Origin of the sequence: Halopseudomonas sp., assembly GCF_038130085.1 — a bacterium.
Lineage (GTDB): Bacteria > Pseudomonadota > Gammaproteobacteria > Pseudomonadales > Pseudomonadaceae > Halopseudomonas.
This window is the reverse complement of sequence record NZ_JAYPMU010000024.1, coordinates 1-51,581: the sequence shown is the minus strand read 5'-3', so window position 1 is coordinate 51,581 and position 51,581 is coordinate 1. Positions and strand designations below refer to the sequence as shown.

General features: G+C 60.4%; 37 protein-coding genes and 1 pseudogene. 22 read left to right on the top strand and 16 right to left on the bottom strand.

Annotated features, from left to right (window positions below):
- Positions 1–118, bottom strand: a pseudogene (locus tag AAFM31_RS15165) (electron transfer flavoprotein subunit beta/FixA family protein); the annotation flags it as partial.
- A 294-nt stretch (positions 119–412) separates the two neighbouring features.
- Between AAFM31_RS15165 and AAFM31_RS15160 the strand changes: the two are divergent.
- Positions 413–2,077 carry an electron transfer flavoprotein-ubiquinone oxidoreductase gene (locus AAFM31_RS15160; protein ID WP_341708761.1) on the top strand — a complete coding sequence of 555 codons (1,665 nt, stop codon included), beginning with the start codon at positions 413–415 and terminating at the stop codon, positions 2,075–2,077.
- An 81-nt stretch (positions 2,078–2,158) separates the two neighbouring features.
- Here the strand turns inward: AAFM31_RS15160 and AAFM31_RS15155 are convergent, their stop codons facing one another.
- The 3 genes from AAFM31_RS15155 to AAFM31_RS15145 are packed head-to-tail and all read right to left on the bottom strand — an operon-like array spanning position 2,159 to position 9,049.
- Positions 2,159–3,058: a transglutaminase family protein gene (locus AAFM31_RS15155; protein ID WP_341708760.1), complete on the bottom strand. Its 900-nt coding sequence runs from the start codon at positions 3,056–3,058 to the stop codon at positions 2,159–2,161.
- 27 nt (positions 3,059–3,085) lie between these two features.
- On the bottom strand, positions 3,086–5,674 hold the full coding sequence (locus tag AAFM31_RS15150; protein WP_341708759.1) for a circularly permuted type 2 ATP-grasp protein: 2,589 nt from the start codon (positions 5,672–5,674) through the stop codon (positions 3,086–3,088).
- 54 nt (positions 5,675–5,728) lie between these two features.
- Positions 5,729–9,049: a transglutaminase family protein gene (locus tag AAFM31_RS15145; RefSeq protein ID WP_341708758.1), complete on the bottom strand. Its 3,321-nt coding sequence runs from the start codon at positions 9,047–9,049 to the stop codon at positions 5,729–5,731.
- A 208-nt stretch (positions 9,050–9,257) separates the two neighbouring features.
- Here AAFM31_RS15145 and AAFM31_RS15140 point away from each other — a divergent pair, with 208 nt between their 5' ends.
- Both AAFM31_RS15140 and AAFM31_RS15135 read left to right on the top strand, forming a co-directional pair.
- Positions 9,258–10,715: a circularly permuted type 2 ATP-grasp protein gene (locus tag AAFM31_RS15140; RefSeq protein WP_341708757.1), complete on the top strand. Its 1,458-nt coding sequence runs from the start codon at positions 9,258–9,260 to the stop codon at positions 10,713–10,715.
- A 3-nt stretch (positions 10,716–10,718) separates the two neighbouring features.
- Complete coding sequence (locus AAFM31_RS15135; RefSeq protein WP_341708756.1) at positions 10,719–11,687, top strand: alpha-E domain-containing protein; 969 nt, start codon at positions 10,719–10,721, stop codon at positions 11,685–11,687.
- Between the two features lie 51 nt (positions 11,688–11,738).
- Here AAFM31_RS15135 and AAFM31_RS15130 read toward each other — a convergent pair whose 3' ends face one another.
- Positions 11,739–12,116, bottom strand: a complete 378-nt coding sequence (locus AAFM31_RS15130; protein WP_341708755.1) for a YkgJ family cysteine cluster protein — start codon at positions 12,114–12,116, stop codon at positions 11,739–11,741.
- 205 nt (positions 12,117–12,321) lie between these two features.
- On the opposite strand from AAFM31_RS15130, the gene AAFM31_RS15125 reads away from it, so the two are divergent.
- From AAFM31_RS15125 to AAFM31_RS15115, 3 genes are all read left to right on the top strand, one after another.
- Positions 12,322–13,539, top strand: coding sequence for a serine hydrolase domain-containing protein (locus AAFM31_RS15125; protein ID WP_341708754.1), 1,218 nt, complete (start codon positions 12,322–12,324; stop codon positions 13,537–13,539).
- A 428-nt stretch (positions 13,540–13,967) separates the two neighbouring features.
- Positions 13,968–15,014, top strand: a complete 1,047-nt coding sequence (locus AAFM31_RS15120) for a DUF2817 domain-containing protein (RefSeq protein WP_341708753.1) — start codon at positions 13,968–13,970, stop codon at positions 15,012–15,014.
- Positions 15,015–15,087: 73 nt separating this feature from the next.
- Positions 15,088–16,833, top strand: a complete 1,746-nt coding sequence (locus tag AAFM31_RS15115) for an alkaline phosphatase D family protein (RefSeq protein WP_341708752.1) — start codon at positions 15,088–15,090, stop codon at positions 16,831–16,833.
- A gap of 3 nt (positions 16,834–16,836) precedes the next feature.
- Here the strand turns inward: AAFM31_RS15115 and arfB are convergent, their stop codons facing one another.
- The 3 genes from arfB to AAFM31_RS15100 all read right to left on the bottom strand — a co-directional run bounded on the left by arfB (position 16,837) and on the right by AAFM31_RS15100 (position 19,106).
- Positions 16,837–17,250 (bottom strand): alternative ribosome rescue aminoacyl-tRNA hydrolase ArfB, encoded by a 414-nt coding sequence (gene arfB, locus AAFM31_RS15110; RefSeq protein ID WP_341708762.1) that lies wholly within the window; start codon positions 17,248–17,250, stop codon positions 16,837–16,839.
- Between the two features lie 96 nt (positions 17,251–17,346).
- On the bottom strand, positions 17,347–18,057 hold the full coding sequence (locus AAFM31_RS15105; protein ID WP_341708751.1) for a hypothetical protein: 711 nt from the start codon (positions 18,055–18,057) through the stop codon (positions 17,347–17,349).
- A gap of 14 nt (positions 18,058–18,071) precedes the next feature.
- Positions 18,072–19,106, bottom strand: a complete 1,035-nt coding sequence (locus AAFM31_RS15100; RefSeq protein ID WP_341708750.1) for a DUF4105 domain-containing protein — start codon at positions 19,104–19,106, stop codon at positions 18,072–18,074.
- Positions 19,107–19,228: 122 nt separating this feature from the next.
- Here AAFM31_RS15100 and AAFM31_RS15095 point away from each other — a divergent pair, with 122 nt between their 5' ends.
- The 4 genes from AAFM31_RS15095 to AAFM31_RS15080 all read left to right on the top strand — a co-directional run bounded on the left by AAFM31_RS15095 (position 19,229) and on the right by AAFM31_RS15080 (position 25,346).
- Positions 19,229–20,203: a hypothetical protein gene (locus tag AAFM31_RS15095; protein WP_341708749.1), complete on the top strand. Its 975-nt coding sequence runs from the start codon at positions 19,229–19,231 to the stop codon at positions 20,201–20,203.
- Positions 20,204–20,282: 79 nt separating this feature from the next.
- Positions 20,283–22,448 (top strand): PAS domain S-box protein, encoded by a 2,166-nt coding sequence (locus tag AAFM31_RS15090; protein WP_341708748.1) that lies wholly within the window; start codon positions 20,283–20,285, stop codon positions 22,446–22,448.
- Positions 22,445–22,876, top strand: a complete 432-nt coding sequence (locus tag AAFM31_RS15085; RefSeq protein ID WP_341708747.1) for a response regulator — start codon at positions 22,445–22,447, stop codon at positions 22,874–22,876. Before AAFM31_RS15090 ends, AAFM31_RS15085 begins: the two co-directional genes overlap by 4 nt.
- Positions 22,877–22,889: 13 nt before the next feature.
- The gene (locus AAFM31_RS15080; protein WP_341708746.1) at positions 22,890–25,346 is read left to right on the top strand and encodes an EAL domain-containing protein; all 2,457 of its coding nucleotides are present in this window, start codon (positions 22,890–22,892) and stop codon (positions 25,344–25,346) included.
- A 15-nt stretch (positions 25,347–25,361) separates the two neighbouring features.
- On the opposite strand, the gene AAFM31_RS15075 is transcribed toward AAFM31_RS15080, so the two are convergent.
- Together AAFM31_RS15075 and AAFM31_RS15070 are read right to left on the bottom strand one after the other, a co-directional pair.
- Positions 25,362–25,523 (bottom strand): hypothetical protein, encoded by a 162-nt coding sequence (locus AAFM31_RS15075; RefSeq protein WP_341708745.1) that lies wholly within the window; start codon positions 25,521–25,523, stop codon positions 25,362–25,364.
- 105 nt (positions 25,524–25,628) lie between these two features.
- Positions 25,629–27,755, bottom strand: a complete 2,127-nt coding sequence (locus tag AAFM31_RS15070; RefSeq protein ID WP_341708744.1) for a TonB-dependent receptor domain-containing protein — start codon at positions 27,753–27,755, stop codon at positions 25,629–25,631.
- Between the two features lie 211 nt (positions 27,756–27,966).
- Here AAFM31_RS15070 and AAFM31_RS15065 point away from each other — a divergent pair, with 211 nt between their 5' ends.
- The 5 genes from AAFM31_RS15065 (at position 27,967) to AAFM31_RS15045 (ending at position 35,399) form a co-directional block, all read left to right on the top strand.
- Positions 27,967–29,427, top strand: coding sequence for an acetamidase/formamidase family protein (locus AAFM31_RS15065; protein ID WP_341708743.1), 1,461 nt, complete (start codon positions 27,967–27,969; stop codon positions 29,425–29,427).
- A gap of 61 nt (positions 29,428–29,488) precedes the next feature.
- On the top strand, positions 29,489–31,921 hold the full coding sequence (locus AAFM31_RS15060) for an acetamidase/formamidase family protein (protein WP_341708742.1): 2,433 nt from the start codon (positions 29,489–29,491) through the stop codon (positions 31,919–31,921).
- An 82-nt stretch (positions 31,922–32,003) separates the two neighbouring features.
- Entirely contained in the window at positions 32,004–32,927 is a 924-nt protein-coding gene (locus tag AAFM31_RS15055; RefSeq protein ID WP_341708741.1) for an MBL fold metallo-hydrolase, read from the top strand.
- Between the two features lie 126 nt (positions 32,928–33,053).
- On the top strand, positions 33,054–34,064 hold the full coding sequence (locus AAFM31_RS15050; protein ID WP_341708740.1) for a helix-turn-helix domain-containing protein: 1,011 nt from the start codon (positions 33,054–33,056) through the stop codon (positions 34,062–34,064).
- Between the two features lie 12 nt (positions 34,065–34,076).
- The gene (locus AAFM31_RS15045) at positions 34,077–35,399 is read left to right on the top strand and encodes an amidohydrolase (protein WP_341708739.1); all 1,323 of its coding nucleotides are present in this window, start codon (positions 34,077–34,079) and stop codon (positions 35,397–35,399) included.
- A gap of 44 nt (positions 35,400–35,443) precedes the next feature.
- Here AAFM31_RS15045 and AAFM31_RS15040 read toward each other — a convergent pair whose 3' ends face one another.
- Positions 35,444–37,189, bottom strand: coding sequence for an amidohydrolase family protein (locus AAFM31_RS15040; RefSeq protein WP_341708738.1), 1,746 nt, complete (start codon positions 37,187–37,189; stop codon positions 35,444–35,446).
- 122 nt (positions 37,190–37,311) lie between these two features.
- Between AAFM31_RS15040 and AAFM31_RS15035 the strand changes: the two genes are divergently transcribed.
- Positions 37,312–38,331 (top strand): AraC family transcriptional regulator, encoded by a 1,020-nt coding sequence (locus AAFM31_RS15035; RefSeq protein WP_341708737.1) that lies wholly within the window; start codon positions 37,312–37,314, stop codon positions 38,329–38,331.
- A gap of 5 nt (positions 38,332–38,336) precedes the next feature.
- Here the strand turns inward: AAFM31_RS15035 and AAFM31_RS15030 are convergent, their stop codons facing one another.
- From AAFM31_RS15030 to AAFM31_RS15015, 4 genes are all read right to left on the bottom strand, one after another.
- Positions 38,337–39,287 (bottom strand): pyridoxamine 5'-phosphate oxidase family protein, encoded by a 951-nt coding sequence (locus tag AAFM31_RS15030; protein WP_341708736.1) that lies wholly within the window; start codon positions 39,285–39,287, stop codon positions 38,337–38,339.
- Between the two features lie 25 nt (positions 39,288–39,312).
- Complete coding sequence (locus tag AAFM31_RS15025) at positions 39,313–39,942, bottom strand: glutathione S-transferase (protein ID WP_341708735.1); 630 nt, start codon at positions 39,940–39,942, stop codon at positions 39,313–39,315.
- Positions 39,943–40,078: 136 nt separating this feature from the next.
- Positions 40,079–40,984 (bottom strand): LysR family transcriptional regulator, encoded by a 906-nt coding sequence (locus AAFM31_RS15020; RefSeq protein WP_341708734.1) that lies wholly within the window; start codon positions 40,982–40,984, stop codon positions 40,079–40,081.
- Positions 40,984–41,898 (bottom strand): LysR family transcriptional regulator, encoded by a 915-nt coding sequence (locus tag AAFM31_RS15015; protein WP_341708733.1) that lies wholly within the window; start codon positions 41,896–41,898, stop codon positions 40,984–40,986. The genes AAFM31_RS15020 and AAFM31_RS15015 overlap by 1 nt, the downstream gene beginning before the upstream one ends.
- A 172-nt stretch (positions 41,899–42,070) precedes the next feature.
- Here AAFM31_RS15015 and AAFM31_RS15010 point away from each other — a divergent pair, with 172 nt between their 5' ends.
- The 5 genes from AAFM31_RS15010 to AAFM31_RS14990 all read left to right on the top strand — a co-directional run bounded on the left by AAFM31_RS15010 (position 42,071) and on the right by AAFM31_RS14990 (position 45,046).
- Positions 42,071–42,571 carry a YHS domain-containing (seleno)protein gene (locus tag AAFM31_RS15010; RefSeq protein ID WP_341708732.1) on the top strand — a complete coding sequence of 167 codons (501 nt, stop codon included), beginning with the start codon at positions 42,071–42,073 and terminating at the stop codon, positions 42,569–42,571.
- A 69-nt stretch (positions 42,572–42,640) separates the two neighbouring features.
- Positions 42,641–43,108: a DoxX family protein gene (locus AAFM31_RS15005; protein WP_341708731.1), complete on the top strand. Its 468-nt coding sequence runs from the start codon at positions 42,641–42,643 to the stop codon at positions 43,106–43,108.
- 50 nt (positions 43,109–43,158) lie between these two features.
- Positions 43,159–43,446, top strand: coding sequence for a DUF2282 domain-containing protein (locus tag AAFM31_RS15000; RefSeq protein WP_341708730.1), 288 nt, complete (start codon positions 43,159–43,161; stop codon positions 43,444–43,446).
- A 9-nt stretch (positions 43,447–43,455) separates the two neighbouring features.
- Positions 43,456–44,304, top strand: a complete 849-nt coding sequence (locus AAFM31_RS14995; RefSeq protein WP_341708729.1) for a DUF692 domain-containing protein — start codon at positions 43,456–43,458, stop codon at positions 44,302–44,304.
- Positions 44,294–45,046 (top strand): DNA-binding domain-containing protein, encoded by a 753-nt coding sequence (locus AAFM31_RS14990; RefSeq protein ID WP_341708728.1) that lies wholly within the window; start codon positions 44,294–44,296, stop codon positions 45,044–45,046. The genes AAFM31_RS14995 and AAFM31_RS14990 overlap by 11 nt, the downstream gene beginning before the upstream one ends.
- Positions 45,047–45,084: 38 nt before the next feature.
- Here AAFM31_RS14990 and AAFM31_RS14985 read toward each other — a convergent pair whose 3' ends face one another.
- On the bottom strand, positions 45,085–45,429 hold the full coding sequence (locus tag AAFM31_RS14985; protein ID WP_341708727.1) for a 50S ribosome-binding protein YggL: 345 nt from the start codon (positions 45,427–45,429) through the stop codon (positions 45,085–45,087).
- A 631-nt stretch (positions 45,430–46,060) separates the two neighbouring features.
- Between AAFM31_RS14985 and AAFM31_RS14980 the strand changes: the two genes are divergently transcribed.
- On the top strand, positions 46,061–51,581 hold a 5,521-nt coding region (locus AAFM31_RS14980), incomplete at its 3' end, for an Ig-like domain-containing protein (RefSeq protein ID WP_341708726.1).

The following is a 51,581-nucleotide window of genomic DNA, read 5'->3' as shown; positions in this document are numbered from 1 at the left end:
CGCAGAAGGGGTTCATCGACATCTTGACGTTGGCCAGGTCAACACCGGAGTTGTCCGCCTTGACGCGAACCTTGACGTTGTAATCAACGACTCGCTTAACCGCTACAAGTACCTTCATGATTGCCTCATTCAATGTGTAGCCAAAACTGGGCCGGCCAGAATCGTGACTATAAAAAGAAGATCGTTCACGTTCAGACCAAGTGGGGCCCGCCGTTCAAAAGCTCTCTATCATGACTTTCCAAGCACAGGCGGTCAATAGGAGCAATTCGACGAAAGGTCCAATAAACGACCAAAACGCCATCTTTGCGTTGGAGCGGAAAACTCGGGCTGTTATACTCCGCCGCTTAATCGATCATGGCAGATCAACAAAGAATCGATACATGTGACGGGCCTAGAGTTTAGGAGAGAGATTGTGGAACGCGAATTCATGGAGTTTGACGTTGTCATCGTAGGTGCCGGCCCCTCTGGCCTGGCAGCTGCATGTCGAATCAAGAAGCAGGCTGCTGAAGCCGGTCAGGAAATCAGCGTCTGTGTCGTAGAGAAAGGTTCCGAAGTCGGTGCCCACATTCTCTCTGGTGCGGTATTCGAGCCGCGCGCTCTGGAAGAGCTGTTCCCTGACTGGAAAGAGCTGGGTGCCCCGCTGAACACACCGGTGGTTCGCGACGACATCTATATGCTCACCAGCGAAGCGAAGGCAACCAAGCTGCCTGACCTGCTCGTTCCCAAGACCATGCACAACCATGGCAACTACATCATCTCCCTCGGCAACCTGTGCCGCTGGCTGGCCGAACAGGCCGAAGGTCTGGGCGTAGAGGTGTATCCGGGCTTCGCCGCTCAGGAAGCACTGATCGACGAAAACGGCGTTGTGCGCGGCATCCTCACCGGTGACCTGGGCGTTGACCGTGAAGGCAACCCGAAAGACGGCTTCTACACCCCGGGTATGGAACTGCGCGCCAAGTACACCCTGTTCGCAGAAGGCTGCCGTGGCCACATTGGCAAGCAGCTGATCAACCGCTTCAACCTGGACTCCGAAGCAGATGCCCAGCACTACGGCATCGGCATCAAGGAAATCTGGGACATCGATCCGGCCAAGCATCAGCAAGGTCTGGTTGTGCACACTGCCGGCTGGCCGCTGGACATCGTTGGCACTGAAAACACCGGCGGTTCCTTCCTGTACCACCTGGAGAACAACCAGGTTGTCGTTGGCCTGATCATCGATCTGTCCTACTCCAACCCGCACCTGTCTCCGTTTGACGAGTTCCAACGCTACAAGCATCACCCGGTCGTCAAGCAGTACCTGGAAGGCGGCAAGCGCGTTGCTTACGGCGCTCGCGCCATCTGCAAAGGCGGCCTGAACTCCCTGCCGAAGATGGTCTTCCCGGGCGGCGCGCTGATTGGCTGCGACCTCGGCACCCTGAACTTCGCCAAGATCAAGGGCAGCCACACCGCGATGAAATCCGGCATGCTGGCCGCTGACGCTATCGTCGAAGCCCTGCAGGCTGGCCGCGAAGGCGGCGACGAGCTGACCAACTACGTTGAAAGCTTCAAGTCCAGCTGGCTGTACGAAGAGCTGTTCGCAGCGCGTAACTTCGGCCCGGCGATCCACAAGTTTGGTCCGCTGCTGGGTGGCGCGTTCAACTACATCGACCAGAACTGGTTCGGCGGCAAGATCCCGGTCACTCTGCACGACACCAAGCCGGATTACGCTTGCCTGAAGAAAGCCTCCGAAGCGGCCAAGATCGATTATCCGAAGCCGGATGGCGTACTGAGCTTCGACAAGCTGTCTTCGGTCTTCATGTCCAACACCAACCATGAAGAAGATCAGCCGATCCACCTGACACTGAAAGATCCGAGCATTCCGCTGGAGAAGAACCTGCCCCTGTACGACGAGCCGGCACAGCGTTACTGCCCGGCTGGCGTATACGAAGTTGTCGCCAACGACGACGGCAGCAAGCGCTTCCAGATCAATGCGCAGAACTGCGTACACTGCAAAACCTGCGACATCAAGGATCCGTCCCAGAACATCAACTGGATCGCGCCGGAAGGCACGGGTGGCCCGAACTACCCGAACATGTAAGCCATTCGGCGAACAACAAAAAACCGGCCTTATGGCCGGTTTTTTGTTGCCTTCCCGGCTCCGGAAAAGAGCCGAGATCAATCAAACCAGAGTGCGCGCCATCGGCTCATCCGCTTGCGGCAGTACGTCGACCGCAACACTGAGACTGTGATCCCCTCCCCCGGTCATAACCCCCTTGAGCGGCGTCACATCAGCAAAATCACGGCCCCAGCCAAGGATAATGTAGCGTTCATCCGGCACGCAGCCGTTGGTAGGATCCAGCTCCAGCCACCCCCACCCCGGCACAAATACCGCGAGCCATGCATGCGTCGCATCAGCACCCAGCAGCTTTTGCTGACCGGGCGGCGGCAAGGTCTCCATGTAGCCGCTGACGTACCGGGCTGCGAGCCCCATTGAACGCAAGCAACCAATACCCAGGTGAGCAAAGTCCTGACAGACGCCCCGTTTGCTGGCGAGCACGTCATGCAATGGGGTTGCCAGCGTGGTGAATTCCGGATCATAGGTGAACTCGGAAAAAATCCGCCGGTTCAGCTCCAGCACCGCATCCACCAGGTTGCGTCCCGGCGTAAAACTGCTTCGCGCATATTCAGCCAATCCGGGGCTCTGAAAAATGAACGGCGAGTCGAGGGCATACAATCGCGCATCCAGCGTATCGCGATTGGTCTGCCGCGGATCGTAGCGCAGCTCTTCTACCGCTTGCTCCCAACTGATATTGGAGAAGATATCGGCGCTGGCCCGAGGGCGAGTGACGATCTCACTGGTCACCGTCACATCCAGGCTCTCATGCAGCGACTCGATCGAGAAATACACCACCCGGTTACCGAAAAAATCGATGCGCTCACGCATACGATCCGGCATGGGCGTGATCACCAGCTGGGTATTGTTGCAGTCCTGCCACGGCAGCACTCGCGGCAGGATGCGCGCTTCGTTATGACTCAGGGTCACAGCGCCGCTGTACTGGTAGTGCGTGGTGTGACGCAAAAGGTATCTCAACGTGGAGACCTCGATTCAGGGCTGGCCAGTGTAGTGCATGCTGACCAGCTGACGGGGAGCTTCAACATGGCTGAAGTGACTGTGCGACAGCGCGTTGGACAACTCGGACATGGGTTCGATCAGTTGATCCAGCAGATTACTCAGGGCCTCCCGTGCCTCGGGCGAACCCTCCAGATCGGTCAGGGTTTCAATATCGACCAGATGCAGGCAACTGGTTGCCTGAATGATCAGGCGCTGCTCGAGATTACGGTAGGGCGAGCTACCCGGTGATGGAAGCTTGGCGATCTGTCGACCGAGACGCTTGAGCATGTAGCCTACCGAACGTGGATTGGTCTCGTCGAACAACAGCAGGTCGAGAATCGCCAGCGGGTGCAACTGTGAGCGATAGCGGCGGCGGTACACCGTGAGGTTGTCGGTGGTCGCCAACACCACCTCCCAGAGCGGTATGCCCGGCTCGTCCGCGTCCAAAAGCGCCAGCTTCAGCAACTCCAGCGAGCCGAGCGCGCGCTCGATAAAGCGCCCAATATCGAGGAAACGCCAGCCGTAGTGATGCGGCATGGTTTCGTTGCAAAGGCCAAAGAAGGCTGCCAGATCGAGCACCATGGCCTCGAGGTGGCGCTGGCCGACGACTACACCGCGCGCACGCGACATACTGTTGAAATGCTGACGCAGACTATTGATCGCCCGCCAGGTGTCATCCCCGAGATGGTCGCGCACCGCTCGGCTGTTGCGCACGAAATGGCCAAAGATGACCGGTAACCCCTCAGGCAGGTCGTCCGCAAATAGCTGCAACAACCTGTCCCGGGTGACGATATATTCGCGCGGAAAGCGGCTATTGGTCGGCACACTGTCATCCGCAAAGGCGTCCGGATCGAGCGCAATATCCAGCGCTCGCAACAGGTCCGGCATCAGTTGCGAACCGGACTCCTGACGATCGTCCTGCAGCAGTCGGGCTAACGCCTCGCGCAATAGACGCCCGCGGGTATCCAGACGTTCACCATAGCGGCCCATCCAGAACAGGCTTTCTGCCACCCGGCACGGCAAATCCTTACCATCACGGGTGACCACGATCGGGCCAAGCGCCTGACGTAGCAGACTGATATGTGGCTGCGGTACCGGCGCGGTAACCCAGACGTCCTTCACCAGGCGGCTTTTCATCAAGGGAGCACCGGGCTCGCCGACCCAGGCGAGCCCGCCCGGCATTACCCGGTAATTGCGTTCGTTCACCGGCTTGGTCAGGTCATCGGGCTCAACCAGACTGAAGAATCTCAGCGTTGCACTCTGGCGTTCAAAGGTTTTGCTTTGCGGATTGAAACCTGGCGCCACAGCCGGAGAGATATGCCGTTGCGCGGTAAACAGGTACGGATGGCGGTCCATGCTGATACGCAGGTCACGTAGCGCCTCGAGGCCCATCTGATCCGCGCGATAGATGCGGCCCGGCTTGCTGATATCGCGCAGCACCCACCCATCCAGCTCTGCTCGCACCTTGGCCATGGTCTGCGGCTCGCCACACCAGAGCGTTTCTCGGCACGGCAGCAGCAACTCTTCGCCCAACAGTTCACGGCATAGCGTCGGCAGGAACGCGAGCAAGCCCGGGTGCTCAAGCACGCCGGAGCCCAGAGCGTTTGCAATATGCACGTTGCCGCAGCGGGCGGCCTGCAACAGCCCGGGCACGCCCAGCAGCGAGTCGGGGCGCAGTTCAAGCGGATCACACCAGGGATCGTTAATCTGCCGGAGAATAACGTCAACCTGCTTCAAACCACCCAGCGTACGCATGGCAACCTGGCCATCTCGCACCACCAAATCATCGCCTTCAACCAACGAGAAGTTCATGTAATTGGCGAGCCAGGCGTGCTCGAAGTAACCGGGGCTACCTGGGCCCGGCGACAGCAAGACAATATTCGGCTGCTCTCGTTGGGTGCTGGCCAAACTGGCCAGACAGCGATGCTGGGCCTGCAGGAAGCCCGCAAGACGCTTGATCGGCGCATCGCGGTACAGGCTTGGGAGCGCGCGGGCGAGCGTGATGCGGTTCTCCAGGGCATAACCGGCGCCGGATGGAGACTGAGTCCAGTCAGCCAGAACCTGCCATCCCCCCTGACTGTCACGAATGATATCGGTGCCGTGGAAAATCAGCAGCGGCCGCTCTACCTGCGGCGGATCATCGGCTGCGGAGAACAGGAAACCCGGATGGGTATAGATCAGCTCGGGTGGCAAGAGGCCTTCACTGATGATTCGCCGCGCCCCATAGAGATCATCAAGAATGTGCTCCAACAGCCGGCTGCGCTGACGCAGGCCCGCCTCCAGAACGTCCCATTCATCGGTGGGAATGACCCAGGGAACGCAATCAAGCTGCCAGGACCGCAGCTGGCCCGGATCATCTTCATACGGATTAAAGGTGACGCCATTTTCGTGCAGCAGGTTCTGCGCCTCTTCCGAGCGCGCCGCCAAGACGTCCGGGCCAAGCTGGGCGATATCATCCAGCACCCCCTGCCAATGGGCACGCGGAAGGCGATCGTCACCGATCAACTCGTCATGTCCGACGTGCCCTGGATAGTCCCCAAGCAAGGCAGTTACTGCGGGGTCCAGATTGGCGAGGTGTTGCATGGAGCGGTTCCCGGTGCAGGCTGGCGATCAGCCACGATTGCTGGATGGCGTCGATTATAAACCAGTGCTGCCAACTACCGCGCGCCGTAAATCCAGCGTGTGCGGATACTCCTGCCCCGGCGCCTGCCGAACCTCTCCTGCCTTGCCCTGACTATGACCATAGTCCCAGAACCGCGCCATGCGCCGAGCCTCAGCCTCATTGGCGTTAACGGGGAAATGCTCGTAGTTGCGGCCAGCCGGATGCACGACATGGTAAGTACAGCCACCAACCGAGCGACCATTCCAGTTATCGACCAAGTCAAATACCAGCGGTGCCTGCACAGTGATCATCGGGTGCAGCGCCGACGGCGGCTGCCAGGCGCGGTAGCGGACCGCGGCAACCAACTCACCCGGTACTCCGGTCGTCTGCAGAGGTACCTTGAAGCCATTACAGGTCAGCTGATAACGGGCCGGATTGAAGTCATGGACCTTGACCTCCAAGCGCTCGACCGAAGAGTCAACGTAACGGGCGGTGCCGCCACCGGCGACCTCCTCACCCAATACGTGCCAGGGTTCGATCGCCTGGCGCAGCTCGATACGGGTATCGCCGTACTGCACCTCCCCCGCATGCGGAAACCTAAACTCCAGAAACGGCGCGAACCACTCATCACGGAAGTCAAAGCCGTGAGCACGCAGGTCGCTCAGCACATCGCAGAGATCGCGCCAGAGATAATGCGGCATCATCCACTTGTCGTGCAGCGCCGTACCCCAGCGGGCCAGCGGTTGACGATAAGGCTCAGCGTAGAAGCGCGCCACCAACGCACGAATCAGCAATTGCTGCATCAAGCTCATGCGCGCATGCGGCGGCATCTCGAAGCCACGCAGCTCAAGCAAACCAAGTCGCCCTGTCGCGCTGTCAGGTGAATACAGTTTGTCGACACAGAACTCCGCGCGATGGGTGTTGCCAGTGATATCGGTCAGCAGGTTGCGCACCAGGCGGTCGACCAGCCAAGGCTGTGGTACCTCGCCAGACGGCATTTGCGCCAACGCGATCTCCAGTTCATACAGCGCCTCATACCGGGCTTCGTCGACCCGCGGCGCCTGACTGGTCGGACCAATGAACATGCCGGAAAACAGGTAAGACAGGCTCGGATGGTGCTGCCAAAACGTCAGCATGCTGACGAGCAGGTCCGGCCGGCGCAAGAAGGGCGACTCGGACGGCGTGCGACCTCCGAGGGTGACATGGTTGCCGCCACCGGTTCCGGTGTGGCGGCCGTCTAGCATGAATTTCTCGGTCCCGAGCCGCGTCAAGCGAGCCTCTTCGTAGAGAATCTCGGTATTGCGTACCAGCTCAGGCCAACTGGCCGCCGGCATGATATTCACCTCAATCACCCCCGGGTCCGGTGTGATCATGAACTTTTCGATGCGGTTATCCGACGGTGGCGCGTAGCCCTCGATACAGACCGGCAAATTCAGCTCCGCAGCGGTATGTTCGATACAGGCCAGCAGCTCGAGATAGGACTCCAGCTTGGCCAGCGGCGGCATGAACACAAACAGCTTGCCGTCACGCGGCTCAATGCACAGCGCCGTGCCGACCACACCGCTGTCAATCAGATCAGGGCGCTGCTCCTGCCAGTCCTGCCCGGCCGAAATATGGTGCAGTGAGCCTTCACCACTGGCGTAAAGGGCACTGTAGCGGCTAGCTACCTCGCCATGCAGGTCGGACAAGGGAGTCTGCTCTTCGAACAGCGACGTCGGCTGCGGCTCCTCACGGCGGGCGATCGGTAGCGCAGACAGCGGCAGGCGCAACCCCATCGGCGAATCACCCGGTACCAGATAGAGCTGCTCCCGGCGCAACGGCCAGCTGCCACTAAGCCACCCGCCCTGCTCCGCAGCCGCCAACGGCAGCGTGTAACCGACCGTTGCGTCCAGTCCGCGCTCGAGCAAGCGCGCCAGGCGCAGGCGGTTGTCGTCATCCTTGAGGTCTTCGCCACGCAGATCAACGTCTATCGGCTGGGTGCGCTCCAGCCAGAGGTAGTAGTAAGCATCTTCAAAACAGGGAATCAGATGCTTGGCCGACACGCCAAGGCGACGCGTCAGCGCCTGCGCGAACGCCAGCGCCCTGGCATCGTCCGCACCGTAGTTGCGGTCCATATCGGCCAACCAACGGTCGTCCTGCCACATGGGTTTGCCATCGCGCCGCCAGTAACAGGCCAACGCCCAGCGCGGCAGCGGCTCTCCCGGATACCATTTACCCTGCTGATAGTGAATCAGCGAGTGTGGCGCAAAATGCGGGCGCAGGCGCCGCAGCAAGGTCTCGGAAAGCCCTCTTTTGGTCGGACCCTGCGCGGCAATGGTCCATTCTGGTGCATCCATGTCATCGATGGAGACGAAGGTTGGCTCGCCGCCCATGGTCAAACGCACATCCAGTACCTGTAACTGAGCGTCGACCTGCTCACCCAGTGCGAGAATTTCTGCCCATTGATCTTCGCTGTAGGGTTTGGTTACGCGGGGGTCTTCGTGCACCCTGGTGAGGCTCATATCGAAGGAAAAACTCACTTCGCAGGGTTCAGTTGCACCGGTGATGGGCGCTGCACTGGCTGGCTCGGCCGTCGCTGCCAGTGGCAGATGCCCCTCGCCCGCCAGCAAGCCGGAGGTCGGATCCAGTCCGATCCAGCCGGCACCCGGAACGAACACTTCGGTCCAGGCGTGCAGGTCAGTGAAGTCGGTTTCTGTACCGGAGGGGCCGTCAAGTGCCTTTACATCCGCCGTCAGCTGAATCAGGTAACCAGACACGAAGCGCGCAGCCAGCCCGAGATGGCGACAGATATGTACCAGCAACCAGGCCGAGTCACGACACGAGCCGCTGCCCAGCGTCAGCGTCTGTTCCGGGCTCTGCACACCCGGCTCCATGCGGATCATGTACTGAATATCGTCCGCCAGCCGCTGATTCAGGCCGACCAGAAAGTCGGTAATTGAGCGCTCGCCCTGATCCACCGCAGCCAGCCATTTCGCCAATTTCGGCCCCGGCTTTGCGGTTTCCAGATACGGCGCCAACTCCTTTTTCAACTCATCCTTGTAGCCGAATGGGAACTGCTCGGCGTAATCCTCAACAAAGAAATCAAAGGGATTGATCACCGTCATCGGGGCAATCAACTCAACCTCGATACCGAGGCTGGTCATCTTCTCGGGGAACACCAGGCGCGCCACGTGGTTGCCGAACGGATCCTGCTGCCAGTTGATGAAGTACTCACCTCCGCTAACCTTGAGACTGTAGGCATCGACTGGAGTACGGCAATGTGGCGCTGGCCGCAGGCGAATCAGATGGGGTGCAACCGAAACCGGCTTGTCGAACGAGTAGGTCGTTTCATGCCTGAGTGCAACGCGGATGGTCATGGTCCGTTATCCCGTCAGAGTGTGCGATCAATCCTTCCAGCCGGTCAGCGAAGCAATGCCTGTGCCAATCGGTGGGCGTCCTATTTTGTTAACACGGCTGAGTGACAATTGTTCGAAGGCACCCTTCACCGCGTGCCCCGATCCGGTGCATCTGGTATGGCAATTGCAAGTTGCTAAGCATCCCTCCCCTGGCGGACAGAGTAGCTGAATGAGCAAAGTAAACTGGGACGATTACACATCCAAAGGCTTCTACGACGAACTGATAAAGGCACCGGGGCAGCCGCGACCGGAGGCGGAACTGCTGTGCCAATACCTCGCCAACCTCGACGCCCGTGAGTTGAGCGAACACAAGACAGCGGCTGAAGTCGCTATCCAGTTGATGGGCATCACCTTCACCGTTTATACCGAAGGCAACATGATCGACCGGGCCTGGCCCTTCGATATTGTGCCGCGCATCATCCCCCTCGCTGAATGGCAAAAGACCGACGCGGGTCTCAAGCAGCGGGTGCAGGCGCTTAACATGTTTATCGACGATTTGTACCACGATCAGAAGATCGTCAAGGATGGCGTCGTACCGCGCGAAGTACTGGCCCAGTCGGTCAACTTCCGTCCGCAGTGCGTCGGCATTTCCACGCCACACAATGTGTGGGCGCACATCTGCGGCTCAGATCTCGTGCGTGACAAGGACGGCACACTTTATGTGCTGGAAGACAATCTGCGGGTACCGTCCGGTGTGTCCTACATGCTGGAAAACCGCAACGTCACCAAGCGCGTGATGCCCGACCTGTTCGCCACCGGCCAGATCCAGCCGGTCGACGACTACACCGCGCAGCTCTACGACATGCTTGCCTCACTCTCGCCCCGTCCCGGCGACGACCCATGCATCGTCATTCTGACTCCCGGCATCTACAACTCCGCCTACTACGAGCATTCCTATCTGGCCCAACAAATGGGCGTTCAGCTGGTAGAGGGCACGGACCTGGTGGTGGGCGACGACGACTGCGTATACATGCGCCGCATCGACGGGCTGGCCCGCGTCGACGTCATCTACCGTCGGGTGGACGACATGTTTATCGACCCCGAAGTGTTCAACCCGGAGTCCATGCTCGGCGTGCATGGCCTGATGCGCGCCTGGCGCAAGGGTAACGTGGCGCTGGCCAACGCGCCGGGCGCCGGTGTCGCCGACGACAAGGTGATCTACGCCTTTGTGCCGAAGATCATCGAGTACTACCTCGGCGAGCAGCCGCTGCTGCCCAACGTGCCCAGTTACCTGTGCATGTTCGAGGACGATCGCAAATACGTGCTCGACAACCTCGACAAGCTGGTGGTGAAGCCGGCCAACGAGTCCGGTGGCTACGGCATGCTGATCGGCCCGCACTCGACTAAAAAGGAACGCGAGACCTTTGCCGAACTGATCAAGGCGAACCCGCGCAATTACATGGCCCAGCCAACCCTGAGCCTGTCTACCTCGCCAACCCTGTGCGGCAACAACCAGATGGAGCCACGCCACGTCGACCTGCGGCCGTTCATTCTTTCCGGGGAATCTACCTGGGTTACCACTGGCGGCCTGACCCGGGTCGCACTCACCAAGGGATCGCTGGTCGTCAACTCCTCGCAGGGCGGCGGCAGCAAGGACACCTGGATCGTAGACCTGGCGGGGAACTGACCAATGCTTTCACGAGTTGCTGAAAACGTTTACTGGATGGCCCGCTACCTCGAGCGCGCCGAAGACACCGCTCGCCTGCTGAGCGTAAACAGTCATCTATTACTGGATCTGCCACGGGCGACCAAGCTCGGCTGGGCGGAGATCATCGCGATCACCGGCAATGACGAGTTGTTCGACGAGTTCTATCCCACCCGCGACGAAGCCAGCGTGCTGTCGTTCATGTGCGGTGACCGCCGCTACCCCGGCTCGATCCTCAGTTCGCTGGCGGCCGCACGGGAGAACCTGCGCACCACCCGCGACGTCATCCCCCGGGAAATCTGGGAAGAGGTCAACCAGCTGTATCTGAGCGTCAAGGAGCAGGTTGGCTCCGGTATCACCCCGCGCCGGCGCGATGCGTTTTTGGGTCGGGTAATCCGCAGCTGCCAGACCGTTAACGGCCTGATCGAAGGCTCATTGAGTTTCACTCCGGTGCGCTCATTCCTGATGCTGGGCCGTCAACTGGAACGGGCGGACATGACCACGCGAATCATCGACGTGCGCTCGGCCAACCTGCTGCCGCGCAGTGGCGAAGACCTCAAACCCTTCGAGACCCTGCAGTGGATGAGCGTGCTCAAGTCGCTGACCGGTTATCAGATGTACCGTCAGCACGTGCGGCTACGCATTCGGGGGCCGGATGTGCTGAGCTTTCTGCTCCAGGATCGGCTGTTCCCGCGCAGCGTTGCCTGCTGCATGGAGCGCGTGGCCGAAGCCCTGCACACATTGCCCCGGCACGAACTGGCACTGCAGGAAGTGGAAACCTGCAGGCAAAACCTCGGCAAGCCGGACGTCGCCCTGCTGGCTGCCGAACCCGATGAGCTGCACGCTTTTGTTGATGAGATTCAGATCGACTTTGATGAACTGCATGCTGCCATCAGTCAAACCTACTTCGCTCAGCCCGAGCAGGTACAGACGCAGGCGCAAAGCGCCGGCTGAGCGCGCAGCCAACCAGCCGGCACAGCGGGCTGATTGGCATGCGATACGCGGTCAGGCAGCGACGATCGGTATCAGACCCGGGCGGGTCGGATTGGATGGCAGCGGGGGCAAGCCGTGGACGGCTCTGGCGCGCTGACAGTCGGGACTGTCGAGCCCATTTTCGCCGTGATACGGAAAGTCACGGCAGGGGCTTGGGCGCTTCTCGTAGATGCTGCAGCGAACGCCCTCACCGACCGTTCCCATCAGGCCCACGCAACGCGGCTGAGGCTGATTGGTGCCCTGCATGCAGGCACGGTACGGTGTTATTTGTTCAGTTAACTGGGTGGGTACGTCACCCCCTGGGGCGCTATCGGTTTCTCCCCAGTAAAAAGACACCCTGAATGTGGCGCAACACGCACCGCAGTTCAGACAGGGCGAATGGTCGCTCATTTCATCGCAATCCTCATGCTGCTCCGGTGCGCGCTTTTTACTCCGCGCCGCGGCGCCGCACAAGAGGGTCAAGGCGGTGCGATCGACTTTATTTTGTAACCGCCATCACGGCGCTGCATGGCAGGTCATTTGGGCGCCCATGCGCCTTCTGCCCAGCGCCTCGACAGGCTACTATCGAGCGTTCACGAACAAGACGGATAGATCCATGGCAAACAGCAACTGCATCGCCGGCGTTGACCTGGAGCGGCTCTCGCGCATTGGCACTCACCTGCAATCGGCCTATATCGACACCGGTAAGCTGCCGGGCGCCCTGACCCTGATCGCCCGCCGTGGCCAGGTGGTCTATTGCGAGGCCCAAGGTCTGCGCGACGTTGAGCGCGGCCTGCCGATTGAGCGCGATACCCTGTTCCGCATCTACTCGATGACCAAGCCGATCACTTCGATTGCGCTGATGCAGCTGTATGAGCAAGGCCGTTTCCTGCTCGACGACCCGGTCCACAAGTACATCCCCAGCTGGAGCAACCTGCGGGTCTACAAAACCGGCGTGCACCCGCAGATTCTGACCACGCCCTGCGAGCGGCCGATGACCATCCGCGACCTGCTGACTCACCAGTCCGGTCTGACCTACGGCTTCATGAACCGCACCAACGTGGATGCGGCCTACCGCAGCCTGAAGCTCGACGGCGGCCCCGGCCTGACGCTCGACCGCCTGATTGATGAGCTGTCACGTCTGCCACTGGAATTCTCACCGGGCACGGCGTGGAATTACTCGGTGTCGACCGACGTCTGCGGCTATCTGGTTCAGGTGCTGTCCGGCATGAGCCTGGATGACTACTTCCAGCGCCATATTTTCGCCCCGCTGGGCATGACCGATACCTTCTTCACCGTCCCGGCCGACCGCATCCCGCGCTTCGCCGCCTGCTATCAGTTCCAGCCCGGCGGCAGCTTCAGCCTGCAGGACGACCCGCAGGATTCCAGCTTCACCAAGGCCCACGGCTTCCTCTCCGGCGGCGGCGGTCTGGTCTCTACCATCGACGACTACTACCGCTTTGCCCAAGCGCTGGCCAATGGCGGCGAGCTGAACGGCGCCCGTATCATCGGCCGCAAAACGCTCGAATTCATGCGCATGAACCACCTGCCCAACAATCAAGACCTGCCTGGTGTCTCCGTCGGCTCGTTCAGCGAAACACCCTACGAAGGCAGCGGCTTCGGCCTCGGCTTCTCCGTCAAGATCAACGTCGCCAAGTCCCAAACCAACGGCTCGGTCGGCGAATACGGCTGGGGCGGCATGGCCAGCACCAACTTCTTCGTCGACCCGGTTGAAGATTTGCTGATGGTGTTTATGACGCAGCTGATTCCTTCGTCGAGTTATCCGGTGCGGCAGGAGTTGCGGGCGATTGTAAATGGGGCGTTGGTGGATTGAGGTTTGCGGGCTGCGCTGCTGTTAATACTGCTGGACGGCGCCAACCTGTCGTAATAGGGCCTTAAGACTAGCTCCCGAGCCGAGATCTGATGCATTTTTCGCCTTTACGGCGAGTCAGGGGAAATGCTTGCCCATTTCCCCTAACGACCCCTAGGGCACCCCGGCCGCGCGGCCCTTCGGGTCCGCTGCGTTGCTCGGGCCAGCGGGGGCCGGCAGAACTCGGCTCTTCGAGCCTCAAACAGGCTGCCGTCCTCTTTCCCGCCGGCCCTGCGCTACTCGCCCGCGCAAACGGGGACTGCTAGTCCGCGCTGCGGCATATGTTTGCGTAGGGGCACGGCATGCCGTGCCCGCCTCACTCGAACCCCAATCCGTCACCCAATCGTCACACTCCCCTGCCACCATCAGGCTTCCCCACGCCCGAGTGCATCATGAGCGACGCGCAACACCTGATCCAACGTCATCTCCCCGAGCACGCCCAGCTCGAAGCCTTGCTGCATCAGGCCGCACGCCATCTGCGCGTTACCACCCCACTCAGGGTGCCGGTCAACGGTCTGGATATTCCAATCCGGGTGATTGAACTCGGCAGCCGCTCGCCGCAGGCACCGGTGATTGGGTTCTTTGGTGGCGTGCATGGGGTTGAGCGGATCGGCACGCAGGTGCTGATTTCCTGGCTGCACAGCCTGGTCAACAGGCTGGACTGGGACGATCAGCTGCGCGAGCAGCTGGAGCGTGTGCGTTTGTTGTTTATGCCAATGATCAACCCCGGCGGGATTTGGCATCACCGGCGCAGCAATCTCAACGGCGTGGATCTGATGCGCAATGCGCCGGTGGACGCGATGGGGCCGGTGCCCTGGCTGGTCAGCGGGCATCGCATCAGTCGGCGCCTGCCGTGGTATCGCGGTAAGTTGGGAGCGCCCATGGAGGCCGAAGCAGCAGCCGTTGTCAGCACTGTGCAGCAACGCCTGCTCTCAGCCCCCTTCTCCATGAGTGTGGATTGTCACAGTGGCTTTGGCCGGCGTGACCGTCTCTGGTGCAGCTATGCGCGCAGCCACAAACCCATCGAGCACATCGCCGAGGTGCTGAGCCTCAAGCAGCTGTTCGAGCAGACCTATCCGCACCACCATCCCTACATCATCGAGCCTCAATCGATCAACTACACCACCCACGGCGACCTCTGGGACTATCTGTACGACCATGGTCTGGAACATCAACCGAACAACCTGTTCCTGCCCTTCACGCTGGAGATGGGCTCCTGGCTGTGGGTGCGCAAGAATCCGCGACAGATGTTCGACTACTTTGGCTACTTCAACCCGGTTATCAGCCACCGCAAGCGCCGGGTTCTGCGCCAGCATCTGCCGCTCTTCGAGTTTCTTACCCATGCCACCCGCTGCTGGCAGAACTGGATTCCCACTCCGCAAAACCGCGACGCCCTGACCCGGCAGGCGATTGACCTGTGGTTTGTCGACAAGCCGTAACCGTCCCGTCGTCACCCTGTCATACCGCGCTGCCACCCTTCTGCCCCAGCCTAAACATCATCAGGAGCAGGTAATGAGCGGACTCAATCGGCGGGACTTTCTTCGTGCTTCGGCACTGGCATTCGGCACCGTAGTGATTTCCAGCGGTCTGCAGGGCTGCCTGTCGAGCAGCTCATCGGGCGATGCCGCGCGTGAGCTGGCGTTCAATCACGGCGTTGCCAGCGGCGATCCGCTGACCGACCGCATCATCATCTGGACCCGCGTCACGCCGGTGGACGGCCGCAGCGCAGATATCCGCGTCGGCTGGGAAATTGCCACCGACGCCGCCTTTACCGATCTGATCCGCAGCGGTACCGCGACAACCAGCGTCGCGCGCGACTACACGCTCAAGGTCGATGCGCAGAATCTGCTGCCCGGCACTACCTACTACTACCGGTTCAAGGCGGCCGACGCGACCTCACCAATCGGCCAGATGAAGACGCTACCCGCTGGCAGCGTGGATCAGGTGCGCTTTGCGGTACTGTCCTGCTCCAACTACCCGGCTGGCTACTTCCATGTCTACGCCGCTGCAGCCGCGGAGGCCGAACTGGACGCTGTGATTCACCTCGGCGACTACATCTACGAATACGGCAACGGCGGTTACGCCACCGAAGACGCTGCAGCCCTTGGCCGCTTACTACCCGACAACAATGCCAGCGAAATCCTCTCGCTGACCGACTACCGTCGCCGCTACGCACAGTACCGCACCGACGCAGACCTGCAGGCGCTGCACGCAGCAGCACCTTTCATCGCGGTATGGGATGACCACGAGGTCGCTAACGATACCTGGCGCGAGGGCGCCGAGAACCATAACGACGGCGAAGGCGACTTCAGCGCGCGCAAACTGGCCGCGCTGCAGGCCTACTTCGAGTGGATGCCGGTGCGCCCATTTGCCGAGAACGATGAAGAAACCATCTACCGCCGCTTCGACTTCGGCGATTTGGTCAGCCTGCACATGCTCGACACCCGCATCATCGGCCGCGATGAGCAGCTGGACTACGCCAACTACATCGGCGCTGGTGGGTTTGATGCAACCGCCTTTGCTGCCGACGTCAGCGACAGCAATCGCACCCTGCTCGGTCAGACGCAGCTGGACTGGCTGCAAACCCAGCTCGCAACGTCTACCGCAATTTGGCAAGTGCTGGGCCAGCAAATTCTGATGGGCCGCATGCTGCTGCCGGCTGAGATGCTGACGGCGCTGCAGAACCCTGGGGCGGGCGACCTGACTACAACACTCACCGAACTGGTAACGATCAAACTGCGCCAGCAGGCAGGTGATCCTACCCTGACCTCAGCGGAAATCGCGCGTATCGAGACCGTTATCCCGTACAACCTCGATGCCTGGGATGGCTACGCCTACGAACGCGAAGTGTTGCTGGGCACCGCCCGGGGGCTGAACAAGAACCTGGTGGTGCTGGCTGGCGACACCCACAACGCCTGGGCTAACAACCTGGCCACCCTGAGCGGTGACGCCGTAGGCGTGGAGTTCGCCACCGCATCGGTCAGCTCACCCGGGCTGGAGGAGTATCTGGGGCTTTCTGCGGCCGAGGTGCCGAGCGCCGAACAGGCGATCACCACACTGGTTGACGGCCTTGAGTACCTGAACGCCAATCAACGCGGCTATCTGGTAGTGACCTTCACCGCCAACGATGCGATCGCCGACTGGCGCTTCGTGGATACCGTGAAGTCGACGACCTGGAGTCTGGATACCAACCGCGCCAAAAGTCTGCGCACCCTGCCCGGCGCGGCTAACCGGGTGCTGATGCCTACCCTTGCCTGAGGGTCAGAGGTCGACCTTACCGCGCAACTGCTTGGTCTGACCACGCTTGACCTTGCCTTCCACCCGTTTGACCTGCGAACTGCGAGTCGGACGGGTCGGTCGGCGCTTCTTCTGCACCACACCGGCCGCCAGAATCATCTCACGCAGGCGGTTGATGGCGTCCTCACGGTTCATTTCCTGGGTACGGAACTGCTGCGCCTTGATGATGATCACGCCGTCGCTGGTAATGCGCGAGTCACGCAGCGCCAGCAAGCGTTCCTTGTAGAACAGCGGCAGGCTTGAACTGTTGATATCAAAGCGCAGATGGATAGCGCTTGAGACTTTGTTGACGTTCTGACCGCCGGCGCCTTGCGCACGCACGGCCGTCATCTCGACTTCCCAGTCGCCGAGCTGAACCTGATTGGAGATAAAGATCATTGCGGTACCCTGCTTTGAAGGCTGAAACACCGGCGCTCCCGCGCAGATGTCCACCCGCGCAGCATACGCCGATGCCGCGCGGCAGGCAAAACCCGATCAGCCGCGGGCTTGCTGGACGAAGTTGATGATCCAGTCGAACATCAGGTCGCTATCGACAGCGGCGTGCAACGAGACCTTGCCAGCGCGGACCCTGGCGGGAGGAATGGTCAGACTGCGCATATCCATCAGCGCCTCGGAGTAGCCCTTCTCGAACTCAGGGTGACCTTGGACACTGAGAAAATGATCGCCGTACTGCAGTAGGTAGTTCGGGCAGAAATCACTTCCGGCAATCACTTGTGCCTGCGGCGGCAACTCAACCACCTGATCCTGATGACTGACGATCAAGTCGATCTTGTCCTGTGCCGGCTGCATCCAGGGTTTAGGCTCAAGAATCTGGTTGAAGGACACGCCAACGCCCCAGCCGCGGTCAGACTTTCGCACCTCACCGCCCATTGCTGTGGCCATTACCTGATGCCCGAAACAGACCCCGATCAGCGGTTTACGCTCGTTCCAAAGTCTGGCAATAAACCCTTCCAGCGCACGGATCCAGGTCAGCTCCTCGTAAACACCGTGCTTGCTGCCAGTAATCACGAACAGATCGCACTCGTGCGGATCGCCGGGCAACTCACCCTTGTGCGCCGGGTAGATACGGTAGTCCATCTGCGGCAGACGCTTGCGCAGTGCCAGTTCAAACATGTCCGGATAGTTACCGTGCGCGGGCAGCAGGCGCTCGTTCACGTCATCACACTGCAACAGACCTACTTTCATGCGTATTCCTTCCATCAAAACGGCGCTGTAACGCCAGCAGCTTGATCATGGCGTCCTGCCTGGTGCTCGTCCCCGCAGCCCGGCACGCCCTTGCGGATGCAGGCTGAAAAATCCTCGTCGTCTTTCACTGCCCGGGCCCGTTCGGTAATTCGCCCGAGCCGCTTCAGTTCGGCCAGTGAATAACCGGGCTGCAACCCGCCCTGGCGGTAGACGTAGCTATCCAGAAACCCGCTGAGCAACAAGCGGATATCAGAGCGCAGATCAGGACGAATGCGCTGCATCAGACGAAACACCACGTTGGTGCAGTTGGCGTGCAGCGTGTGATAGAAGCGTGGCGACACCGCCAACCGGTTGGCCACCTCAACATAGCCCAACAGCAATGCGCGGCCGGCGGCAGGCGTCAATCGGGTGCGATACAGATACATATCCTCATCCCGGTGGTTGGTGCGCACCTTGACGATGTCCTGTTCTTCACTGGCAACGATATTGAGTTCGAAGTGCTTGAAGAATCCGGCAATGGCCGAATAGTCGCCACCACGGGCGCGGCGAATCTCGACCGACCAGGTCGAATAGCGACCATCGGCAAAACCGAAGGAAACCAGCATGTGCGCAATCGAGCGATGGCCCCAGAACGATAGAAACATGTCTACCGATTGCAGCGTCGAGAGCGCGTACTCTCGACTCTGCCAGCGTATGTCGTAATCGTCGGCGCTGCGCCAGTCGAAACAGCGCACCCGCTGCAGGCGCAGGATGTCACCGTCAACCGTCCCGGTGGTGGTATAGGCCATATCGTCGGCCCAGTCGCAGTTGCCCTTGGGCAGCACGCCGCGCCACCACAGCAGCAAGGGACCCAAGGCAGCCAGGAAGCACAACAGTGCGTCAAGCGACTCACCACGCGAGGTCAGACTGAGCACCACCGTCATGACCAGCAGCCAGCAACCCAGCGGCAGATAACGTAACCACAGACGGTGTGGACGATGGAACCACAGCGCTGGGATCGCCCAAAGCGATACCAGCACCACCATCAAAGCCTGCACAGTCTCCAGCATGACGCCTCCCCAACGGATCGCCGTTGAATACAGCGCCCTACAGGATCGAAGTCTACACCGTTGGCGCGCCGGTGCCATCTGCCAGAGCGGCTATACTCTGTCGTGGGGAAAGGAGAAACAGCATGAGCAAATACGTCTTTGCATTGATGTTGCTGTTAACCGCTGGCGCAACCTGCGCCGACGAAACCGGCGATTCCGATCTAGCCCCTTGGGCGATCGATACCATCACCCCGATCCACGACAGCGTTACGCGCTGGGTCGACAACACCGCCCGCAATATCGACGGATTTTTCGGCACCATCGACAGCGACAGCGTCGACAACGAGTCCTACCTGCGCCTGAGTACCGACTTCGACTGGGCCGAATCTGAAGAGTTTGATATTGACCCGGGGATCCGCTTCAAACTGGATGTACCTACTACTAAAGAACGTCTGCGTCTGATTATTGAGAGTGACCCGGAAGAAAGCCGCGGCACCCTTGAGGAGCAAGGCGCTGAACGCCTGCGCAACGACACCGACGGCCTTGGCGATACCGTGGCGGGCCTGAGCAGGCATGGCAGCCGCGACAAGCGTGAGGGCTGGCAGACCAAAATCGGCGCTGGGGTAAAACTGCACTGGCCGGTCAATCCGTACCTGCGCTACAGCGCCGAACGGCTCTGGCAGCTGGGCGACGGGCCATGGCAGCTGTCGAGCTACAACCGCGCCTCCTGGTTTGAACACGACGGCTACTCTGCACGTTCACGCTGGGACGTCGGACGACCGCTGGACAGCACCCGCCATATGCGCTTCATCAGTCAGCTGCAGTGGCAGGAAGACTACGACACGCTGGAGTTCTCGCAGAGCGCACAACTCAACAAAGTGCTCGGAAAACGCAGTGCCATTCGCTATTCGGCGGTGATGGTTGGCAACAGCGGCTCCAACCCGCGCATCAACAACTACTACCTGCAAGCTGACTATCGCCGCGACATTCATCGCCAGTACGTTTACTGGGACATCGTGCCCGAACTGCACTTTCCACGTGACGCCGACTTCAAGCCCCGCTGGGCGATAAGCGTGCGCCTGGAAATGCTGTTCCGCGCCCAGCTATCCCGGGACTGAGCGGCAAATTCGGTGGCAGTGCCTATACTGCTGCCATTAGACATAGTCGCCGCCACCCCGTGCCATGGATGACACCCCGATGCAAAAACGCTCCAGCCAGCGCGGGAAGGTTATTCAGTACTTCCTACTAATCTGGATACCCCTGACGCTGCTGACCATCGCCGTCACCGCCCTCCTGATCCACAATCAGCGCCTTGGGCTGCGTGAGAACGCTGCCATCGAGCAAAAGGCGCAACTCGACGCTGCCCGCAGCCAGCTTACCAGCCGCCTGAGCGGCATCCAGGCTGACATCCTTTACCTGGCAGGCCAGATCAGTCTCCTCGACTCGCGACAGCAGATTGCCTCAACGTTCGAAACCTTTCAGCGCTTCCACCCGCACTACTACCAGATTCGGTTGCTCGACGAGACTGGCCGCGAACAAATCCGCAATGAAATGCTCGACGGCGAGCCGAGGCAGCTTCCTGCCCCACTCCTGCAAGATAAAAGTCACCGCTACTACGTTCAGCTAGGCCTGCAGCAACCGATCGGCAGTGTCTATCTGTCACGGTTTGACTTAAACATCGAACACGGCGAGGTTCAGCGACCGTTCCAGCCGACTATTCGCGTAGCAACACCGATTGGTGACGATACCGGGCAGGTCACCGGGCTGCTGGTCATCAACTACCACGGGCAACGCATCCTCGAAGCGCTGGCCGAGCTGGACCAGCCCAACGGTGCGACCCTGTGGCTGGTCAACTCCAATGGCTATTGGCTAAAAGCAGATGACCCCGAGCTATCCTGGGGCTTCATGCTGCCGGAACGCAGTAACGCCAACCTGTCGCAACGCAACGTCACCTTATGGAGCCAGATGATTCGCCCGGACAGCGAGGGCAGCGCAACCATTGAAGGCTCAATGTACCGGTTTACCAGCGTCGATTTCGACCCGCATAACGGTATCCCCTTAAGCGAGTCGCTCGGCCGCCTGCACTTGGTTTCTCAGCTCAGCAACGCCCAGATTTATATGACTAACGCTACGGTCAGGCGCTTTTTCTGGCAGGCAGCAAGTTTCATTGTTCTGCTTTTCGCTCTGCTCTCGCTGCTGCTGGCCCGCTCGATTGCCCAGCGCCGCGCCAGCGAGTCGAGCTTGGTCAGCAGCGAATCGCTATTTCGCGCGATGATTGAAGCTGCACCGGATGCGATCATCATCACCGACTCCCAGGGCAGTATCACCCTGCTGAACGAGCAGGCAGAGATCATGTTCGACTACAGCCAGCAAGAGCTGCTCGGTCAGAAGGTTGAGGTTTTGATTCCAACCGCTGCCGCTGAGCGGCACGTTCAGCATCGCGAAGGCTACGTCCGCGAGGCCCAGCCCCGCCCGATGGGCATGGGATTAAGCCTCAGCGCCCAGCGTAAAGACGGCAGCCAGCTGCCGGTAGAGATAAGCCTGAGCCCAATTCACTCACCTGCTGGCCAACTGGTGTTCTGTGCCATACGCGATGCCACCGAGCGCCGTGCTGCCGAGCGTAAGATTCGCCAGTTGAATGATGGTCTGGCCCGCCAGAATACCGAGTTGCAAACGGTCAACCGTGAGCTGGAAGCCTTCAGCTACTCCGTTTCCCATGACCTGCGGGCGCCACTACGGGCAATTGACGGGTTCAGCAAGATTCTACAGGTCAATCTGGAGGGAAAACTGGGCGCCCAGGATGCGGACTACTTCAACCGCATCCGCAAGGCTGCGCAAAACATGAGCAAGCTGATTGACGACCTGCTGATGCTTGCACGCGTCACCCGCGCGGACGTCAAACTTGCCAGTCTAAACCTCAGTCGAATTGCTAATGCTGCTGCCGAACGTCTGCGCGAAGTTCAGCCCGAACGCAAGGTTGATCTCAGCATTGCCGATGACATCCGCGTTCTCGCCGACCCTGCTCTACTGCAAGTCGCGATGGAAAACTTGCTCAGCAACGCCTGGAAATTTACCAGTACGGTGGATAACCCCAAGATTGAAATCGGCTGCTTTCCGGATCAGCAGCAGGACGTGGTATTCGTGCGCGACAACGGCGTGGGATTCGACATGAGCTATGCTGACAAGCTGTTCACGCCGTTCCAGCGCTTGCACAGTGCGCGTGATTTCCCGGGTACCGGCATTGGCCTGGCCACCATTGAGCGCATCATGAGCAAGCTCGGAGGGCGAGTCTGGGCCGAGTCAGCTGTCGGAGAGGGAGCGACCTTCTATCTCCAGTTCAAGCGTTCAGGGAGCGAACAATGACCGACAGACCAATTTGGCTGGTCGAAGACAATCCGGACGATATCGCGCTGATGCTGCATGCGCTGAAGAGCAATAACACCCCTAACCCGGTGGTCATTGCCGAGGACGGCGAGCAGGCGTTGCAACATCTGCAACGGGCAGAGATTGACCCGCACTGCATGCCCCCGTCGCTTATTTTGCTGGATCTGAACCTGCCCAAGCGCAGTGGCCTGGAGGTCCTGCGGCAGATTCGCCGCAACGAACGCACACGGCTGGTCCCGGTGGTCATCCTGACGTCATCTCTCGAACGACAGGATCGCCTGAGTGCCTACGAATGCGGGGCCAATAGTTACATTCGCAAACCGGTGGACTTTGAAGAGTTTGTCCAGGTTACCGGGGAACTCAGCCGCTATTGGCTCAGTCTTAATCAACCTGCCCTGGACGCCTGAGCGGAGTCGTGAGATGAGCGAAGCGAGCCAACCCAACCACTGGAAAGTCCTCATGCTTGAGGACAACGAAGACGACGCCCTGCTGATCGTCAACCATCTCGAAACCCATGGCTGCGAGATCAGTTGGGAGCGCATAGAGACCGAGCATGATCTGCGCGCCATGCTGCGTGACCAGCAGTGGGACGTGGTGCTGTCGGATTACACCATGCCGGTATTCGACGGCGCCCAGGCCCTGCGCGTGGTCCGCGAACTCACCCCCGACCTGCCCTTCGTATTCGTCTCCGGCACCCTTGGCGAAAAGGCCGCGGTCGCTGCGATAAAAGGCGGTGCGCAGGACTTTGTCGTCAAGCACGACCTCAGCCGCCTGACGCCAACCGTGGAACGCGCTATCGCGGATCAGGCACTGCAGAAAAAACACCGGTTAGCGCAGGATGTACTGCGCAAACTATCTCAGGCCGTCGAGCAAGCCGCGGACAGCATTTTCATTACCAACCGCGACGGCGAGTTTGAGTACGTTAATCCGGCGTTCGAGCAAATGACCGGCTATCAGGCTGATTCTACCCAAGGGCACACGCCGTCCCTGCTCAAATCGCCAGAACAAGACCCTTCAGCCTACTCCGAGCTATGGCACACCGTATTGAGCAAACAGGTGTACCGCGGCACCCTGCGCAACCGTAAACAGAACGGCGAGACCTTCTTCGAAGAAAAGGTCATCACGCCACTGGTTAACCCTGCCGGCCAGATCACCCATTTTGTGTCTACCGGACGCGACATTACCGAACGCGTGCAAGCCGAAGATGATCGCACTCGCCTGAATGCCATTCTGGAAGCGACCACCGATGTCGTTGCCATTGCCGACGCCAAGGGCAAAGTGATCTACCTGAACAAGGCAGGCCATAGCCTGCTTGCCAACGCCCGCTGTGAGACCGCTGTCGAAACCGCGTCGCCGAACGCCAGCAACGCCCTGGATGCAGCGCACGAACTGATTCGCGGCGCGCTGGCACAAGCCGAGAAGCACGGTGTTTGGGAACGCGAGTCCATGCTCGAAGACGCGTCAGGCCAGGGCATCTATCTGGATCAGGTGGTCATGGCTCATCGCGACCAGAGCGGACGCATCGCCTACTACTCGACCATTGCCCGCAACATCAGCGAACGCAAACAGTTCGAGGCTGAACTGCAGCACCAAGCAACCCACGATCTGCTTACCGGGCTGGCCAATCGCGTGCTGCTGGCCGAACAACTGCAAACCGAGATGAACCGCTCCAAACGCCTCAACTGCCTGACAGCGGTCATCTTCCTTGATATGGACAATTTCAAGCGGGTTAACGACAGCCTGGGTCACAGCATCGGCGATCAGCTGTTGCAGCAAGTCAGCGTGCGGCTGGGCCGACATATACGCCCGAACGACATCCTCGCTCGCTATGGCGGCGACGAGTTCGTCATCGTCGCCAGCGACCTGCAAGAGCCCGACGCTATTCCCGCGATTCTGGACAAGGTCAAGCGAGCGTTCGAGCAACCAGTAAGGATTGCTCGCCAAGACGTATTCGTCAGCTTCAGTGCCGGTGTTGCGGTTTACCCGGACGACGGCGACAGCGTCGAAACCCTGCTACGCAACGCCGATTCAGCCATGTACCAGAGCAAGGCTAATGGCGGACGCTCATTTCATTTTTACGCCCCGGCGATGAACGCGCGCCAGCAGCGGCTACTGGCGCTGGAATCCGAGTTGCACTGGGCGCTGGAACGTGAGGAGTTTTTGATTCATTACCAGCCGCAGGCCGAGCTGGAAAGCGGTAAAGTCACCGGCGTCGAAGCGCTGATACGCTGGAATCACCCAGAACAGGGCTTGGTAGCGCCCAATGACTTTATTCCCCTGCTGGAAGAAACCGGCTTAATCGTAGAGGTCGGTCTATGGGTGCTGCGCCAAGCCTGCCAGGACATGCTCGAGCTCTCGCGCTTGCAAGGTTGGACTCCACGGGTATCGGTAAACCTGTCAGCGCGCCAGTTTGCCTCCGGGCTACTGGCCGAACACGTGCAACAGGTGCTGCAGGAAACAGGGTTGGCACCGCAACAGCTTGAGCTTGAGATCACCGAACAGATGTTGATCAACGATCTGGATGCCTCACGCAAGACGCTGGAAGCGCTGCACGCGCTGGGCGTGACCGTTGCGATCGACGACTTCGGCACAGGCTACTGCTCATTGGCCTATCTCAAGCGCCTGCCGCTGCATGTACTGAAGATTGATCGCACCTTTGTCTCCGAACTCCCTGCCGACAGTAGCGACATGGCGATCGTCGAAGCGACTATCTTGCTGGCCCATAAGCTTGATCTGCTGGTCGTTGCCGAAGGCGTAGAAACGCCCCAACAGCTCGACACCCTGCGCGCACTGGGCTGCGACCTGATTCAGGGTTACTACCTAAGCAAACCCGTGACACTCGACGCCTTGCCGGCTGCTACAGCGCTGACGCTGTAGCAACGGCCCCGGCGTTCAGTCTTCTTCGTGCAGCATGCGGTAGACCTCTCCCGCATCCAGCTCGTTAAGCTCCTCGCTTTCCAGTGGCCCCTCCCAGTGACTATGGGGTGGATCCAGCTCTGGCAAGGGCAAATGCGGCAGGTTGTTTTCGCCTGGATGGTGCTGATCAAAGGACATAGGTACCTCCTGACTGAATGACTAGGGTTCTGTCATTCAGTCAAGCAGACCTCGCTCAGGGTTCCAGTCAACAGGATGAGCGGTAGCCCCGCTCATGCTCTGCCCTTACAGCCAGTTCCAGGACAGTCCGGTGTAAACGCCAAAACCTTCGCCGGGTGTCAGGCGTGCCGCTTCGGCACCGTTGTCGTTGTACCCAGGCGTCACGGTAGCGGCGTAGTGCTCATCGGTCAGGTTGCGCAGTTCCAACCATGCCTGCCAATCCTGCTTCGGCGCGTCATAACCAACGATGGCACCAAAGATGGTGTAGGAATCAGCATTCCAGGAGTTGGCATAATCAACCGGCACCTTGGACGCATACTGGGTATTCAGACCGACATAGACGCCTGCCGGGTGCTGATAGCGCAGTTCGCCCTGATAGTAGTGGCGCGGCAGGCCCGGCAAGGCATTGCTGCCAAACGCATCGTCGTCGCGGTAATGAAAATCGCTGAACGTATAGGCCTGACGAAGCGCCAATGCGCCGTTCTCGTTGCCCTGCCACAGGGTGCTGGTGAGGCCCGCTTCGATGCCCTGATGCACAGTCGCGCTGGCATTGGACTCGGCAAAGATGTTTGGCTCAATCTCGATGGTGAGCAGTTCGTGGTTGACCCGCGAGTAGTACCAGGCCAAGTCCCACAACCCGAGCACCGAATCACCACGACCGCCCAGTTCGAAGGTGGTCGCGGCCTGGTTATCGAGACTGACAGGCGTGCTCTGGCGGTTGCTCCAGGGTTGATTGCTGACCGGGAAGCGGGTCGGCGAGCCCCAGATCATCGACCACGGGTGCGGCGGCTCTACTGAACGCGACAGGTTACCGTATACCTCGGTACCGGACTCCAGCTGATAACGCAGGCCTAGCCGCGGCGCATAGTCCCAGGTGCCTTCATTGAGTTTTTCATCCGTGTTGGGCCAAGTCACCTCGACCTCACGCTCGGTGTAAATCAGCGCGAGTCCGCTGCTCAGCCACAGTTTGGGCGCCAGCTCCAGCTCGTTGCTGACGTGCAATACATTGTCAGAGCCCTGATGGGTGTATTCGCGCATCAGCGTACCGACCGGGTAGACCGTGCCGCTTGCGTTCAACGGCTGGTAGGCGTTTTCCTTCGCATCGCTGCTGGGCAAGTTGGTTGTCGTGCGCCAGCCAACGGTGGTGTTCGCGTTCAGACCAAACAGTTCATGCTCACGCGTGTAGTTCAGGGTTGCGCTGACGTCGCTGTAATCCACCCGAATACGATACGGGCTTTCCATCAGGTCCATTGGGTAATGGTGATAGACCAGGCCCATTTCCAGCGTGCTTACGTCGTCGAGGCGCAGGGTGGTCTTGTTCGCTAGCCAAGTGCTGCCCGGCTGCTCACGCTTGGCGTCACGGCCAATATTGAAAGGGTTCGCCTGGGTTGGATCATCGTCGATTTGCGACTGGGTCAGGCGGCCCGGTGTCTGGTGTTCAGTCTCGCGATAACGCAGGAAGAAGCGGGTCTCCAGGTCTGGCGTCAGCTGCAGGCCGACGTTGGCAACCACGCCTTTGCCGCTGCCCGCGGCGTGATCCTGCCGGCCGTCATAGTGCAGGTCGGTCAGACCTACGTAGTAATCGAGGTTATCGATCACCTGACCGGAAGCGATATGGCGCTTGAGATAACCGTCGCTGCCCGCCTCTACCCGCAATTGCAGGCGCGGCGCATCAAAGCCGCTGCGGGTGATGTAGTCCACCGCCCCACCCAGCGCCAGCGCGCCTCGCTCGAAGCCGTTGGCACCGCGCAGCACTTCAGCGCGGTTGAGCCAGAGCGGCTCAAGCAATTCGTAGGGTGTACCACCCGAACCGGTCAGCGGCAGGCCATCGAGCAGGATGTGGTTGCCCGAGGCATGCGCCCCGGGACCGCGGTTGATACCTGAGCCACGGATGCTGATCTTGACCCCTTCGTTACCCGGTGACTGGGCATACACACCGGGCTGATACGCCAGCACATCGGCCACGCCGGCGACCCGGCCCTGCTCGACCTGTTGCATATCAACGACGTTAGTGCCGCCCGGCACCTCGCTCAGCGCTTCACGCGCTCTGGCAACCTCGTCGAACGTCTCACCAGTTACCGTCACGGCCTCCAGTTCGGTAACAGCTTGTGCCTGCGCAAACGCAGGCGAGCCCAGCAGGCAGGCCAAACACAGCGGCGCAAAGCGCGCCGGCGGGGTTAACAACGTGGACATGCGGCAACTCCGGCAACAGACAAGGAAAATGCGAACGGCGCATTTTACTGGTTTCCCCTGCGCGAACAACCGAGCCCTAAGCCCGCGCACCGCCAGGCTGACAAGGATTAGTGCGCCAGCTGACAAGAGTGATTTCTGCTGCAGGCACATAATCCGGACAGAGGCCGCACGCCAGAGCGGTCGTCACCTGAACAGGGAGTGGGAAACCAACATGACTGATCACATCTGCACGCCGGGCTGTACCCATGGTATTACCGAAGAAAACCGCAAAGACGTGCTGGAAGAGTTCGATACCGCACGCCGTTCCTTCTTGCGCAACACCCTGGTTGGCGGTGGCGCCATTGGGCTTGGCGCCATGGGTATTGGCATGACGCCGATGGCCCACGCCGCCAGCGGCGTCGCCGGCAGCGACCCGGATGCACCGGGGCCGCGGCACTATTACATTCCCGCCACCCCGGACACCGTGCTTTGGGGCTACTTCAGCAAGGTTGCCAAGCCGGTACTGGAAATCGAATCCGGCGACTATGTCACCATGGAAACCCTCACCCACCACGCCAACGACGACGCCGAGCGCATGGTCAAGGGCGACCCGGGTGCCGAAGCGGTGTTTTACTGGGATTCCAAACGCAAAGGTGTAGACCGTCGCGGCGCCGGCCCGATGGACGCTGCCATTGGCGCTGGTGGTGGCGCAGGCGTGCACATCTGTACCGGCCCGGTGCGCATCAAGGGCGCGCAGCCCGGCGATATTCTGGAAGTGCGCATTGCCGACGTGGTTCCACGTCCAAGTGGCAACCCCAGTTTCAGGGGCAAGTCTTTCGGCAGCAACGCGGCCGCCAACTGGGGCTTTCAGTACGGAGACTTGCTCAGCGAGCCGAAAAAGCGCGAAGTGGTCACCATCTATGAGGTCGACGCCACCGGCGAGCGCAACTGGGCGCAAGCGGTCTACAACTTCCGCTGGACGCCACAGACCGATCCGTTCGGCGTGGTGCATCCGACCATCGACTACCCGGGCATCCCGGTTAACCACGCCACCGTGACCCACAACGAGAACATCCTGCGCGACATCCGCATCCCGATCCGCCCGCACTTCGGCACCATCGGCGTAGCGCCAGCAGAGGTCGACATGGTCAGCTCGATTCCGCCGAACCACACCGGCGGCAACATCGACAACTGGCGCATCGGCAAGGGTGCAAAAATCTACTTCCCGGTCGCGGTGGAAGGCGCCAACTTCTCGGTCGGCGACCCCCATGCCTCCCAGGGCGACTCCGAGATGTGCGGCACCGCCATCGAGTGTTCGCTGACCGGCACCTTCCAGTTCATTCTGCACAAGAAGGCCGACTTGCCCGGCACAGCGCTGGCAGAGCTGAACTACCCGCTGCTGGAAACCCAGGACGATTGGGTGCTGCACGGTTTCAGCTACGCCAACTACCTCGCCGAACTGGGGCCGAACGCGCAGAACGACATCTACAGCAAATCCTCGGTCGATCTGGCCATGCGCGACGCCTTCCACAAGATGCGCCACTTCCTGATGACCACCCAGAATCTGGGCGAGGACGAAGCCATATCGTTAATGTCGGTTGCGGTCGACTTCGGCATCACCCAGGTAGTGGACGGCAACTGGGGCGTACATGCGGTGCTGAAAAAGTCGATGTTCCCTGCCCGCAAGGGCTGATTCGTATGGCACAACACTTGCTGCATCATGGAGACACACCTGACCTGCAACGGACACCACTGTGACCGACATCAAGCGTTTCTCCGCCAACAGTGTGCCAGCGGCGCTGCGTCAACCAGCCTGGAATGACATGCTCACCCAGGTTGGTCTGGCGAGCCGCGTCGCAGCGCCGGCACCGCGGGATAACAAAGATCATGTAGCGCTTTGCGCATCGGCGCACAGCTCGGTGTTCGTTCATATGAACGCTGCACCACAAAGCTTCACTCCGCTGCCAGCAAGTCCCGGCAGCAGCCGTAGTTCGGTGCTGGTCGTCGCGTTACTCAGCGGCAGTGCCCACCTGCTCGCCAGTGACCAGCCGCTGGCGCTGGCGCCCAGCGACATCGTGCTGCTCGACCCCGCCCAGCACTGGCAATTGGTGCTGCAGACCGACTTTCGCGCCATGCTGGTGCGCCTGGAATCATCCAGTTTTCTGCTGCGGTTGGTACGCAACGGCCAGCCCGTCGACAACCGGATCAGCGCAACACGGGGTATGGGCGCACTCTGTCTGCGCCTGTTTGAATCTCTGGCAGAACAGCTTCAACATCTGGACAGTACTGAGCTACCTGCACTGGAAGCGACCCTGAGCGAACTGCTGGTTGCCAGCCTGTCGCAGCCACAGGCCAATAACCGGGACGAAACCACCGACGTACAGCTGGCGCACCTGCGCCGGGTCTGCCGAACCGTTGATGCCCGCCTGGAAGACCCTGAGCTGAATATCGAGCAGATTGCCGAGCAGGAGGGGCTGTCAGCCCGCTACCTGCAGAAGCTGTTCAAGAACAGCGGTACTACCTTCAGCGAGTACCTGAAAGGCCGCCGGATTCAGCACTGCTGTCTGGATCTCGCCAACCCGGCGCTGGCACAGTTCAGCATTGCCCAGCTGTGCTACCGCTGGGGCTTTAACGATGCGGCCAACTTCAGCCGCAGCTTCTCCCAGTATGTTGGCATGTCACCCAAGGCGTATCGCGCTGCGCCGCCCAGCGACCTGCAAGCGCAGCTGCAACGCGGCCGTCCGCAGGTCGCCCCGGCAGTACGCTCGTCGATCAACCCGTCACAGGAGCAGCGTGAGGACGACCTGCAGAAGCACCGACGTTCCTTTGTCGAAGTGCTTGATGAACACGCGCGCTACGCCCAGTCGTTGCGACTGGCGCCCAAACGCCATCCGCAGCCGGCCAATGAAACACGCTATACCGGAGGCAGTCAGTATTACCTGCCGGCCTCCGCCAAGACCGTGCATTGGGGCTACTTCAGCCGCGATATCAAACCGGCGCTGAGCGTCCGCTCCGGCGACATCGTCACCATCGAAACGCTATCGCAGCATGCCACCGACGACTGCGAGCGCATGGTCGCCGGTGATCCCGGCGCCGAGAGCGTGTTCCACTGGACCCGCGACAAGAAGAACGTCGATCGCAGAGGCGCCGGCCCCGCCGACGCCAGCATCTTCGGGCGTGGCTGTGGCGAAGGCTTTGGCGTGCATATCTGCACCGGCCCGGTGTACGTTCACGACGCTGAACCCGGCGACGTGCTGGAAGTGCGCATTCTCGATATCTTGCCGCGCCCCAGCTGCCACCCCGAGCACGAAGGTCGCCACTTCGGCAGCAATGCCGCCGCCTGGTGGGGCTTCCAGTACGACGATCTGCTGACCGAGCCGCGCAAGCGCGAAGTGGTGACCGTCTACGAGGTACATCAACACACGCAACCGCCGCACGCCAAGGCGGTTTACAGTTTTCGCTGGACGCCGCAGACCGACCCGTTTGGCGTGGTTCACCCGACCATTGACTATCCGGGTGTGCCCGTCGATCACAGCACCATCGACAAACAGTTTGGCGTGCTGGAGAAGGCTAGGATTCCCGTGCGCCCGCACTTTGGCGTGATGGCGGTTGCGCCACGCGAGTCCGGCATGGTCGATTCGATTCCGCCCAGCTACTTCGGCGGCAACATGGACAACTGGCGCGCCGGCAAGGGCGCACGGCTGTATCTGCCTGTATCGGCCGCGGGCGCGCTGTTCTCCGTTGGCGATCCGCATGCCTCACAGGGCGACTCCGAACTATGCGGCACCGCCATCGAATGCTCGCTGACCGGTGTGTTTCAACTGGTACTGCACAAGCAGCGCGACCTGCAGGGCCAATTCCTCGGCAGCCTCAGCCACCCCTTTCTGGAAACCGACGATGAGTGGGTGCTGCAGGGCATGAGCTTCGCCGACTACCAGACGGAACTGGGCCCCGGCGCGCAAACTCAGGTTTACAAAAGCTCATCGCTGGAAGCGGCAATGCGCGACGCCTTCCGCAAGACACGTAACTACCTGATGACCGAACATGAACTCAGCGAAGATGAAGCCATTTCGCTGATCTCCGTCGCCGTCGACTTTGGCATCACCCAGGTGGTCGACGGCAATCTCGGCGTGCACGCGATCATTCGCAAGGCGGTATTCCCCGATTACCAGCGCCGCCAAACTTGACGGGGTGCGCCAGCTTGCCGTAACAAGAACGTCCGACAACCATCGCCCGCGCTTGCCCCGGGCAGACAAAATGGACGCTTACATGCCTGCTCAAGAACCTGCTCGCCTCCCGGTCAGCCATCGTGACTTCGGTCGTGTATCCGTCTATTTCGGCGAGCGCAGCGGCAAGTACCCGGACGGTAACCAGATTCTGATTCGCGGCAGCGAGATTCGCGTGGCGCTGGACACTCCACTGGTCTCCAATCACATCGGCGCCGCCTTCGATGACAGTGAGATGGTGGTGCTCGGGCACGTACATGAAGACCATATCGCCGGTCTGCACCGTCTGCCGAACGCGCCGGTCTACGCCCATGTCCGCGACCTGCCGACCGTGCAGAGCTGGGACGGCATGCTGGCTGCCTACGGAGACATGGACCCGAGCCAGGCAGCCGCGATGCGCGCCAACTTTGAGCGCAAATTCCATTACACCCCGCGCCCGGATGCCATCGGCTACGAAGACGGCGCGGTCTGGGATCTCGGCAGCAACCGCATCACCGCGTTCCATCTCCCGGGCCACACCGCCGGCCACTGCGCACTGCTGATCGAGCCCGAGGACGTGCTGTTTATCGGCGACATCGACCTTACGGGTTTCGGCCCTTATTACGGCGACGCCTGTTCCAACCTCGCCGATTTTCGCCGCACGCTGGAAGCCGTCGCGCACATCCCGGCAAAGGTTTGGGTCACCTCCCACCATCGCGGAATCTATACCGACCGCGAACATTTTTTGCGCGACCTGGCGAGCTTCACCGGCAAACTCGATGAGCGTGAGCATAAGCTGTGCGCAATGCTCCAGGCCGGCCCCCGTTCGCTGGAGCAACTGATCGAGCAGCGCCTGCTCTACCCACCGGGCTACGACGCGGCCTGGGTCGAGGGCGCCGAACGACGCACCATCAGCCAGCACCTGACGGAACTGCTGGCGCGCGGGCAGGTGCAGCAAGACGCGCAGGGCCACTATCAGCTGAACTGAGCGCATCGGGCTGAGTGCTGCAGCGCCGCTGCAATTCGCCACGCAGGATGGCGCAATCCGCACTTGTCCGGCCACGCTCCGATGGCGACACTGAGGGCACGCAAACGCACCCAGGCTCTCGAGACCATGGCCCAATCCGCACCCAGCGCCTCCAGCGAGCACCTCGACAAGATCGTCAAGGGCTTGCGCGCCTGCGTACCGGCCAGCAGCCTGCAGGCCGCCCTGCAGCGCCATCAATTGCTGGTCCCGCTGCACGCACAGCGGGTGCCGCTGGCGGCAATCCGCCAACTGGTAACCGAGTTGGCTAACGAGCAAAAGGAACCCTGGCTGCTGGTGCGGGCCTTCAGTCACCTGAACTACAGCCCCGCGTTTCTGGCTTCCACCTATCTGGGCAACGCAAGCACCCTGCGCGACGCCATAAACCTGAGCCAGCGCTACTTCCACCAGAACAGTGACCTGGCAACGCTGGACCTGCAGCAGAGTGGCTCACAGGCGTGTGTGGTGGTCACCCCCAACCCCGCGGCGAACGCCACCGAACAGCAGTTGCTCGGTGCGCTCTACGCGGTGATGCGCACCTGTCAGGGGCTGGGGCTGCAGCAGGCCAGTGCCGGCATCGCAGGACTGCCAGCCAGAACCCTCGACGACTGCCGCAAGCTGCTGCGTATCCCGGTAGTAGCGCTTGATGGCCCGCTCCGGGTGGAGCTGCACTTTCCTGCGCTGGAACTGGCGCGCGCACTGAATACCCCGCAGCCCAATATCAGCAGACTGGCACGCCGCGAACGCCAGCTGATTCGCAGCCGCAGCGATCATCTGTGGAGCGAATCGGTACAGCTGCTGCTTGCCGCCCTGCTAGCCCGGGGTGAGACCCGGTTGTCACGCTGCGCCAGCCTGCTGGCGGTTGCACCACGCACGCTGCAGCGCCGGCTCACAGCCGAGCAGCAGCCATTCAGCGCGTTGCTCGACACGGTGCGCCAACAGCGTTGCCTGGAATATCTGAACAGCGAGCACGGCGACGACACCCTCGCCCTACTACTGGGCTACCGCCAGACCAGTCAGTTCTACCGCCAGTTCCGCAGCTGGTTCGGCTGTTCACCCGCTCAGCTGCGAAAGCGATTACACCCCGCACAACCACAATAAGAGGACGCTTCCATGCGCCGTAGCACCCTGCTTCCTGCCCTGCTCCTGCCCTTGGCGTTAACTGTCAACGCCGCTGATGGCTCGCTCGACGAGCGTCTGGCACGCAGCGCTGATGCCATTCAATCGAAAGCCATCGGCTGGCGCCATGACATTCACCAGCACCCTGAACTCGGCAATCAGGAACACCGCACCGCTGCGCTGATCGCCGAACACCTGCGCGAGCTGGGTATGGAGGTACAGACCGGATTCGGTACGACCGGCGTGGTCGGGCTGCTTAAAGGCGGCAAACCGGGGCCGGTGGTTGCGCTGCGCGCCGATATGGATGCCTTGCCGGTGCTGGAAGCGACCGGCTTGCCCTTTGCGTCCGAGGTACGCCAGCCGTATTTGGGCCAGGAACGCCCGGTCATGCATGCGTGCGGTCATGACGCCCATGTTGCGATTCTGATGGCGACCGCCGAGGTACTCGCCGGCGTGAAGGATGATCTCCCAGGGAGCGTGAAGTTCATCTTTCAGCCTGCCGAAGAAGGCCCCAGCGACTATGCCTACGACGGCGAGCGTCACTTTGGCGCCCGGCAAATGGTTGAAGCCGGCGTGATGAAAAATCCGCAGGTGGCTGCCGTCTTTGGGCTGCACGTCAGCTCCGCCATGCCGACTGGTCTGATTGGCTACCGCAGCGGCCCGGTGATGGCCAGTTCCGGTGATTTGCACATCCGCGTCCACGGCAAACAGACCCACGGAGCCCAACCGTGGGATGGGGTCGATCCCATCGTGACGAGCGCGCAGATAATCAATGGGTTGCAGACGGTCGTTAGCCGTCAGACCAATATCATGCCTGCTCCCGCAGTCGTGACTATCGGTACCATTAACGGCGGTAGCCGTCACAACATCATCCCGGAAGAAGTCGTCATGACCGGTACCGTGCGAACCTTCGGTGATGAGGTGCAGCAGCAGGTCAACGAGCGTATCGAGCGCACGGCCAAGGGAATCGCGGAAGCGGCTGGCGCCAGCGCCGATGTAAAGATCATCGACAGCTATCTGACTACCACCAATAATCCCGAGCTGACCGAGCGTATGGTGCCGACCCTGCGCCGTGCAGCACATGATCGAGTGGTGGTATCGCCAATGGTCTCAGGCTCGGAGGACTTCTCGTTCTACGCCAACGAAGCCCCGGGCCTGTTTGTCTTTCTGGGGGTCACGCCGATGGAGCAGATGGGTAAGGCCGCGCCGAATCATTCGCCAGGCTTCCTGGTCGATGACAATGCGCTGATTACCGGTGTGCGCACACTGAGCATGCTGGCCAGCGATTACCTGCAACAGGCCCAGTCTGCAAACTGAACAGCTAATGCCCGGCACCGGTTATACCGGGCCGGGCACTGCCATCACGCGTAGGTGCACTCGCCCGCGCGCAGGAACTTGCCGTAGCCCTGCGTCTTGCCGAGTTCAGCGACAGGCTCGCCGTCCTCTACCGCGACTTTGCCATTAATCAGCACGTTGCGAACGATGCCCGGGTTGCGGTTCACCATGCGCTCCATGTTGAAACCTTCCATCTCGGCCCAGCACTGCGCATCCAGTTGCTGATCCAGGTGCGCCGGGTCAATGACGACCACATCGGCCCGATCACCCACCCGCAGCGTACCCGCATCAACACCCAGCCAGCGCGCCTGCTCGCCTGTCAGTCGATGGACCGCGCGCTCCATCGTCATGGTCGGCTTGCCCTCGTCAATCGACTGCTTGACCAGTTGCAGGAAGCGCAGCGGCAAGTTGTAGAACGACATATTACGGATATGCGCGCCCGCATCGGAGAAGGTAATCAGCGTGTCAGGATTGCTGACCATATCGCGGAGTTTGTCGATCCGGTCGTTGCCGATGACGGTGAACCAACGCAGCCTGCGGCCGTACTCAACCATCAGATCGAGGAACAGATCGACCACGTGAACGCCCTTCTCGTCGGCAATATCCGCAAAATCACGGCCGACATAACTTTTCTCAGGGCAATCAAGAATGATCGCGTCGCCAAAATCACGCTGCCAGACCCTCGGCGAAAATTTCTCGGCGTAGAACTTGCGGAATTTACGACGGTACGCCTCGTCCTGAAACAGCGCATTCTGCTCGACTTCCGTCTTGAGGTTGCGGGCCATCTCGCCGGCACCAAACTCCTCGAATACCACGTGATCGATGCCGTCGGCATAGATCGCAAATGGCGTCGGCAGCACCTGCCAGCGGAAGTCGCCACCCAGCAGGTTAGTCACCCGCGCAGCCAGCCAGGCCATCGGCGCAACGGTACGGTTACCCTTGAGATCGAGCATGGAAATCAGCGTGGTCTTCAGCGGTTTGCGCAGCAAACCAATAGCCTGCTCCAGATACTGGACGATCTGCAGCGGGTTGGCGGCATTCGGCGCGCCCTGATGCACCCGGCCACGGCGGCGCAGATGCTTGTTCAAGCGGCGCATCTCGCTCCAGCGCGCGTAGGTGCTGGGCAAACTCTTTGACCACTCGCGGTCGCCGTCGATTTTGTCCCACTTCAGGCACATGCTCGACATGCCCAGGAACCCTTCGTCCAGCGCTTCTACCAGCAGGTCTTCCATCTGCTGCAACTCAGCCTCGGTCGGACGAATGGCTCGATCCGTAGAACGATGCAAGCCCATGACCGATACCCGCAGATCACTGTGGCCAAGGAAGCTGATGACATTAGGCCCCATTGGCTGCTGTGCGATAAACCGCACCCACTCTGAAGGACGATTCCAGGTCTTGTTCTGCTGCAGAATCGGCAGGACTTTCTCGCGAGGTACGGTCTCTACTCGAGTGAAGATATCGGATGCGTCTTCCGCTTCGGAGCACACCATGCTCAGGGAACAACTGCCCACAAGCACCGTGGTCACGCCGTGGCGGACAGATTCGGAAAGGCTGGGAGCGACGATCAGTTCGGCGTCGTAGTGAGTGTGGGTATCAACAAACCCGGGAGTGACCCAGCACTGATTGGCATCGATCACCCGAGCACCGGACTCATCCAGCGGACGATCAGAAATTTCGGCTACAACGCCACCACGAATACCCAGATTACAGATGCGCGATTGGGAGCCCGTGCCGTCGAAAAGGCGCCCGTTATTGATGACCACGTCAAACATGGCTAGACCCTCTGTTGTTTTTATTGATGGCGCAAGACTAGAGAGCACGCCGCAGCAAAACTTGACATTTTGCGACTAGGCGATAGCCTGTAACATCACAAGCAACTACTGCAGGATCAAGCATGGCCATCCGATATGCCGTACGCAGCGCGGCCATCAGCGGGTTTCTCGTCGAAGCTGGCGACGCGGCTAATGCCATCCTGCGCGAAGCCGGCATCGACCCCAGCCAACTCGATCTGGCAGATACGCCAATAGAAATTGCCCAGTTGCAGCGGTTGCTGGCCGTCGCGGCCGAGCGGCTTGATCGGCCGGACTTTGGCCTGCGCGTGGCGCAGCATCAGGGACTGGAGATGCTTGGCCTGCTCGGTAACGTCCTCAGTGGTGCATCAACATTGCAGGAGGTATGCAGTATCGGGCAGCGCTACATGAGCCTGCACAGCACGGCCGAGCATTGGCAATTGCAGACCTTTGCCGGGCAGGTGCATGTGATTCGCGCAGAACACGGCGATCCCAACCCGCTTGCCCAGCAATACCACGAGATGGCCATTGCCGTATTTCATCGCGTTGCACGACAACTCAGCGGACAGCACCAGCGCCCGCTGCGAGTCGCCTTCGCCCACAGTCAGGTCGGCCCCCTGAAGCACTACCTGCAGTACTTTGGTTGTGACGTGCTGTTTGATCAGGAGCATGACTGTCTGGTCTATCCGGAGTCGGCTTTCTACGCCCCACTTCCGCAGAAAGATCAATACCAAAGCAAAGAGGCGGAGGACTACCTCGCCTCCGCCAGTGCCCAACTTGAAGACAACCTGGAACTGCAGATTCGCAACATGATCACCGAGTTGATCGGCCTGCAGGACATCAGCATCGAGCGAGTAGCAGCCCTGCTGAATCTGCACCCTCGCAGCCTGCAGCGCCGTTTGAAGGAACAGAATCTGGAGTTCCGTGACCTGGTTCAGGATGTTCGAATCAAGCTCGCATGCTGGCACCTGCAGGCATCGCGCTGCGATATTACTCGATTGTCAGACATGCTCGGCTATAGCGACCTGTCATCGTTCAGCCGCGCCTTCCGGCGCAGGATTGGGGTTTCTCCGGCGCAGTGGCGGCAGCAGATAAGGCAAAGTCCTGCTGCCAGCCAGCACTGACCAGATCACACCGAGGCGTTGCCAGGCCAGATTCCTGTGCGGCGCAACGCCGGTGAGAAGTTTTCGAACTGCCAGCGCAAGGTTGATCCACCAGGCCGCCAGACAGCACGTTCGACCTGCAGATGCCAGAGATGCTCCACGCCCTCGAATCGCCGCGCTTGCGGCGCATCCCACTCCAGCTCAACGCGACCACTGAGTTGCAGCACATCGCCGGTAGCGAAGTCGACAAACAATAATCCCGCCCGCGGATTGGCCAGCAGGTTTCCAAGCGTGTTGAAAAATCGATTACCGGAAAACTCCGGCATGGTCAGACGATCACCTGCCACCCTGACAAATCCGGGCCAGCCACCGCGGTGAGATACGTCCACCGAGGCCCCTTGCCCTTCGCGTGGGAGGCTACTGGCGACAAAACAGGTATCAGCCGCGCCAATCAGCTCACGCATGCGTTCAGTCAGACCGGTCGTGACAACATTGCTCGCGTCGTCGCTCACCGCGCCGACTTCAACCAGCTGGCGTTGCTGGATGAACTGCGGACAGTTTCCAAACGCCTGCTCGACCCGAATATCCAGCCCGTTTGGGTCGACAGAACTGACCTGTCCAGACAGGCGGTTACGTCGGCGAGTAGTCAAGTCGATGCCCAGCAGGCCGATCGAGCCAGTCTCCAGCAACGCCTGCGCACATGGATCTGCACTACTCAGACGGGTATCCAAGCGCAGCGTAGAGGGATCGGGGGACCGGGCAAAGCCCGGCTCCCCTTCAAGCACGCCAGCCCAGAGATCACCACTTGGTGAAACCGCGCCCACCACGACAAAGTTCAGCAACGGATAGAACGCCCGATGCTGCTCGGGCAGCACCGGGCTGAGCACCCGCGGACCAATCTCGGCCATTCGCTCGGCAACACCCAGACGGCGCTGCAATTCGCGCTCACCTGCATGCCATACTTCAGCGTTACTCATGACGGAGCCCTCTGTGCTCAACTGCTCAGGCACTCTGCAAACCCACCGCAGAACGCGCCATCGGCACAAAGCCGGGCAAGCTTTCGATCTGCGCCAGCCATGCTTGTACGCGAGGGTAGTTGGCCAGCGAAACGTTGCCTTCCGGCGCATGCGCAACATAGCTGTAGAGCGCGATATCAGCGATGGTCGCCTGCTCACCTGCAAGGTAGCTGCTGGAGGTCAGTGCGCGCTCAACCAGACGCAGCAAATCGTGCGATGCGCTGATGGTCGACTCGGCATCATAGGGTGCGCCAAACAACGTGATCAGCCGGGCCCGGGCCGGACCCGCTGCCAGCTCGCCCGCGGCTACCGACAACCAGCGCTGCACCCGCGCTGCACCGACTGCATCACGAGGCAACCAGCGCCCCGAGGCATCGTACTGACTGGCGAGATAAACCAGGATAGCGTTCGAGTCACTGAAGACCTGCCCGCGGTCCTCGATGACCGGCACTTGGCCGAAGGTGTTCAACGCCAGAAACGCCGGCTGCTTGTGCGCGCCGCTGGCCAAGTCAACAAACACGGTTTCATGAGCAACGCCCAGCAGCGAGAGCATCAGCTCAACGCGATGCGCATGGCCGGACAGCGGGAAACGATAAAACTTGATCGGATGTGACATGTGAGACTCCAGTAGTTATGGAAGGTAAACCGGGCTGCGGAGATAGCCGCAAACGCCCTCGGGAGTCTCATCTTGTTACCTCACACAAAAGTGAGGAATAACCTTCATTGGCAATCCTTTATTGCGAAAAATGAAATTACCCTCCATTCAACGCCGGGTGTACTCGCAAGCGCGAGACCGCGAGATCAACGAAACTACGGACCCGGGCAGCGGCACGGCGCCCCTCCCGATAGACCACATGAACCGGTAACACCGGCAACTCGAACTCCTGGAGTACCGGCTGCAGCCGCCCCAACGCCAGCGACTCATGCACCTGATAGCTCATGCAGCGGACCAGCCCTGCCCCCCGCTCCGCCGCGGCAATCGCCGCATGGTTGGTTGCGCAGCTCAAGCGTGGCAGCAGCGCATAACGCTTTACCGTACCCTGCTGCACAAACTGCCATTCAGGCGTCCGCGAGTCGGCGGATGAGTGCACGATTTGATGCTCAATCAATTGCTCCGGATGCGACGGCGTGCCGTGAGCCGCAAGATAGGCAGGGCTCGCGCAAATGATGCGCCGCACATCACCGACCTTGGCTGCAAACAGCGACGAGTCAGGCAATGCCCCGACCTGCACCGCGACCTCAATTCCCTCCTCGTGCAGATTGGGTACCCGGTCCTGATACACGCCAAACACCTCGACCCGCGGATGCGCCTGAAGATATTCCAGCAGGATGGGGGTCATCAGTGACTGCCCAAAGAGCAGCGGCATGGACACCTGCAGGCGTCCCTGAGGCGAGGTATGCAAGCCGCTGGCGGAGCGGTCAGCGTCAGCCACCTCCGTCAGAATGCGCCGGCAATCGGCAAGAAAACGTTCACCGGCTTCGGTTAACGCCACCCCCCGCGTGCTGCGCTGCAACAACTTGACGCCGATACGCTGCTCCAGCGCATCGATTGCCCGGGTAACCGTCGGGGCAGACATGTACAGGCGCCGCGCCGCCTTGGCCAGACTCATCTCGTCGGCTACAGCCTCGAATACGGTCATTTCCTGGAATCGGTCCATCAGCCCTGCACCTTGCGTTGCAAAGCGCTGTTGGCGCTCAGCTGAGCGACGCAGAAATCAACAAACTCACGTACTTTGGCCGGGATCCGTCGCCCCCCCTGGTGCACCACATGAATCGGCAGCGGCTCCAATTCATAGTCTTCCAGCAACAGTTCCAGCGCCCCGATCCGAACCTGCTCTGCCACCTGATAAGACAGCACCCGAGTGATGCCCCAACCCAGTTTCGCCGCGTTGATCGCCGCCTGGTTTGCAGTAACCACCAGACGCGGTTCAGGGATAACCTGAATCCGCCCCTCGGGCCCGCTGAACTCCCACTCGGTCAGGAGTGAGCTCGAGGCCGACATCACAACCGACGCGTCCGCCAGCTCGCTCGGGTGCGACGGCCTGCCGTAACGCGCAAGATAGCCGGGCGAAGCGCAGACCACCCTGCGCACTTCGCCGACGCGAATACTATTGAGATTGCCATCAGGCAATTCACCAATCCGCACCGCCACGTCAATTCCTTCATCGAGCATATGCACCACCCGGTCAACCAGTAGCGCCTTAATCTGCACCGCGGGGTGACTCGCCAGAAAGTCCACCATCACCGGCGTCACGAACAGTTCACCAAACAGCACCGGTGCAGTCACCGTCAACAGTCCGCGCGCCTGTGCGTGTACCCCGCCGGCCGACTCCTCAGCCTCGTCTAGTTCAGCCAGGATCCGGCGGCAGTCTTCAACGTAACGCTGGCCTGACTCGGTGACATGCACACTGCGGGTCGTGCGCGCCAGCAGCAAGGTGCCAAGCCGCTGCTCCAGCGCCGCGACAGCACGGGTAACGCTCGGAGCAGACATCCCAAGCTTGCGCGCAGCAGAGGCAAAGTTCTGCTCTTCCGCAACGGCCTGAAATATCTGCATTTCCTTGAATCTGTCCATGGTCCACTCCGGTTTAGTGCCGGTCAGGTTAGACCAATAATTTCATTTACAACAATAGTCACTTTCAAAATAAGGCTGTTCTTTGATTTTTTGGATGCACTTACAGTTCAAACCGTCGCTGCACAGCACGACACACCATCTACTGAAATTGCACGAATCGAGGAGCTACACCATGACACTGAAGAACGCTTTTATCGCCAGTTCGCTGGCCGTTGCCCTGGGCTTTGGCGGTGCTGCACTGCTGACCGCAACCGCTACCTATGCCTACGACGAGACGTCTACTTCGGCGATCAACGTTGATGAGCAACGCATCATCCTGAAGGGCTACGACGCCGTGTCCTACTTCCAGGGTGCGCCGGTTGAAGGCAGCAGCCGCTTTGCGGTCGAGCATGGCGGCGCGCAGTACTACTTCGCCAACGCTGAAAACATGAAGGCCTTTCAGGCCAACCCTGCTGCCTACGTCCCGCAATACGGCGGTTACTGCGCGATGGGTGCAGCGCTGGGCAAGAAACTGGATGTAGATCCGACCCAGTACAAGGTAGTCGACGGCAAGCTGTACCTGAACGTTAACGCGGACGTATTCCAGAAGTGGTCCGAGGACGTACCGGGCAACATTGTCAAAGCCGACACCAACTGGCCGCTGATCAAAGATCTGGCACCGAATGCCCTGTAATCCGGTACTGCGGCGGTAGCCTCGCTGCCGCCGCAGCCATTCGCGCCCATCATCAATGAGGTAATCATCATGCTTTCCTCCACTGCACACCGGTCCCTGCAGGCTCCGCTGCAGGACGCTCTGCTACTGGCCGCACGCATTTTCCCCGGTGCCGTGTTCTGGCAGTCAGGACGAACCAAGGTCGACGGCTGGCAGCTCAATGACACAGCGCTGTACCTGTTTCAGGAAGAGTATCGCCTGCCGTTGATTGACCCGGTGATCGCCGCTGCGTTGGCAACGATCGGCGAGCACCTGCTACCGGTACTGCTGCTGTTGGGACTGGCAACCCGGCTCGGCGCGGCTGGGCTGCTGATCATGACCCTGGTCATTCAATTACTGGTGTATCCGTCAGCGTGGGCGACCCACGGTACTTGGGCAGTACCTCTGCTCGTGCTGCTGTTGCACGGTGGCGGGCGGCTGTCACTCGATCACCTGATCGGCCGTTGGCTTAACCCGATTTCAGCAACCCGCACCGCGCCCTCGTGCACTGCACATTGAGCGCTGCGCATCAGACTAAACACCGTCTATTCACTTACGAGGACTGAACCATGGATCGTCGACATTTCAATACCGTTCTTGCTGCATCGTTGCTCGGCGTCGTTATTGCCGGCAGTACCCACGCGAGCGCAGCCGGCATCAATTCCGGTAAGGAAAAATGCTATGGCATCTCGCTGGCCGGTCAAAATGACTGCGCCGCGGGCCCCGGCACCTCGTGCGCCGGCACCTCCAAGATTGACTATCAAGGTGATGCCTGGACGCTGGTTCCCTCGGGCACCTGCACCAGCATTGAAACCCCGCACGGCATGGGCTCGCTGACGCCGGTCAAGCGCCCCTAGGAGTCAGCAATGCATAACTTCCCCCTGACCCGAGGGGCCGGTGTCGGCTTCAAGCCACAGCACTTTGAGGCCCTGTTCAGCGATACCAGTCGTATCGACCTGCTGGAAATCCACGCAGAGAACTATTTCGGCGATGGGGGGCTTCTGCATTTCCAACTGGAGCGCCTGCATGCACTGCTGCCGCTCTCGATTCACGGAGTCGGCCTGTCGCTGGGCGGCGCAGCGCCGTTGAACACTCGGCATCTGCAGCAACTGAAACGCTTGTGTGAGCGCTACCCACCGGCGCTGGTATCAGAGCACCTGGCATGGGCGGGCGATGGGCAACAGTTCCTGGCTGATTTGCTCCCGATTGCTTACACCTCAGCGACGCTGGAACGCACCATCGACCATGTCGCTCAGTTGCAGGATGTACTTGGCCGGCGCGTCCTGATCGAAAACCCCGCTGCCTACATCACATTCAGCGACAGCCACCTGCGCGAGGCCGACTTTCTGGCCGAGCTTTCTGCTCGCAGCGGCTGTGGCCTGCTGCTCGACCTTAATAACCTGCTGATCAGTTGCCACAACAACGGCGGCACCGCAGAGCACTATCTGCACTCACTGCCGCTTGAGGACGTCGGGGAACTGCACCTTGCCGGTCACAGCCAGCATAAGTTGAGCAACGGCCGCACCGTGCTGATCGACGACCACGGCAGCGCCGTATCCGATCAAACCTGGCTGCTGTATCAGCACCTGCACGACATGATTGGAGCGCGACCAACCATCATCGAATGGGATCACGATGTCCCCGCCTGGGAGGTACTGATGCGCGAAGTCACCATGGCGCGCAGCCATCAACAGGAGCACCGCCATGAACGCTGAGCATCAGCAGCTGTTCAGCCTGGCGCTGACCACACCGGACCACGCACCAGTGCAGCTGTTTTCGAATGACCTCGATGAAGCTGCAGAGCGCTTTGATATCTACCGAAATAACGTGCGCAGCGCGCGGGTTACCGCGCTGCGTAAAACGTTTCCTGTACTTGAGCGCTTTCTTGGCGAGGACTACTTCGCCGCGGCCGCAGCGCTGTTTGTCAGCACTCAGCCACCCACCTCAGCCGCGCTGCATGAATATGGTGATGGGTTCGGCGAGTTTCTACTGCAGCTCCCTGCCCTCGTAAGCATGCCGTGGCTTGGCGAGGTAGCGCAGATTGAGCGGGCAAGGGTCAGGGCATTTCACGCGGCAAACCGCCTGCCATTTGCGTTGGACACATCTGCTGGCGACGTTGAACGGCAACTGACCGTGCCGCTCATTTGGCACCCCTCACTGACCCTGATTCGGGCAAGCTCTCCGGCATTCGCGCTGTGGGACAGCCAGGTAAACGACCGCCTTCCACCATCCGCAGACCGCTGGCAGCCCGAGAACGTACTTATCTGGCGCCAGGGATTCGAATTGCGCACCGAATCGTTGCCGGTGGTTCAGTGTGACCTGCTTGAGCTATTCAAGAGCGGCCGCTCCCTGAACCAGGTCGCAGCAATGAGCCCGCATGGCCCCACCGAGGCGGCAGCGCAGCTAGGCCCACTGATAACGCAAGGCTGCTTGTGCCGTGCGGAGGTAAAACCCTAGCCCACAAAAAAGGCCATCACGGTGGATGGCCTTTTTGGTCAGACTGCCGCGTTGATCGGCTTGTCCGGGTACCAGGCGTCCTGCAGCGGGCCGACTTCACAGACTGCCAGTTCGCTACGGGCCTTGAGCCAGCTCTCGACAGCCTGACGCTGCTCTTCGCTTACCGAGCCACGCTCAGCCAGGCAGACCAGACCAAAACCTTCGCCGCCAACGTAATCCAGGTTGTTGGCGTCCATTGCTTCACTCAGGAACTGATCGAGAAAGGCATCAATCGCCTCGATGCTCAGGTCGCTCTTGAATTCCAGATTCAGCTCAAAGCCCAGCTCCTGAAACTCATCAACGCAGAGTTTCTTGCGCAGACGACGGGAACGATTGGTAGCCATACATATTCCTCTTGGGTGATTTCAGCGCGGATTGTAGCAGTGTAAGGACGGGTAGTGCTCAACACATTCCCTCATTCCGACCGACTGCCATCGTTGCTTGAGCTGCAATTACAGTCTCGCTCTCTCAAGCCCATCTCCGGCTAAGACTTAGTGCTGATATGCACGAACTCTACAGCAGTTCATGCTGCGACTCGGCGTCACATCATTGTGCTATATACACACACAAAACATGATGGCAAACTGACGCCAGCGCCGCTCCGAAATGCCACATGTCATGGATCTGGCGCTTGATGCTCGAACACCCAAAAGCAGGTTAAGCACACCTTAAGACTGCTTTGAAAAAACAAGAAAAACGGTGAAGTACAGCTTGATGATCATGATGTTCCAAGTTGGCATTAGCAGACGCATCAGCGCGGTTGAGTACCTGACCGCCTTGATTACAGGCTCGCTCAAATTTCTGTATCCCCAGACGCAGGGTGTCGCCGCGCCCGCGCAGCCATGCCTTCTGTACAGCGTCCCCCCCAGCGATAACATCAATTTCTTCCTAGCCAGGCCGATAACCGAGTACGTACCTAACAAAGCTCGGCCACACTGACCCAATAATTAACCGCTGCGCCAAAGGAGTCGAATCTTGTCGACAGACCGCGTAAAGCCGAGCGCAATCACTGCGCCCTCCCGCCATTGCCTGCATAAGCTGGAAGAACGTTTTATGTTCGACGGCGCCGGCATGATCGATGCCGTTGAGACGGTAGCGGATGACTCCAGCAACGACAGCACCGAAAGCCAACAGATCAGCCTTGCCGAGCTCGCCGCTGTCACTGGAAGCAACGCCGACTCACTGCTGCAGCTTGATGGGGCCTCTGCCGATTCGGTCGATTCAGCCGCAGCCGCATCGGATCTGGTCAGCGATTACATCCTGAATCATTCACAGCAAGAGCTGTTTGCCCTGTTCAACGGCGGTCTGTCTTCTCCTGACGCCGAATGGCTGCAAGGCTACGAGCAACTGATCAAGCAAGTCACCGAAGGTACATTTTCGGTCAGCGTGACGTCGGTCGACAGTAGCGTTCTCGGCAACTCGCTGGCCGCATTCCTGGCCGAAGGTCCGGATGGCACCTCAACCATCCTGATCAACCGCGACTGGTTCAGCCTGTTCGACTCGCCGGATTCCACCCGCATCCTGGTCGAAGAAATGGGCCACGCCATCGACTACCAACTCAACGGCGCACGCGACACCGCGGGCGACGAAGGCGAACGCTTCGCCCGTCTGCTGACCAGCCAAACCCTGTCGCAAGAGCAGATGGATGCGATCTCTTATGAATATGACCACAAGACGATCGAGCTGGACGGTGTCCTGTTTGAGGTAGAAACCGCTGCATTCAACTTCTCCAACGCCTACGAAGTACTCACCGACCGTACCGTTGCCGGCAAGGAATCCAACACCCACGACTTCGATATTAACGACGCACTCGGTATCGTTGAAGTTACCGACGATGTGGATAGCCGCTACTTCAGCGGCAATGACGTCTCCGCCATCGGCGTGGTCATCAACGGCGAAACCCTGTACGGCTGGATCAGCCGCCCGATCAAGGATCAGGGTATCGTTCGCGGTTTCTACTTCTGGACCGATGCAGACTTCGTTGACCTGGCGACGGCGCAGGCAGACGGTAATACCGACGGCGACCGCGATGTAACCGACAACCGCGGCTTCATCCTGGTGGTTGATCAAGCCTGGTTCGACGGACTGTCGACATACTCCGGCACCACTATCGTCAACGTAGGTTCGTCTTCCGACCGCGTCGACAGCGCGATGAATTCGCTGATCGTGCCCAACAGCGGGCCCGTTGCCCAGAACGACCTGCTTACGCTGAGCGAGGGCAGCAGCAGCGGCGGCAACCTGCTGAGCAATGATTCAGATCCAAACAACGACCCGTTGACGCTGACCAGTTTCACCGTTGGTGGCACCGCCTACGGCCCGGGCGATACCGTCAATCTGGCATCAGGCACCTTGACCATCAACGGTGATGGCTCATACACCTTTATCGCCGCCCCCGGCTACAGCGGCCCGGTTGCGCCCGTCACTTACACCGTGTCTGACGGCAACGGCGGCACCGCGACGGCATCGCTGTCGATCACCGTGGTTGAGGTTAACGAAGCACCCATTTCGACCGACGATGCCGTCACGACCGACGAAGACACCCCCATCACCTTGGGCCTGGGTGACTTCGGCGACTTCAGCGATGCCGACGGTGACAGCCTTTCCGCGGTCAAGATCACCAGCCTGCCCGGCGACGGCACGCTGCAGTACCTCAGTGGTTCAACCTGGGTTGCCGTTACCAGCGGTCAGGTAATCAGCAGCAACGATCTGGTCGCAGGCCGCGTGCGCTTTGTGCCCGGGGCCGATGAATCTGGCTCGCCGTACACGTCCCTGACATTCCAGGTCAGCGATGGAGTCGACTGGAGTGGTGCCAGCTATACCCTGACCGTGAACGTAGTGCCGGTCGCCGAAGCCCCGGTTGCTGGGGCCGACACCGACCCGAATACGGTGGAAGCTGGCTGCGATGTTGCCGGTAACGGCAGTACCGGTAACCTGCTGACCAATGACAGCGGGGATGGTCTCAGCGTCACCCAGATCAGTAACGCCGGAGCCAACACCGCCAGCGCAGTAAGCACAGACAGCAGTATTGCCGGCAAGTACGGCACGCTGGTACTGAGCAGTGACGGTACCTACGCCTACACGATCAACGACGCGCTGGCCGAGGTCGACGCCCTGAATGTCGGTGGCAGCCTGACCGAGGTGTTCACCTATACCCTCAGCAATAGTGATGGTGTGACCACCACCAGCACCCTGACCATCACCATCAACGGCAGCAACGATGCACCGGTGGCAGTGGATGACTATGACGCAGTGCAGGAACGCGCCCTCAGCGGCGGCAACTACGGCAGCACGGCGGGTAACGTGCTGGATAACGACAGCGATGTCGACTCATCCGTTGGTGTAATCACCGAGATCGCTGGGCCCTCGACCACCACGCTGGTGATCAACTTCGGCGGCAACGCCAACAGCATCAAGAGCAAGGCGGCACAGGTCACCGCGGTTCAGGTCTCTGATGGTGCCGGCGGTTGGATTACGTTGACCTCGGCCGGCCAGAACGTGCTGGTAGAAAGCTTTACCGGCTCCGGAAGCTCGCTTTCCGTGATACTCACCGATCCGACGGCCCTGCAGGATTACGCCCCGCCGCTGGATATGCGCCTGGTGCTGAACAACGACCCGGGCTCTACCTACGTTGGTTTATACGAGTCGTCTTCCACCACACCCGGAGCGACTGACACGGTATCCGGGGTAACCGCCGGGACCGTCACCGGACGCTACGGCGACCTGATCATCGATGCAGACGGCAGCTACACCTATAACCTCACCAGCAGCGGTCTGGCCAGCGGGCAGCGCTTCGTCGAGCAGTTCACCTACACCCTGACCGATGATCAGGGCTGCACCGACACGGCTACCCTGTACATCCTGCTCAACGGCACCACCTCGGTGATCATGGATAACGAATCCGTCACGACCGCCGAAGATACCCCGCTGAACGTCGCCGCCGGTGACGCCAATGGGTTGCTGCAAGGCGACTCCGGTGTCGACCGCGTCACCTCCTTTACCTGGGGCGGTCAGACTGCCAATGCCGGCAGCACCATCACCCTTGATGGTAAAGGCGCGTTGACCATCAACAGCAACGGCTCCTACAGCTTTACCCCCGCTGCAGACTACAGCGGCACCCTGCCGACCGTTTTGTACAACGCCGACCTGACCTCGGATTCGACCAAAACCGGCAGCGCCACCCTGACCATCGAAGTACTGCCCGGCAACGACCTGCCGTCCGCTACCGATGACAGCGTGACGACCGCTGAAGACGCTCCCGTCGTGCTCGGTGTGGACGACTTTGGCGTATTCTCCGACCCGGACGGCGACGCACTCGACGCAGTGCGCATCACCGACCTTGGCAGCAACGGCACGCTCGAGTACTACAACGGAGCCAGCTGGTCCGCAGTCTCAATCAATCAGGAGTTCAGTGTCACCGACATTCTGGCCGGTAATGTGCGCTTCGCTCCGGCCGCAGGCGAGAGCGGCAATAGCTACAGCACCATCGGCTTCCAGGTATCCGACGGTACTGCATGGAGCACTGGCAGCTACGACCTGGTAGTCAATGTCACCCCGGTATACGAAGCACCGGTCAACACCCTGCCTGCCACCCAGAGCATGAACGACTACGATGGCGCGCTGAGCATCACCGGCGTTAACATCAATGACGGTGATAATGACCTGACCAGCGTCACCCTGCAGGCTGGCTTCGGCACGCTGGCAGTCACACCTGCTGGCGGCACCTCGAATATCACCGGCACCGGCACACTGTCTGACCCGCTCGTACTGACCGGTTCGCTGACTGAAATCCAGGCCATGTTGGCGTCGCTTGAATACCAGCCCAATGACGGCTTCAGCGGCGAAGACAGCATCCGCATGGTATCAGTCGACGATCAGGGGCTTAGCGATACCGACTACCTGTCGATTGACGTACAAGCCGACAACCGGCCGGTCGGTGTTAGCGGCTCGACTGTTAACGAAGCATCCCCTTACGTGCTGTTTGAAGTCACCGGCACCGAGGGCCAACTGGTTACCCTCACGCTGGGCAACACCGCCGATGCTGGCGATCAGGACGCCAGCATCGGCCTAGACCTGCTGCCGAACCTCGAATACTTCGACGGCCTCGATTGGGTCAGCTACACCGGCGGCAAGGTCGCCATCCCGTCGGGCGGCGCCCTGCTGGTGCGCAGCGCGGTGCTCAACGACACGCTGAATGAAGGCGCCGAAACCGTCACGCTGACTGCAACCAACGTAGCCGGTACCGCCGCCGTTGGAACCTCGACCATCATTGACGATGGCACCGGGGTGATCTTCCTTGAAGACAACGACAGCTTCACGCCAAACAACTCGGGCGACACCGGCTACCCGGATTACCTGGACGATGATCGGCCGATCGCCATTGATAATCTGGTGCTCAACGAAGCGTCACCCTATGCCGTGTTTACCGTCAGCGGCAACGCGGGCCAGGTGATTCGACTCGATTTGGTTGAAGGCTCTGCCCTGCTGGAAGACGGCGGTGCGCCCATCGCAACGGACGGCAGCGAAGACTTTGGCCCGGGTCTGCAATACTTCGACGGTCTTGACTGGGTCGACTACGTTGCGGGCACCGACCTGACCATGGATGGCAGCACCTTGCTTGTCCGCACCACACTGGTCAACGACACCACCTTCGAAGGGCAGGAAGCGTTTTCCCTCTCGGTTACCCGCGCAACTGACAACAGCACCGTTTACGGGACCGCCAGCATCTATGACGACGGCACCGGCATCATCCACACCGGTGACCTGTCTGGCGGCACGCCCGTCACCTCAACCAGCAACCTCGATGACGATCGCGGCCTCAGCGTGAGCAGCCCTACCGTCAACGAGGCTTCCGACTACGTCATCCTCACGCTGACTGGCAACTCCGGACAGACCGTCACCCTTGGCCTGCTTGATTCCAGCGTCAACGGTACCGTCGATGGGTTCGCCAATATCAACGAATTGCAAACCGTGCAGATCTGGGACGGTCTGGACTGGGTCGACTACTCCGCCAGCGAACTGCCAACCTTCGATGCCGATGGCAAGATCTTCGCTCGCGTCAACATCGTGGCGGAACAGGACACCCCCTACGAAGGCCCAGAGACCTTCCACCTGCAAGCCACCCTGAGCGGCCAAAATACCCCGGTGACGGGTACTGCCACCATCATCGACGATGGCACCAGCGTCATCCACACCGGCAACCTTGACGGCGGCGCACCAGAAACCTCCACTAGCGGCTTGGACGATGATCGCCCGGTTGTTACCGACAACACGCCGCCGACCATCGATGCCGACCAGAGCTTCACCTACGCCGAAAATCAGAGCAACGGCTACGAGATCGGCACCGTCACCGCCAGCGATGACGTCGCCGTGACCGACTTCGAGATCGTCTCCGGCAATACCGACGGTTATTTCGCTATCGATGCCAACGGCAAGATTACCCTGACCGCCGCCGGCGCCGCCGCTGCGGCCAACGACTACGAGTCACTGCCCAACAGCT

What these genes read in the sequence shown, in the direction of transcription:
- AAFM31_RS15150 (WP_341708759.1), bottom strand. Translation starts at nt 5,674, where the DNA reads ATGCAACACCTCGCCAATCTGGACCCCGCAGTAACTGCCTTGCTTGGG.
- AAFM31_RS15145 (WP_341708758.1), bottom strand. Translation starts at nt 9,049, where the DNA reads ATGACCATCCGCGTTGCACTCAGGCATGAAACGACCTACTCGTTCGAC.
- AAFM31_RS15140 (WP_341708757.1), top strand. Translation starts at nt 9,258, where the DNA reads ATGAGCAAAGTAAACTGGGACGATTACACATCCAAAGGCTTCTACGAC.
- AAFM31_RS15135 (WP_341708756.1), top strand. Translation starts at nt 10,719, where the DNA reads ATGCTTTCACGAGTTGCTGAAAACGTTTACTGGATGGCCCGCTACCTC.
- AAFM31_RS15130 (WP_341708755.1), bottom strand. Translation starts at nt 12,116, where the DNA reads ATGAGCGACCATTCGCCCTGTCTGAACTGCGGTGCGTGTTGCGCCACA.
- AAFM31_RS15125 (WP_341708754.1), top strand. Translation starts at nt 12,322, where the DNA reads ATGGCAAACAGCAACTGCATCGCCGGCGTTGACCTGGAGCGGCTCTCG.
- AAFM31_RS15120 (WP_341708753.1), top strand. Translation starts at nt 13,968, where the DNA reads ATGAGCGACGCGCAACACCTGATCCAACGTCATCTCCCCGAGCACGCC.
- AAFM31_RS15115 (WP_341708752.1), top strand. Translation starts at nt 15,088, where the DNA reads ATGAGCGGACTCAATCGGCGGGACTTTCTTCGTGCTTCGGCACTGGCA.
- arfB (WP_341708762.1), bottom strand. Translation starts at nt 17,250, where the DNA reads ATGATCTTTATCTCCAATCAGGTTCAGCTCGGCGACTGGGAAGTCGAG.
- AAFM31_RS15105 (WP_341708751.1), bottom strand. Translation starts at nt 18,057, where the DNA reads ATGAAAGTAGGTCTGTTGCAGTGTGATGACGTGAACGAGCGCCTGCTG.
- AAFM31_RS15100 (WP_341708750.1), bottom strand. Translation starts at nt 19,106, where the DNA reads ATGCTGGAGACTGTGCAGGCTTTGATGGTGGTGCTGGTATCGCTTTGG.
- AAFM31_RS15095 (WP_341708749.1), top strand. Translation starts at nt 19,229, where the DNA reads ATGAGCAAATACGTCTTTGCATTGATGTTGCTGTTAACCGCTGGCGCA.
- AAFM31_RS15090 (WP_341708748.1), top strand. Translation starts at nt 20,283, where the DNA reads ATGCAAAAACGCTCCAGCCAGCGCGGGAAGGTTATTCAGTACTTCCTA.
- AAFM31_RS15085 (WP_341708747.1), top strand. Translation starts at nt 22,445, where the DNA reads ATGACCGACAGACCAATTTGGCTGGTCGAAGACAATCCGGACGATATC.
- AAFM31_RS15080 (WP_341708746.1), top strand. Translation starts at nt 22,890, where the DNA reads ATGAGCGAAGCGAGCCAACCCAACCACTGGAAAGTCCTCATGCTTGAG.
- AAFM31_RS15075 (WP_341708745.1), bottom strand. Translation starts at nt 25,523, where the DNA reads ATGTCCTTTGATCAGCACCATCCAGGCGAAAACAACCTGCCGCATTTG.
- AAFM31_RS15070 (WP_341708744.1), bottom strand. Translation starts at nt 27,755, where the DNA reads ATGTCCACGTTGTTAACCCCGCCGGCGCGCTTTGCGCCGCTGTGTTTG.
- AAFM31_RS15065 (WP_341708743.1), top strand. Translation starts at nt 27,967, where the DNA reads ATGACTGATCACATCTGCACGCCGGGCTGTACCCATGGTATTACCGAA.
- AAFM31_RS15055 (WP_341708741.1), top strand. Translation starts at nt 32,004, where the DNA reads ATGCCTGCTCAAGAACCTGCTCGCCTCCCGGTCAGCCATCGTGACTTC.
- AAFM31_RS15050 (WP_341708740.1), top strand. Translation starts at nt 33,054, where the DNA reads ATGGCCCAATCCGCACCCAGCGCCTCCAGCGAGCACCTCGACAAGATC.
- AAFM31_RS15045 (WP_341708739.1), top strand. Translation starts at nt 34,077, where the DNA reads ATGCGCCGTAGCACCCTGCTTCCTGCCCTGCTCCTGCCCTTGGCGTTA.
- AAFM31_RS15040 (WP_341708738.1), bottom strand. Translation starts at nt 37,189, where the DNA reads ATGTTTGACGTGGTCATCAATAACGGGCGCCTTTTCGACGGCACGGGC.
- AAFM31_RS15035 (WP_341708737.1), top strand. Translation starts at nt 37,312, where the DNA reads ATGGCCATCCGATATGCCGTACGCAGCGCGGCCATCAGCGGGTTTCTC.
- AAFM31_RS15030 (WP_341708736.1), bottom strand. Translation starts at nt 39,287, where the DNA reads ATGAGTAACGCTGAAGTATGGCATGCAGGTGAGCGCGAATTGCAGCGC.
- AAFM31_RS15025 (WP_341708735.1), bottom strand. Translation starts at nt 39,942, where the DNA reads ATGTCACATCCGATCAAGTTTTATCGTTTCCCGCTGTCCGGCCATGCG.
- AAFM31_RS15020 (WP_341708734.1), bottom strand. Translation starts at nt 40,984, where the DNA reads ATGGACCGATTCCAGGAAATGACCGTATTCGAGGCTGTAGCCGACGAG.
- AAFM31_RS15015 (WP_341708733.1), bottom strand. Translation starts at nt 41,898, where the DNA reads ATGGACAGATTCAAGGAAATGCAGATATTTCAGGCCGTTGCGGAAGAG.
- AAFM31_RS15010 (WP_341708732.1), top strand. Translation starts at nt 42,071, where the DNA reads ATGACACTGAAGAACGCTTTTATCGCCAGTTCGCTGGCCGTTGCCCTG.
- AAFM31_RS15005 (WP_341708731.1), top strand. Translation starts at nt 42,641, where the DNA reads ATGCTTTCCTCCACTGCACACCGGTCCCTGCAGGCTCCGCTGCAGGAC.
- AAFM31_RS15000 (WP_341708730.1), top strand. Translation starts at nt 43,159, where the DNA reads ATGGATCGTCGACATTTCAATACCGTTCTTGCTGCATCGTTGCTCGGC.
- AAFM31_RS14995 (WP_341708729.1), top strand. Translation starts at nt 43,456, where the DNA reads ATGCATAACTTCCCCCTGACCCGAGGGGCCGGTGTCGGCTTCAAGCCA.
- AAFM31_RS14990 (WP_341708728.1), top strand. Translation starts at nt 44,294, where the DNA reads ATGAACGCTGAGCATCAGCAGCTGTTCAGCCTGGCGCTGACCACACCG.
- AAFM31_RS14985 (WP_341708727.1), bottom strand. Translation starts at nt 45,429, where the DNA reads ATGGCTACCAATCGTTCCCGTCGTCTGCGCAAGAAACTCTGCGTTGAT.